Genomic DNA, 57,671 nt, shown 5'->3' with positions numbered 1-57,671 from the left:
CCGTTCGCGCCATGATGAAAACCTTACCATTAGGATCACCTTAGTCGTTAAGAGGGCGGTTGAAAAGATGAAATGGCTATATATATCATTGTTAGTATTGTCGGTTTTTTTTATGATCCTCTTAGGCTTTGGGGTTTTACTTCATAACAATGAAAAGCAACATGAAGCTTATAATCGCCAGCTTGAAGAAAAGAAGCTGCAACAAGCTAATCAAAAAGATTATCCATCGACTAGTGAAATTTCAGTGGTTGAAGTAGCAGCAGATAAAGCCAAAAAATCGATCAATTTAGCGATAGTTGCTCAAAACCTCACGTGTGTTTCTAATGAACAATGCCGAGTGGCAGAAGTTGATTTTATTGATTTAACTTGCAAAGTGGCGGTGAATGTAATTGGGGCTTCACAATTAAAGAAGGCGAATCGAGATAAAACCGCCATTGGCCACTGTGATCATCATAATGATTCGACAAAAGCAGTATGTGTTGATAATTTTTGTACCCTTGCTACAAGTAATTAACGTCTTAACTATCATACTTTCTCTTTGATGTTTATAATGACGCTGAATTTAATTAGGTGATTTTTTTATGACTTTTCCAAACGATGATACAGGCCAAGTATTAGCAGAAATGCACGCCGCAGGTGTTGATTTAACTATAGTTCACCCCGTAGTATTTTTTCAATTGTTTGAGAAAAAAGAACAGGCAGAAGCCATGGCAAAAATGCTAAAAGAAAAAGCGCCTGATATGCAATTAAGTATTCATCCTGATGAAACCCCGAATGTTTGGGATTTAGATTGTACGATTAATATGTTACCCGATTACGATGCTATTGTTGCTCAAGAAGCGCAACTTGAACAAATTGCTGCCAAATTTAATGGTTATAACGATGGCTGGGGAATTGAAGCTTAGTTGTTTGTTTTGAGCTGCTCCCTCTCTTAAGCTTATTGAATTTTAAATTTCGTTCATTCTTCTTTTTCTGAAATATGGAAGGCGGGCAGTGATACTTGCCAATATATTGCTGCTAGTCTTAACTTGAGTGCACCAACAATCGCGCAAATAGTGGAGACATTTTCAGAAAAACCAAAAGAATGAAAAACCACGAATAAACAGCCACCTAGCATTGCCGCTAAAGCATATACCTCTTGCCTTAAAATCATAGGTATCACATTACATAACACGTCTCTGATCATCCCTCCTGCAACACCCGTAATGGTTCCCATAACAATAGCAACTGGAATTGGCGCACCTAAGTCTAATGATTTTTGTGTCCCTAAAACGGCAAATAAGGCTAAGCCAAATGCATCAGCAATTAATAAAAAGCGTTTAGGAATTCGTTTAGGTCTACGTATGATTAATATGGTTAAAATAGCCGTGATTAAAATAACCAATAAGTAGATAGGATCTGCAACCCAAAACACAGTAGTACCTAAAATAACATCGCGAATTGTACCGCCACCAACGGCAGTAACAGCCGCCAATACTACAACACCAAATGGGTCAAGTTTATATCGGCCGGCCATTAGTGCGCCAGAAAGCGCGAAAACGATCACTCCAAATAAATCTAACCAACGTAACAATTCAAACATAGATTACTCTTTTACGAGAGGTAGGTCGGCATTCACCCAACCTTGATAATCGCCGGTTAAATGCTTGAGTTGAGTAAAACCTTTTGCTTGTAGTGTCGCTTCAGCAATTTCTGCTCTTCGGCCTGAGCGACAATGTACGATCACGGTTTTATCTTGGTAACCCGATAATTTATCTAAATGCTGCTCTATCGTGTCATGACTAATATTTAAGGCGCCGTTAATATGACCCGCTTTAAATTCTTCGTTACTGCGCACATCAAGGATAATAAATTCAGGGGCTTTTGGGGCATGTTGCATACTAAGTAATTGTTGCTGTGAAATAGTACGTATCTCATTGGCATAACCAAATAGTGAATAACAAACGAGTAAAACAAAGGTGAGTTGAGATTTCATTAGCATTAGCCTTAATCGTGTTTAACGTTTATTGTTTAACGAGTATAGCAGTGACAATGACGATTGAAATTAATATCCCAAACGCTAAGGTCATCACTAAATTTAATTGTTTCATCGTGGCAATAATATCTTTTGCTTGCGGTTGCTGTCCTTGGTCGTTGAACGATACGCGACGTATCTTATTTTTACTATACATAGCAACACCGCCCAATTTTATTCCTAAAATATAAGCGCAATATGCGATGAAAATACTGTTGTTATTAGTAAAAAATAATTTTTTAACCAGTCGCCAAAATAATAAAATATTTTGATTTATCGAGGTTAATACAAGTAACAATAAAAACAGTCGGCTAGGCAACCATTGTAATATGTTGATGGTTTTATTGATAAAACGACCGAAAAATCGAAACTGATGATGTTTAATGTTCCAACTGTAATGCGTTTCTAACAGTAATCGAAAACTTAATGCCGCTAACGGCCCGATAAAAATAAAGAAAAAACCGATGGCAAATTGTTGTTGAAACTTTCTTAAGATCAACATTTCAATACAAGCTTTACTGATGCCGATAGGCGATAATTGGTCACTGTCACGCGACAGCCAAGGCGATAAGGTTTGTTTCGCTTGGTATTTATCTTGAACGTTAAGTTGGGTCGCTACAGCTTTCCCAAGGTTATTTAAATTAAAACTCCCTAGTGCAGCAAATAACAACAAAGCTTGCCAAATTATCGGCACAGCAATAAATTCTTCAAAGAGCCAAACAATAATCATTAAAGGCGTGATGGTGATAACGCTAGCAATAAAACCTGCAATCTTGCGTTGCGAATCGCTGTTTTTTTCTTTATTCACTTTTTCAGCAAGTTGCTGACAATAAAACCGATAAAAAATAAATGCGGATTGTTGAGTCAATGATGGCGATATTTTATTGAACGAAATTTTACAAAACACCACGCCTAATAGCACAAGAATATATTGTGCTATTTGTGGCAGGGCGTTATAAACATCAATCATGCAATATCCTAGAATTAAGACAAAGTTTTACCTTGTAAACTAGTAAGCATATTTAGCACTAACTGTGATGAATTAACCGAAGCCGTTTCTAAGTATGCTTCAAATGACGTAGGTGACTCTTTACCTGCAATATCTGACATAGAGCGAATCACGACAAAAGGTGTATTTAATTGATGACACGTTTGTGCAATGGCCGCACCTTCCATCTCAACTGCTGCCATGGTAGGGAAATTATGCCGAGCTTTGGCAATATCGTCTTCCTTGGTCATAAAGGTATCACCAGTGGTGATTAAGCCGACCAAGGTTTGAAGATCATTTAATTGCGCAATGCCGGATTTAGCGGCATCCACTAACATTGGATGAGGTATATACGCCGTAGGATTAGCCGGAAGTTGGCCTATTTCATAACCAAAAGCGGTTACATCGACATCGTGATATCTGACTTCAGAGCTGATCACGATATCGCCAACTTTCAATGATTGTTCAAAACCACCAGCAGAGCCAGTGTTCACAACATAATCAGGCTTAAATTCATGTATTAAAAAGGCGGTTGCTAACGCTGCTGCAACTTTGCCAATCCCTGATTGAACAATTACAACGTCATTGCCTGCCAGTTGTCCTTGATAAAAAGTATAACCGCCTAGTTGTGAGGTTGTTGCATCTACTAGTTGTGCTTTTAAAATTGCAACTTCTGGTTCCATTGCACCGATAATGCCTGCTTTCATGATTCTTCTTCAAAATTAAGTCGTTAGATACACGTGATTATAACCTGAATCTGATAAAGAGGAGAATCCCTTGATTCATTCAACCCCGATTTTGTCAATGAAAGCGAAAAATGTTGAAGATAAATAGAAGTGTTGCCGGGGTAAATCATAACTCAAAGGCATATATGTTCTGCCTTTGAGTTATCTATTATTTAATTAATGAGGTAATGCCGCTTGCTGGGGAGCGGGTATTTGTTTGTTTAAGTTTGCTTGAGCAATTGCTGCCGCTGAAGTAATTACGCCAGTTGAAGATTGCTCAGGATTTGCTTTCTTACGAGCTTTCACTAAAGGTGCAGGAATAACTCGGCCTTTAACTTTAGGGGCAGGGGCTGAATTACCTAATAATCGACTGTTAATACAAGATCTAATTTCATCCAGACTATAATTACTTTTTACTTTAATGCGTAAATGAGGAATCGTGGCAGCTTCTAAGGCACCACTAACAAACCAATCTTTTTTGACTTTATAGCCTTTTCCTTGGGTATCGACTAAATCAATTGCGGCGAGTAATCGCATAGTGTCACGATCACAAATAACAAAATCTAAATATTTATTGTCAGCATTATGGGTGGCTGTTTGTCCGGCTTTAGAAGAAACGCCATTTCTAATGGTAACCATATCTGATAATTTCACGCGATTTATAACACGGTATTTTGGCCCTAACGCTTGCTCAACTAAATTCTGAAAATTTTTCTCAGCCGCGGTAAAGACAACCTGCTTTTTCTCAAAAGGAAAAGGAAAGCTATTATCGTTTAAGCGACTGGCTAATAAAGCAACAATAACAATAAGGCTGATCATGGCGAAAAGTATAAGTTCCATAGTCATCTCCGGTAATTCAAAATTTTGACGTTTATATAATTACTATGGAATAAGCACGGAATGTGCCATAGAGATTAATTAATTTTACTCGCCATTTATTACGGTATTTAATGTGAGTGTTATTGCGAAAAAGTAATTGAGAATTGTAATTGGACCGTGGAATAAAGATGGAGAATGAAGCGTTAATATGCGCTCAAATATTTAGGAGCGCATATTCATCTAATAAATAAGAAAACGTATTTAACTTGGATATTTAGCTTCTAAGGCATCATAAAGTTGCTGTTGAAAATCAGTAGCGCTGGCGTCTAACTCATTCACTAATTTTGCTAGCACTTCATTATCTTCTTCGCCATGCCAAATTTTTATATAGGTGCCTTCTTTATAGCCATGATCTTGACGGAAAAAATTCAACGTGTTTTTACCAACGTATTGACGGAATAACTCATCTAGATCCATGTTCATTAAACGCATACAGTCAGCTAATGCAATGGCATCAAATGCTTTATTTGTAACCGCAGCAGATGCCAAATTTTCAAGCGCTATTTTAAAATCAGTTTCATCGGTTTGCTGAGTTAGCTCAGTAGCAAGTTGTGTCGTAATATCGCTTACGGTAGCACCGGTCATTAATCGTAAACTTAGTCCGAAGTGAAAGATATCTACTAATTCTAATTGTACTTGCGCGACATCGATTTCTTGATGTTTCCACCATTTCCAGCCATGGTGGTCAAGCATTTCTGCACATTCAACCCAGATAGCTCGATACCATTCATAGCCATTATCACGCCACGTTTCACTCACTCTGGCATTCATGGCATCTTGCATGGTTAACATTTGGCTAATTTGGTTTTGTGCTATCAACATTTCGCTCATTTCAGTCTCTATTTGTAATCAATTAATCGATAAAATTATATAAGCTCTAGTGTGCCGCACCTAAGCGATTGTGACAAGTAGAGACAAGGGATTTCTGGCTTTTCTGCTGCTTTACTTTTCTGCGCTGCTTTGTAGACCAAACTTTTTAAAAATAGTTGCTGCAGGACAAAAGCTGGTAAACGATGACTGAAATAAATTGGCGCCAATAAATACCGTGAACCAGATAAAATTAGGGTGCAGCCAATAGGTTAAGGCAACGGACAAGAGCACCATAAATCCGGCAAAACGAATGATGGCGGTTTCTAAAGAGATATTTGTTTTCATCGTTCATTCCTGTCTTATTGATTGAAAAAACACTAAAAGCTAAAGCGTCCTCTAAACCAAACATTCGTATTTGCTTGGTGTTGACCAAAAAAGGTGTAAGGTTTACTACCTGAGAAAATATTTGCCCCTGCACTAAAACTATAATTATCGTTGTATCTATAGTGGATTGCAGGCTTTAAATAACTGTCTTGGTCGGTTGGGGAATAGAAGGCGAATAATGAATAAACCAACTTTTGTTGCAACGTAGAATAACGCAATCTAACCGTGGCTAATTGTCGATATTCGTCAACTTGCTCATTTGCAAATAATGTTGACTGAAATAATGTTGATTGTATGAAAGCGTCATATTGTTGGGTTTTTTCAAGGTAATATTGTAAGCCAACCGTTAAGTTTTTTACTATTTCTTGTTCATAACCCATTAACGCTCTGACTTGGCTATTAGGAATAGCGGCTTGGTTTCCTTGGCTATCTTCAAGGCTGTTATAGATAGAAAATTCAACGTTAAAAATGCCATTACTTAAAGGAGTTAACGCGCTCGCACCCCAGGCATTCATCTTTGGAAAATATGCCATGCCTTGATGATTAATGCCAAGCGGTGTCGTCCAAAACCCTTTATAACCATACAGGGCATATTCAACCCCTTGTATACTCGTTGCGAGGCGAGCTGACCATTGCGAGTCTTGAGTTTGCTCAACTATAAAATTTTCATTAGGGGCGATATTACGTTTCAATATAGGTGAATAGAATGAGAAGCGTTCTCCGGTAAGGTAATTATCAGGTGAAAAATCTGGCGTCCATGCGAGATCAAGGGTGAAATCTCGCCAATAGCTGGTCATTCGCACACTGTCTGAGGCAGATTTTAAATATTCATCATCTCGGCCAGAAAAAAAAGATTGCCAATCTTTGTTAAATAAATCATTGAGAAAAACATAATCGCCAGTGCCCCAGGTGAGTACTTGTCTACCAAGTTTTACGTCAAGGTTATTTAACGGACTAAAAGCAATGTTTAATTCTTTGGTATTAACATCAGTTTGCTGTAACACCTCATCAAAGAGTAAATCACCTTTTGCGGTGAATTCGAATAACTCATGGCTATAATCAACATTGACGCGTCCTCGTAATTCGCTTAATGAAGTATTAGACTCAACAACATTATTTTGCATGAACCTACCGTAAGCGACTTCAGCAAAGTAACCGAATTTCCACGGTGATAATTCAGTGGTTTCTTGCCAATCGTTTGCCCATTCATCTTGCCAAACATCAGTAGATAAACTTGGTATTTGCTTTGTGGCTTGGCTCGTTTTTTCTGTCTCAAGTTTATTCGTGGATTTATGAGCCTGCTCCGTTTGGGCAAATACCTGACTGCTTGATATTGATAAACCAAGCAGTAATATCATTTGAATGAAAGTCACTTTTTTCACTATCTTAACCAAGTTTTAGGAGGTGTTCTTAGGCTACGTTCAGAGAATATGCTTTCTGGTAATCCAACATTATATTTTACATTTCTAAATTGCATTTCAGTGAAGCTGCCATCACTTAATTGCGTCATTTTGGCGTGAACCACTGTCGGAAAACCTTCAATATCTTGCACCGCAAGCACCTGCATTTCGCGAATTATTTCTTGCTGTTCATTAAAATAGCTTGCTTTCATCGGTAAATAAGTATTTTTATCAATGGTGATTTGATAAAAAGCATATTCCACGCTTGATGGGTCTTTGGGCTCAGCTTTAATTAAGTACGAGTTATCGTCGCTGCTTATGAAAGTAAAGTTATCTTCTGCTGGATTGCGACCTGAAACATCTTCATAATAAAAGTGAGCACCGACAAACGAGGTGCGCTTATCACCTGCTGAAATGCGTTTTACTAAATCGAGAGCGGGTAGATATAACCACCGATCATCATCGCCTTGTACTTTTTTGGTGACTCGAAAAACCGTCCCTTGCACATCGGTTGGTCGAGAGAAAAACACCAACATATCTTGATCGCCGAGATCTTCTTGGTCTTTACGCAAAATCGTAAATTGACGCATTTGTTTATTTCCATTGGCATCGACAATGATCATCCTTGCTTGAGCGCTGCCGTCTTCGCCTGCATAATATGACGCTAAGTTACTTTTTTTGATGATGTCATCAACATTCACCGCCGCATGTGCTGATGTCATCAAGGTTAAAAAACTTAAGGTAATCAAGCGAGTTTTCTTTAAAAAATTTAACATCATGTATCCTGTATTATTTTTCTCTGTAATGAATAAACTAAGCTTGGTTTTTAGCTGTCTGACTATTTGAAAAAAAGCTTAACAAGGCGGGCAATAAAACCAATGTCACTAAGGCCGAAACTATCATGATACTTGCTAAGAAAAATCCGACGGTAATATAAGGCATTAACGGGGAGAGCAATAATGGCGTAAAGCCAATTGCTATGACGATGGCATTTCTTGAAATAGCACGGCTAGGCTCTTCAAACATCAGTTGTAATGCTTTTGCTAAGCTCTCGGTTTGTTTTTCTAATTCACGCGTACGTTGTAAAAAATGAATAGCAAAATCGATTGAAAGTCCTAAGGTTAGTGCTGAAAGTACGGCGATAGGCATATCGTATGCTTTTCCTAACCAACCGATTAAACCGTAAATTAAACTAATGGTAAAGGTAAGCGGTAGCATAGCTAATACGCCATATTTGATGGAGCGAAATAGCAAGGCCATCATTAAAAATACAATGATAAAGGAAGACAGTAAACTGTTAAGCATGCCGTTTACCATGGCATCTTGCCAAACAATATTCAAATACGACTTTCCTGCCCAATTCATTTCAACATCAACAGGCGCAGGGTTTTGTTGTAGGTAGTTATTTACCCACTCAACAACGGCAGCAGTGTGTTGATTATCACCACTGGTCATTTGTAGCCAAATTAATGATTGTTGATAATCTTGACTGACAAAATGCCATAGATCATTTGGACGATGTGAAGATTGATATTGTAATAAAGTTTGCGCAACGCCATTACTGGTTTTGGGAATGACGAAATCATGATCTTCGCCTGAATGTAGTTCTCGGTTAACGGTACGTACAATATCGCTTAAACCATTGGTTTTACCCACTAATGACGTATTGTTTAGTGCCGTTTGTAAGTCAGCAAGCCAATTTAACATCTCAGGTTGCATAAATAATTTTTGTTGAGCAAATTGTTGATCGGCAAATTGGTATAACTGATCAATGGTAGCTTGATGCTCCGTGGCAGCACTAAAGGCTAAATCATCTAATTTTATTAACAAGGCTTGGCTAAAGATGCTTTTATCGCTTGTTAATTTCCATTGTGCTAAGTGGTCATTAATACTTGATAAATCAATTCCTTGTTGGCTCGCATCAGCAATTAACTGCATAAATGACAGCTCTGCTTGTTGTACGCCTTGTTGAGGTTGGCTGAAAACTAACCATGCATCATAAGTGCCTGCAAAGTGTTCATTTAAGACTTTATCGGCAATGCGAATTTCATGATCGGCTTTAAACCAGTTAACCGGATTATCATTGATAACGATTTTATTGATACCAACCAAGCTGAAGATAAATAAGCCAATAAACGAAAATATAATGGCTTTTGTTTTTTTCGTTGCGAAGTTACCAAGCCATAAAAGGCTTGTAGAAAGGCGGCCTTTTTCTTCCATTTTGGCCACAGCAATCTGTAAATTTGCTAAAGACTTTTGACTTAATCTCGATAAATAAGCAGGTAAATAAATAACCGTTAATAAAAACGCTAATAAAATACCTGTACCAATAAAGGCCCCGAAGATTTTTACGGGCGGAATAGGAGTTAACAAAAGAGAATAAAAACCAACGGCTGAGGTAACAGAAGTAAAGAGCATTGGCGTAAATAAATGCGACATCACTTTTTTAATCACTTGCTTGGTGTCATCACCTTCTTTATAACGGTCTGAAAACTCGGATAAAATATGTACTGAATCGACCACCGCAATTGGCATTAAGAAGATGGCGATCATCGAGGTCATAATATGTACGGTAAAACCAAGACCGATTAATGATCCCATGATGATAATTACGGTCGCCATGGCAACGGCCATTGGCGCAATGATTAACGGAAAATTTCGAAAGAAATACCACAACAAAACAAAAATTGCTAAGCCGGCAAGTGGTGCTGCTATGCCCATTTGCACAAACATTTCGTAGCCAAATTGATCTTCAGCAATCGGAAGCCCTGTAATATGAAACGTTAAATCAGAGTTAGTAAACGATTGATTGATTTCTCTTATTTTTTCGGCAATAGGGTAACTTAAATCTTTCGCCTTAATTGGTACATAAATAGCGGCAGCTTTATCGTCTCCAGACACTAAGGTATTTGCCAGTAACGGTAAACGTTTTACGGCGTCAGCTATTTTTTGACTTCCTGCAAAATCTTTAGGCGCTTGTTGCATGAGATATTCAAAACGAATTCCACCATTCGCTTGTTGAGTAATGTTATCAACGACACTTAATGACAATAGATCTTGTGAAATTACCCCGTCAATTTTTAAAATTTCGTCGGACAATTGTTGTAAAATTGCTAGGTTTTTAGGTTGATAGATACTTTGTTCACTGACCACGCCTACCACTATCATGTCAGGCATATTGAAAGTTTTTTTGATGTTATTATGAAAAATGCGTTCAGGGTTTTGACTGCTGAGCATATTTTCCGGATCGGTATCGATAGTGAGCTGAGGGAGCATTGCTAAGCTAAATAGCACCATAGTGATTACCATTGCGTAAATGGTTTTTGGCTTATTTAGCGCAAATTGTAAAAACTGAGAATAATGCAAAGTGAGTATCCTTTGTATATTAGATTTTGTTAATATACTTTTATATTAGCATAATCTAATGTAATATCAATTATAGTTTTATAAGGTAGAGAAAAATGACTCATACAAAGGAAATTGATATCGCTGAATTGAGAAGTAATGCCGGGCAAGCTGCGGAATTACTGAAAGCGATGAGTAATGAAAACAGGTTATTAATTCTTTGTCATTTGGGCGAAAAAGAATTGTCTGTGAGTGAATTGAATCAATTTATTGATTTGAGTCAGTCAAGTTTATCTCAACACTTAGCGCGTTTGAGAAATGACGGACTGGTAAAAACTCGCCGTGAATCGCAAACCATTTATTACAGTATTGCCAATCAATCAGTCGTGCGACTGATTGGCTTTTTACAGCAAGAGTTTTGTCCGTAATATTAAATTTATTTCGTATAATTAGTAAGTTAGCTTAAATATTTTGTCGAGTTTTTTTACACTTATTGATGTTTTGATTGCACTATATATTTAACCTATTGATAAATATAAAGTATTTTTTTTGGTTTAATTCTTGCTCAAGTACTGTTGATTATTGTTATACAACTTAAGGAAGAATATGAAATCACTCTTTTTCTCTACGGTATTAATCGTAGCGACACTTATACAAACTGCAAACGCTGCTTTGATCATCAATGAAGTAAACCTTGGTGATGAAGATTATATAGAATTAGTTAATACAGGTAATACAGCCATTGATTTACAAGGCTATAGCATAAACTTTTTTGAAAGTAGCTCTGATGTTTTCACCTTTACTAATTCGTTTTTTCTTGCTTCTGGCGATATTCTTGTTGTTGGTGAAGAGCCGAGTCATGATATAGATGTTGATTTTAATATTCCTATTAATCATGGAACAGCTTTCTCTATCGCTATGTTTAATGCAACAGGTACACTAATTGATTTTATCACGGCCATTCAGAATATTAATGTACCTAATGGTGCCTCCTTTATAGGTGGTCCTTTAGCTGATGTTGTTGATGATAATCTGTATGTTTATCAACGTGTTAAAGACACTCACTCAGGTAATACTTTTTATGCTTCCGACTGGACTATTGCTTCTCCAACGGAAGGCCAGCCTCCTATTGCTTTTACAGCCCAAATTCCAGAACCATCTTCATTCGCAATTTTGGCGCTAGGCATGATTGGTTTATTCTCTCGTAAATTAAAAGCGACGAAATAAACTCACTATTATTTTAAAAAGTATAAACACTGATTGTAATGATCAGTGTTTTTTTATGATTATTTTTTAAATCTATTTCGGCCAGAATAATGAACTTTAAGAGTTACGATATCATTTAAACAGCCTAATAATCATGACTGTTTCTTATGGATACCTTGCCTAAAGCATTACTGAATTTACTGTGAAAACAATTTCTTTCTAACCATTAAGCGATAATCTTTTGGTGTGGTACTTAATGCCTTTTTGAATAGTTTGGTGAAGTGACTTTGATCTTGATATCCCACTTGATAGGAAATCTCTTGAATCGATAGATTACTTGAGGCTAATAAATCTTTGGCTGCTTCAATTTTTAATTGTTGCCAATATTTCATCGCACTAATGCCTATTGCGTTTTTGAAACGCCGGGTGAAAGAACGTTGACTGATGCCAAACTGTTCGGCAACCTCTTTTAAAGGCAAGGAAGAATTAAGATTGGTTTGCATCCAAAATTGTATTTGAATGATTAACTCATCAGAATGTTTATCAACAGCGCCTTCTAAATAGCGTTGTTCTTCGTAAGGTTTTCTAATTTCATGAGAAAAATTACGCTCAACGTGTTGTGCCGCGGTTTTGCCATAAATTTGAAAAATAATATGAACAATGATATCAGCTAAGGCATTTAAACTAGCAGCACAATAAATACGATCCGACTGAGTGATAAAAAAATCTGGTTTTAATAATACCTTAGGGTAATCGCGTTTGAACTGTTCCACATAATGCCAATGCGTGGTTGCAGGGTGGTGATCAAGCAAGCCTGATTCAGCCATAAAGCATACGCCAGTACCGCCGCCAATTAAAGTTGAACCATCATGCCAAATGTCTTTCAGCCAATTAATTAATTGTGGTTGCTTTTGTATTGAAGGACGAGGGTTACGCCATAAACTCGGAATGATCGCATAATCAGGCTTACGAGCATTTTTCACACTTGATTCTGGTAAAAGTTTAATTAATGCTCGAGTGACTACAGGCGTTTCATTTTCGGCGACCATTTGAATCGATAAACGCGGTGCTTTTTTATCAGCTTGTATACCGATTGCTTCACCTGCTCGCAACATTTCTACCGGTAAACTCACGCTAGTTGCTAGCATGCCGTCATATAAAATAAGCGCGATATTGATTTTTGGACGCTTCATCTGGTTACTTTCACCTAAATAAACTTACATTTGGCTATTTTGCCATATTTTTTGGCTTTAAATAACCATAATTTGTCTGAGAATATTTCTACACTAGACAACATAGAGATTTATAGTTTTTGCATAAAGAGAAATATTAATGACAGCTTTACCTATTATTGTTGGCATGGGCGGAATTAACGCCGCAGGTCGAACATCATTTCATCAGGGCTTTCGCCGAATTGTAATTGATAAACTAAATGCAGAAGCTCGACAAGAAACGTTTGTTGGCTTAGCAACGTTAATGAATATCCTTAAATTTGAAGAAGGTAAGTTGCTTGATACTAATGGAGCGACGGTTGAAGCGAGTCAAGTAGAGTCTTTATTTGGTGAACAAATACTAAATGGCACGTTAATTCGCAAAATTGAAAAAAATCATTTTGATCCTGATGCTACCCCTTGGCAACAAAAAATGACGATGGGACAAAGTGAACAAGCGATCACTTTTGAAACGAAAGCACGTGATTTGCCAACTCCGTTGCCACGTTCTTGGACAATCACTGAATTAGCCGATAAAAGAGTCCGTGTTGAAATAGCTGGCGAATTTGAAGCCAAACATGACTCTACGCGTGATAACCCTATTAAAGCTGCAGGACAATTTCCTACCGGTTTTGAGCCAGCTGTTCTTTATAATAGTCGGTACCAACCAAGAGGTTTGCAAGCAACGATTTTTGGCGCAGCCGATGCGATACATTCAACAGGATATAGTTGGGATGACATTGCCAGTAAAATTAGTCCTGATGAAGTTGGCACCTACTCGGCTTCCGTGTTTGGGCAAGTGCAAAGCGAAGGGCTTGGCGGCATGATGCAAAATCGTATGCGAGGCGAACGTGTTTCGACGAAAAATTTAGCGCTTGGCTTAAACACTATGTCGACAGATTTCATCAATGCTTATGTGACAGGCAGTGTTGGTAGTACTTTTACTTCAACCGGTGCCTGTGCCACGTTTTTATATAACCTTAAAGCGGCGGTACAAGACATTCAAGCAGGACGAATTCGTGTGGCTATCGTGGGTAGTAATGACTGTGCTATAACACCCGAAGTTATTGAAGGCTTCGGCAATATGAGCGCTTTAGCCAACGAAGAAGGCTTGAAAAAGTTAGATGGCATTACCCAAGGCAGTGCAAACCATCGTAAAACCAGTCGTCCTTTTGGTGATAATTGCGGATTTACCATAGGTGAAGCGGCGCAGTTTATTGTTTTAATGGATGATGCGTTAACGGTTGAGCTAGGTTGTAAAGTACTTGGCTCTGTTGCTGATGTTTATACCAATGCTGATGGTATTAAAAAATCTATCACAGCTCCTGGTCCTGGAAACTATATTACTATGGCAAAGTCTGTGGCATTAGCGACCAGCATTGTTGGTAAAGAGTCGGTACAAAATCGTAGTTTTATATTAGCGCATGGGTCAAGTACTCCGCAAAATAGAGTCACAGAATCTTTAATATATGATCGCCTTGCGCAAAGTTTCGATATTAACAATTGGCCAGTTGCAGCGCCTAAAGCGTACGTCGGTCATACCATTGGTCCGGCAAGTGGTGACCAAGTTGCCATGGCATTAGGTGTTTTTTCACATAATATAATGCCCGGTATTACCACGATTGATAAAGTCGCTGATGATGTTTATAGCGAACGCTTAAATATTGCGACCGACCATTGGCACTGTCAAGAAATGGACGTTGCGTTTATTAACTCTAAAGGGTTTGGTGGCAATAATGCAACTGCAACCATACTTTCGCCTAATGTCACACTTTCTATGATGGCAAAACGTCATGGTGAGGCAGCCATGCAAGGTTATCAAGCAAGTTTAGCCTTAGTAGAAAAAGCACAGTTGGCATACCAAGAAAAAGCTGATCATGCACAATTTGATATCATTTATAAATTTGGTGACGGTGTGTTATCGGATGAAGATCTTGATATCACAGCTGAAGATATTGCCATGACAGGTTTTGCTCATAAAATAGCATTGCCAAAACAAAATCCGTTTGATGATATGGTGTAGTTTAAGCAAGAGTTGAATCATTATAATAAAAAGCCGTTTCAGACTTTTGTTTGAAACGGCTTTTTTATATTAAAATATTTTTAGTGATCTTGGCTTAATGCAATGGAATTCCCCACTTCTTATAAATAGCATCGATTACCCCTTGAGATTTAATTTCTGCATATGCCCGCTGAAATTCAGCGACTAATTCGGGATCTGATTGTAGATTCATCGCTAAGTTTAAGTCGTTATTTATATCGGTAAATTCTTTAATTTTTATTAGTTTATCAAAATCTAAGTTAAGCTTTTTAGTGTTATGTTTCAGAGTTAATTCAGTGGCAATGATCAGCTCAGCACGACCTTTGAAAAGCATTTGTATGTTTTGATCTTCTTTTACCAATTTATAATTATGTTTAAAATTATTAATTTTTAAAAAGTGGGCAACATTTGAATTGCGTGCGGATGCAACGATATATTTTTTTAGCTGCTCTAAATCATCTATGGGCTCAGGGAATTGACTCTTTAACCCCCAAAAAAACAGTTTTTCATTAATTAAACTGCCTATCCAATGAAATAGATCTTTGCGCTCTTTGGTTTGAGCAATCGAGTAAATCATCACATTTTTTTCTGTGCTAGCTGTTTCATATGCTCTTGCCCAAGGGATAGCACTAAAGTTTGGCGTTTTATCTGCTTGTTTAAATATGGCTTGCACAATCTCAGTAGAAAACCCACCTAAGCTATTATCAGCATTATTCATTTGATAGGGAGCAAGATACTCAGTAACCACTTTGATCTCTTCAGCTTGAGATGGGGCGGTTATGAAAAATAACCCAAAGACAGTGAGCATGCGGCATGCATTTCGTAACATCTTTTTTATCATATATCCTTTTAAAACACCCAAATTTATAAATAGCACATATTAATAATCGTTTGATATTATAAATATAGTCAAGTTTGCTAAGTTAAACTGAATGTTAAGTTAAATATTGATCTCTTGTTACAATTAAATAAAAAAGCAGCCGGAGCTGCTCTTTAATCAACACCGTTATTACGCGTTAACTTAATACGTAATCTAAAATACCTAAGGCGGCTTTACGCCCTTGATCAACGGCGGTAACGACTAGATCTGAACCTAGTACCATATCGCCACCAGCAAAGATATTTTCTTTGCTAGTTTGGAGTGCAAAGTTACTGTTTTCAACAGCAACTACACGGCCACGAGAATCAAGTTCAACACCAGCATCTTTCATCCATTGTGGTGGACTAGGTAAGAAACCGAACGCAATAACTACCGCATCGGCCTCCATGATAAATTCACTACCTTCAATTGGCTCAGGGCTACGACGTCCATTAGCATCGGCAGCGCCCAATTGAGTTTTAACAAACTTAACGCCACACGCATTGCCATTTTCATCAACGGCAATATCAAGCGGTTGTAAATTAAATTGGAAGTTTACGCCTTCTTCTTTTGCGTTTTGTACTTCTCTAGGAGAGCCAGGCATATTGGCTTCATCACGACGATAAGCACAAGTAACATCCGTTGCGCCTTGACGAACAGAAGTGCGAACACAATCCATCGCGGTATCACCACCACCTAATACAATAACTTTTTTATCGTTAAAGTTAACGTAAGGCTTGGCATTTTCGGTAATCTTCATCAAGTTTTGAGTATTGCCGATCAAGAAGTCTAAGGCATTATAAACACCCGCTGCGCCTTCATGTTCAAAGCCGCCAGTCATATCGGTATAAGTACCTAGCGCTAAAAATACTGCGTCGTATTCATTGCTTAGTTCATCAAAACTAATATCAACACCTACATTGGTATTTAAACGAAACTCTATGCCCATACCTTCAAAAATTTCACGGCGGGTTTGAATCACGTCTTTTTCAAGTTTAAATGACGGAATACCAAAAGTAAGTAAGCCGCCTATTTGGGCATGCTTGTCATACACTACGGCGTCAACACCGTGGCGTGTTAATACATCAGCACAAGATAAACCTGCAGGGCCCGCACCAATAACGGCAACGCGTTTACCTGTTTTAACCACCTCTGATAAGTCAGGTTTCCAACCTTGCGCAAAGGCAGTATCGGTAATGTATTTTTCAATATTACCTATGGTGACAGCGCCAAAATCTTCATTAAGTGTACAAGCCGACTCACATAATCTATCTTGTGGGCAAACTCGACCACACATTTCAGGTAAACTATTGGTTGAATGGCATAAGTCTGCCGCTTCGAAAATTTTACCTTCAGTAACTAACTCTAACCATTGTGGAATGTAATTGTGAACAGGGCATTTCCATTCACAATACGGGTTACCACAATCTAAACAACGATCAGCTTGACCAGCACTTTGATCAGTACTCAAGGGTTGATAAATCTCAACAAAGTCAATTTTACGTTGTTCTATTGCCTTTTTCGGCGGATCGATTCTTTTTACATCGATAAACTGATAAACATTTTTACTCATTCTGTTTCTTCCTCAATTCGCGTTCTTATATCATTGCGCTTGAACGCGAAGTTCTGCAGATGAACGGCTACGGTGACCTAATAACGTTTTTACGTCGGTAGCTTTTGGTTTTACTAATCTAAATAATGGTGCATAAGCATCGAAATCATTTAAAATTTTATGAGCATGTAGACTGCCCGTTTCTTCATGGTGTTGGCTGATGATGCCACGTAAATGCTCTTGATGAATCGTTAAATCTTCTATCGGTAATGTTTCGATAGATTCATGATTTAAACGGATATCTAAATCATTGTTTTCATCTAAAACATAAGCAAACCCGCCTGTCATACCGGCACCAAAGTTAACCCCAACTTGACCAAGAATCGTTACAATACCACCGGTCATATATTCACAAGCGTGATCGCCAGTGCCTTCTATAACAGCATGACATCCTGAGTTACGAACAGCAAAACGTTCACCAGCACGGCCACAACCGAATAATTTACCGCCTGTTGCTCCGTATAAACAGGTATTACCCATGATCATGGTTTTTTCACTAGCGTAATCGACACCTTTTGGTGGCTTGATCGTTAGCTTACCACCGGTCATTCCTTTACCAACGTAATCGTTTGCATCACCAATTAAGGTCATTTCTAAACCACCGGCGTTCCAAACACCAAAACTTTGACCGGCTGTACCTGTCAGTGATAACTTGATTGGCGTTGCAGACATGCCTTGATCACCATGTTGACGTGCAATTTCACCAGAAAGTGAAGCGCCCACTGAGCGATCAGTATTCTGAATTGAAAATCTGTATTCGCCACCACTACTATGAGCAACGGCTTCTGAAGCTGTTGCAAGTATTTCTTGGTTGAGTGCGCCTTTATCAAATGGCGTATTTTCTTCCGTTTGATGTAAGGCTGTATTATCACCTGCGACTACTGGCGCAATAATTGGCGATAAATCTAATTTCTGTTGTTTCGCTGTGATCCCTTTTAGAGGTACTAATAAATCAGTACGTCCAATGATCGCTTCTAAACTTTCGACACCTAATTGCGCTAAAATTTCACGAACATCATGAGCAATGAATTTAAAGTAATTCATTACTTGATCAGGCAAGCCTTTAAAGAATTGCTCACGTAAAACTTCGTCCTGTGTTGCAACACCTGTCGCACAATTATTTAAATGACAAATACGTAGGAATTTACAACCTAGTGTAACCATAGGTGCTGTACCAAAGCCGAAGCTCTCTGCACCAAGTATTGCCGCTTTAACTATATCTAACCCTGTTTTTAAACCACCATCAACTTGTAAGCGTACTTTATGACGTAAGCCGTTAGTAACGAGTGATTGATGAGCTTCTGCTAAACCAAGCTCCCATGGACAACCCGCATATTTAACCGATGTTAAAGGGCTAGCCGCAGTACCGCCGTCATAACCAGAAATGGTAATAAAATCAGCATATGCCTTGGCAACACCAGAGGCGATTGTGCCTACGCCTGGTCCTGACACTAACTTCACTGAAATTACAGCCGTTGGATTAACTTGTTTTAAATCAAAAATTAGCTGCGCTAAATCTTCAATTGAATAAATATCATGATGTGGCGGTGGCGAAATTAACGTAACGCCCGGTACTGAAAAGCGTAATTTCGCGATTAATGGTGATACTTTATCACCAGGCAATTGACCACCTTCGCCAGGTTTTGCACCTTGGGCAACTTTAATTTGTAACACATCAGCATTTACTAAGTAATGTGGTGTTACGCCAAATCTACCCGAAGCAATTTGTTTGATACGCGAATTTTTCACGGTGCCAAAACGACGTTCATCTTCACCGCCTTCACCTGAATTTGAATAACCACCTAAACGGTTCATCGCAATCGCTAATGCTTCATGAGCCTCTGGACTAAGTGCGCCAATTGACATTGCAGCACTATCAAAACGTTTAAACATTTCGCTATCAGCTTCAACTTGGTCAAGACTGATTGACTTTGTATCTTCTTTAAAAGCAAGTAAATCACGTAATGTTGCTGGCGGGCGGTTGTTTACTTCATCAGCAAATTTACGATATTTATCATATTCGCCACTGCGCACTGCATCTTGTAAATAATTGACCACGTTTGGATTATAAGCATGGTATTCACCACCGTGAACATACTTAAGAATACCACCGTGGCTCATTTTTTGATGAGCTAAAAAGGCTTTACGTGCAAGATTGATATTGTCTTGTTCGATATCTTCAAAGTCTGCCCCTTGAATTCTACTCGGTAGATCAGGGAAACATAATTGCATGATATTTTGGTTTAAGCCGATGACTTCAAATAAGCCCGCACAACGATAACTTGCGATGGTAGAAATACCCATTTTAGAGAGTATTTTTAACAAACCTTTGCTGATACCGTCACGATAATTGATCACAGCTTGGCGTGCTGGCAAATCAATTTGTCCTTGTTCGACTAACTGTTCAATCGTTTCAAATGCAAGGTATGGATAAACCGCAGTAGCCCCTAAACCAAGTAATACTGCAAACTGGTGTGAGTCACGAGCCGCCGCTGTTTCAACAATAATATTTGAATCACAACGAAGCTGTTTATCGACTAAACGTTTTTGAACTGCACCAACCGCCATCGCGGCAGGTATAGGTAACATGTCTTTTTGAATTTGACGATCGGATAAAATTAAAATTACCGTATCTTGATTACTGACAAGATCTTCCGCTTCATCACAAATACGTTTGATGGCTGATTCTAGCCCTTCGTCTTGCGCGTAATTTAACGCGATTGTATTGCTGCGATAATGTTTAGGATCGAGTTCACGTAACTGTTTTAAGCCTGTGTACATTAAAATTGGCGATTCAAATAAAACACGATCAGCATGACTGGTGGTTTCATTGAAAACATTATGTTCACGACCAATACAAGTACCTAAAGACATAACGTAACGTTCACGTAACGGATCTATAGGTGGGTTAGTTACTTGGGCAAACTGTTGACGGAAATAATCAAATAGAGTTCTTGGTTGACTTGAAAGTACCGCCATTGGGGTGTCATCACCCATAGAACCAGTTGCTTCTTGGCCATTTTCCGCAAGGGTTTTTACCACTTGCTGAATTTCTTCATAACTGTAATTAAACAGCTTGTGGTATTGCGACATTTCTAAATCAGTAAAAACTCGCTTACCAATTTGCTCAGCATCAAGTTCACTAAATGGCACTAAATGACTAATGTTTTTATTTAACCATTCACGATAAGGGTGTCTAACTTTTAAATCATTATCAATATCATTTGAAGCAAATACTTTACCGGTATAAGTATCTATGGCAAGCATTTCACCTGGACCTACGCGACCCTTTTCAACCACTTCATCTTCACCGTAATCCCAAATACCGACTTCTGAAGCAAGTGTAATGAAACCATCACGAGTAATAACGTAACGAGCAGGACGTAAGCCGTTTCTATCAAGATTACACGCAACGTGGCGACCATTGGTGACCACGACACCTGCTGGTCCATCCCATGGCTCCATATGCATAGAGTTAAATTCATAAAATGCTTTTAGATCATCGTCCATTAATGGACTGTTTTGCCATGCTGGTGGCATTAATAAGCGCATACCGCGGTATAAATCCATACCGCCAGCAAGGAACAATTCAAGCATGTTATCTAATGATGATGAATCGGAACCACTTTCATTAACAAATGGTGCAGCATCGCGTAAATCTGGTAGCAATGGCGAATGGAAACGGTGAGTTCTTGCACGGCTCCATTGACGATTACCTTTAATAGTATTTATTTCACCATTGTGAGCTAAGTAACGGAACGGTTGCGCTAAATGCCATTGCGGAGAAGTGTTTGTCGAGAAACGTTGATGGAAAACACAAATAGCAGTTTGCATGCGGATATCCGCAAGGTCTAAATAAAAGTTAGGCAAATCTACTGGCATCATTAAGCCTTTGTAGATGGTTACTAAACAAGAAAGACTCGCTACATAGAAACGTTCATCTTCAATACGTTTTTCAGCACGACGACGTGCCATATATAAGCGGCGCTCTAAATCTCGGTTTCTCCAACCTGGAGGAGCATCAACAAATACTTGTTCTATGGTTGGTAAGTTGCCCGCAGCTATTTCGCCTAACATAGAAGTATTGGTTGGCACGACGCGCCAGCCAACAATAGTTAATGTCTCACGTGTTAACTCTTCTTCTAAAATTTCTTTAGTTTTTGCAGCTTGAATTGGGTCAGGGTTTAGAAAAACCATACCTACAGCATATTTTTTACCAAGCTTCCAGTTATTCTCTTCGGCGACGGCACGAAAAAAAGAATCTGGTTTTTGCATCAATAATCCACAACCATCACCTGTTTTTCCATCTGCAGCAATACCACCACGGTGTTGCATGCGATCTAAAGCATGAATAGCTGTTTTAATGAGCTTATGACTTGTTTCGCCCTGTTGATGAGCGATTAAACCAAATCCACAGTTATCTTTTTGTTTGCTGTGATCATAAAGCTGCATGTTGTCTCTCCTAAATATAATACCGGCTTGGTGACAGAGTTAAGAAAAGAATAAAGTTATGCAAAATTTGCATAATTACTCTGTTTTTTACCCAAGGGGAACCGCTAACATTAAACATTTATCTAGCAAAGGTCAATAAAAATAGAGTTTTTGCTCGTAATTTTTTTACATTTCTATAACTTATTGTATTTACTGGTTAAAGCTATCTATTGACCAGCTGGTAAAGTTTTTATTTGCGATGAAATATTCGTTGAATTCGTTTTTTGATATGAAATTATAGCGAAAATGAAATTTTATTACAGTTTTTTGTTGAAAGTTTGTACGTTTGATGAATAAAAAGTTTTATTCAAATTTTATTCACCTTGTCTATACAAGATTTGATAAGTTATTGAAAAGAATTAAGGATATAAAAAAACCAACAAATTGTTGGTTTTTTTAACTAGGTTTTCTAAATTAACTTTAAGGTTGGTATCCGCCGATAACACCTTTGGTTGTGACACTGACAGCGTCATGAGCATGTAACGATTCTAAATGGTTTATTTTAAGCCAAAAGTCGTCAAACTCAGTTGTTAAATTCATGGCATGTTGTAAACGTCGGGCAGCATCTTCACAAAACATTAAGTTTTGACCATTAAGTCGAGCAAACTCTTGTTCATCTTCGCGTTTAACGGCTGCTTGAACTGGGGTTTTTAAAGCGTTTTCAACTAAATCAACAATATCTGTGATCGGAAATTCTGTAGTGGATGCATTTAACTTCACTTTAACTTCTGCCACGGAACGCTGACTATGCGGTGTCGCAACGACACCATCGGTAGTGCCAAGCCATTGGTGAATATCTTCAAGATTAACATCGTCTTGAGTAAACTTTTCTTTAAACGCTTTTTGAATCAACTGTCTAGCAAGTGCAGCCGAGCATGGGCATGTTGACGAATATCTAACATCAACAGCAAGTTCAATAGATAATTTACCTTGGCTTAATAATCCTGTGATAGTAATTGGATACGCTTTCCAACCTTGTTTACCACTAATAAGCGACTTTCTTCGTAAGTGAAAATCACAATTAAATACGACCTTAGCATTATCACTTAATTCTTGATGGCTACTGATAAAACCATTAAGTAAGCTAACTAAACTTTGATAATTTAATTCATTATTATTTGAAAGGTCATCCAATAATAAATACAAGCGAGACATATGAATGCCTTTCGCTTGCGGATCGTTTAAATTAACAAAAGCGTCAACAAAGGCTGAAACCATGCGAGGAGATTCACCTTTTGAAGCGAGCATAATAGGCATTTCTATATTACTCATGCCAACCCAGTCCAACGTCCCTTCAGTTTGGGCAGTGGTATGGTTAGCAATATCAGGCATTGATGTAGACATGGTTTCTCCGAGGTGTCGTATTATGTAAAGGGCTAGGACTCTCTAACTTCAGTCATAATAATAAGATTAGGTGGCTATTCTAAATTATCTCTAAAGCGAGATTATTTGATATACCCGATAAAAGGCGGCTATTTTGAAGGAATTTACCGATAAATGCAATATAAATGGCGGGGTAGAGGGATGAAATCTTGAATATTTAATCCTATTAGCAATTCGGTTATTATTAAATCACTAATGACTTTTTTCGATGAGTTGTTACAATAGAACTAATAATAAAGTAGGGATAAAATTTGTGAATAATATTAATGGGTTAGATGCCAATTTGCTTGCTGGGTATGTAGAAAACCTCGGCAGGGACATTGTTCAGCAGATGTTAGATTTATATATTCAACAATCTGTCGTGTATTTAAAAAGTATTGAAGAAGCGCTAACGGCATGTTCACAAACGTTATGGCAAGAGTCATGTCATAAAATGAAAGGTGCAACAGGAAGTGTTGGGTTAACAGCCGTACATGCTAAATTGGTTGCGATTGAAAAATCAAGCGAAGCGTGGGAGCTTAAGAAAACTTACCTTGCAGAATTAGATGATCTTAATAAAGCCGCAATAAATAGTTTCACTGCTTGGATGTCTAAGCAAAGTTAATCGTCTATTCACTTATTAAAAAGGCTAGTATTTTATCAATACTAGCCTTTGTTATTTCTGCCTTTGAACCGTTTTCTACGGATATATTTTCTAGAAAGTTAAAGTTTAAACTCTTGAACTGATAACTGTAGCTCTTCAGCAAGTCTTGCAACTTCACTACTTGATTCAGCCGTTTGTTTTGAACCGGCAGTCGTTTGTTCTGCGATTGCTACAATCGATTCTAGATTTTCACTGATTTCATGTGCTACCGCGCTTTGCTCTTCTGCCGCAGTTGCAATGGTAGAACTTCGATCAAACGCTTCATGAACAGCATGAGTAATTGTTTCAAGTGCTTTATCTGCTTCTTCACTTTGAATGACACAATCAGCCGCTTGTTTTTTACCGGTATTCATCACAGTTACCGCTTTCTCAGCACCTGTTTGTAATACTTCGATCATATTTTGAATTTCTTGTGTAGATTCTTGTGTTCGACTGGCTAACGTTCTAACTTCATCTGCAACAACTGCGAAACCACGACCTTGCTCACCTGCTCGTGCTGCTTCAATAGCCGCGTTTAATGCAAGTAAGTTTGTTTGTTCAGCAATACCGCGAATAACGTCAAGAATACCACCGATTGAAGCACTGTCTTGTTGAAGTTTATTAATCACTTGTGATGCATCTTCAACTTCGTTAGCAAGAAGTTCAATCGTTTTACGGTTTCTATCTGAGATACCTTTTACGCGTTCCGCTTCATCATCAGCTTGTTTGATTTCACCTAATGCATCATTAGCACTTGAAAGTACACTTTGTGAAGTGCTACTCATTTCAGTTGTCGCCGAGGCTGCTTGTTCTACTTGGGTTCGTTGCTCCTCAATCGCCGTGGTACTTTGTGCAGTAACCGCTGAAGTTTGCTCTGCAGCAGTGGCAAGTTGAGTAGAGCGACTGACAATACCGTTTATTAAGTTACGTAAACTGTCGATTAATAAATTACAGTTTTTTGATAACTGAGCGAATTCATCTTTACCGCTTTCATCAAGTTTTCTTGATAAATCTCCTGAAGAGACAATGTTCAACATTTCGTTAACACGTGATAATGGTCGAGTAATACTGATTAGCGTAAACCACGCAATTACTACGGCTAAACCAATTGAAATCACCATAAGAATAACTGTTAAGGTATTGCCATCACTGACAGAGTCAGCGACTAATGTGCTTGAAGATTTAGTTGTTAGATTCGCTAATTCAACTTGCTTAGCTAAAATCTCATTAACACTCTTGATATCTTTTTCTGCTGCGTCAAGTTTTTCTGTGGCTGAGGCTAATGCATTTAATTGTGTGGTTTTTTGATTGAAAATACTTTCGCTACTGGTGAGTAATCTTGAAAGACTTGAAATAGAAGAATTTACGTCTTCGGCAATATCATCTGCGTTATTTGTGGTTAGTTCCGCATTAATTTCAGCGATTACACGGTTAACATCGTTAAAAGAGTTATTGATTTCTTTTTCGACAATTTCAGCTGATTGTGGATTGATCAAACCACGAAACTCTAATGCTGATGAAACTATGGCATTAAGGTAAGTTTCTAACTGCTCGCCCAATTCTACAGCTCTTTGTAGTTTAGTGTCAGCGAGATCATGATCCGCTAAATCAAGCATTAGGGTGGTCGTGTCATCTGCTTTTTCTTCTAATAAATCAACGTTGTCGATTAAGAGAGCACGTTGCTCAATGCTAATTTTTCGATTTTCGAAAACCGCATCAATATCGCTTTGTAAGGTTGAATAAATGCTATCTACTTTTGAGAGGTTACTTAAAAGGTTTTGTTCACTTTTCACGATGACTTTTAATTTCTTTAGATTATTCGCAAAGCTTGAATTTATCTCGTTATAACTTGTTAAATTATTTGATAAAGGAGTGAGTTCAGTTTGATAATAAGCTCTAAGTGTTAAGTTGCCAATTTGAATTAATTCGTTAGCTAATTCCGTACTACCACTTAACGTTGGAATAGCTAATTCGCTTTGAGTAGAGGTAGCGTCATTAATATTATTTAAATTACTCAGCGAAATAACGCTAGTAATTATAAGTAAAAGCGAAATAATGGCGAAGCCACCAATTATTTTCATTGCAACAGTTAAGTTCATTTACGTCACCAGTTGTATATAGTTAGAGTTTTAGTGAAATATGTCCTTATTATTCGTTTTCGAAACGCATAATAATAAAAATAATACTTCCCTGAAAGATTAGTATACCAATCTTTAAATGATTTTCACCTTTAGTTATTGCTTTATCGTAAGATTTTATGTGATTTTTCTACAAAAATCGCTTTATCATGCCAACGTAAAAGTGTGAGGTGCCCACCCCAAACGCAGCCAGTGTCTAATGCATAAAGGCCTTCAACATTAATTTTACCCATTAAAGCGGCCCAGTGGCCGAAGATCCATTGATAATTTTGTATCTGATTTGTTGTTAACTCATACCAAGGTTTTATGTTATCGGTTGCATCTTCGGGGGCTGTTTTACAGTTAAACTCTAATTTGCCATCTAAATAGCAGTATCTCATTCGCGTGAGGCCGTTGATAGTATACCTAAATTTTTCTGTTTTCGTTTTTGCTTGATACCAATCATTTGGCTTTTCGCCATACATTCTAGCTAACCATTTATTCCGCTGTGAGGAGCTGATTTTTTTCTCAGCAGATCGAGCAGCTGAAATTGCGCTCTCTATTGTCCATTGTGGTGGGAGACCAGCGTGAGACATATACACATTTTCATCAGGTAACTTTCTAAGCAAAGGTTGTTGAGTTAACCAATGGATTAATTTATCTACATCAGGGGCAGATAATAAGGGGGCTAAATAATCAGATTTTTTAGCTTTTTTTATGCCCGCATAAATGGCTAATAAGTGTAAATCGTGATTTCCTAATACGGCTTTGACGCTGTCGCCTAGCGACATTAAATATTTGAGTGTTTTATAGGAGTTTGGACCGCGAGCGACCATGTCACCGGCGACCCATAATTGGTCATTTTCAGTGGAAAAGTTTACTTGCTGCAACAGAGCTTTTAATTCGCTGTAACATCCTTGAATATCACCAACAAAATAAATTGCCATAATTAATTGAGTATATTGGGTAGCGCAAGACGAAAGACTGGAATTTCAACTTGAATATTTTGATTTTGCTTGGTTAGCATTTGATAATGCCCTTGCATAGTACCAACCGGAGTTTTTAATACGCAGCCACTGGTATAAACAAAAGATTTATTCGGCGGAATCGTGGGTTGTTTACCTATCACTCCCTCACCTGCAACCGTTGACGTATCTTCATTGGCATCAGTAATCAACCAATAGCGTGTTAACAGTTTTACATTTTCTTCGCTGTTATTGGTTATGGTTATGGTATAACTAAACACATAACGTTTTTCTAATTCGTTAGAATGCTCTGGAATGTATTTAGTACTAACCGAAACCTTCACATTTGAGTTTTTGGCTAGCGTTAAATTTTGTGCTAATTCACTTGATGAAATATCAGTCATGTTATTTGCCAACAGGGTTATCGGTTACTGGATTATCAGTAATAAAGTTTGCAAGTTTAATATAGTCATCTAACGCTAAATTTTCTGGACGTAGCGTAGGATCAAGCTCCATGGCAATTAATTGTTCAACGGGGATCAGTTTTTTAAAACTATTTCTGATAGTTTTTCTACGCTGGTTGAAGGCCGTTAAACAAACTTGATTCAGTGCTTTTAGATCTTTTACTGGATTCTTAATCGTTTTATGTGGAATTAATCGAACAATCGCAGAATCAACTTTTGGTGGCGGCATAAAGGCTTCTGGACCAATTTCCATCACAGGCATTACCTGACACTGGTATTGCGTCATGATTGATAATCGACCAAATGCTTTACAGTTATGTCCAGATGCCATCCGTTCTACGACTTCTTTTTGTAACATAAAATGCATGTCTTTAACTTTGTCTTTAAAAGACAATAGGTGAAAAATTAACGGGGTCGAAATATTATAAGGTAAATTTCCGAAAATTCTTAAAGGTCGGTCATCGCTCGCTAAACTAGCAAAATCAAACTTTAGTGCATCTTGCTCGTAAATGGTTAAATGTTTAGCAATAAAAGGGTGATAGCGTAAACGATGCGCTAAATCTCGGTCTAATTCTACCACAGATATATCACCGGCACGTTCAATAACGGGTTCGGTTAGTGCACCTAAACCAGGTCCTATTTCTACAAGGTTGTCGCTTGGTTCAGGATTGATAGCATCAACAATTTGACTAATAATAGCGTCATTGTGAAGAAAATTTTGTCCAAACCTTTTTTTAGCTTGGTGACCTAAATGTGAGTTTTTGCTCATTGTTTTCTCTAATTAAACCAGATGATCATTTTACTAGATATCTTGGTGCGCTATTTAAGTTTGATTGTTTGCTAACGTTATCGCGGTATTAATTGCTTGATAAAAACTACCTGCATCAGCTTGACCTGTTCCCGCTAATTCTACTGCAGTACCGTGATCAACCGACGTACGAATAAAAGGCAAACCTAAGGTAATATTTACCGATTTGCCAAAGCCTTTATATTTTAACACGGGTAATCCTTGGTCGTGGTACATGCTTAAAATGGCATCGGCTTTTGATAAGTATTTTTCTTGGAAAATAGTGTCTGCTGGTAAGGGGCCTATAGCATTAATACCTTCGGCACGAAGTTCATCAAGGGCAGGGTTCACCACTTCAATTTCTTCTCGCCCTAAGTGACCATCTTCACCTGCATGTGGGTTAATACCACAGACATAAATTTTAGGTTCGGCAATACCAAATTTTGTCACTAAATCATGATGAAGAATTTGAGTGACTTTTTTCAGCCTGTCTACCGTGATGGCTTTTGAAACATATTGCAGAGGAATATGCGTGGTGACTAAGGCAACACGTAGCCCTTCTGTTGCTAACATCATTACCACATCTGTGCAGTTTGCTTGATGAGCAAAGTATTCTGTATGGCCACTAAATGCGATTCCTGCTTTATTAATCAGACCTTTATGTACAGGACCTGTTACAACAGCATCAAAATCACCATTGATATTTTTTTCACAAGCAATGCGTAATGTTTCAACGACATAATGACCGTTTGCTGAATCAAGCTCACCTATAATACAAGGCGAATCTAGTTCTATCGGCAATATGGTCAAAGTATTTGCTTGATGAGGCGTAGCGGCAAGGCTTTCATCATAAAGGGTAAAGTTTAACTCGACATTGAGCGCTTTTGCTCTATCTCGTAATAGTTGCTCTGAAGCCACAACAATAATTTGTTCCGGCCAGTCTTTTTGAGCCATCTCAATAATAAGATCGGGACCTATACCTGCTGGTTCTCCCGGTGTGACTGCTATACGTCTCACCATTATTCTGAGTCCTGTGCTAAAATTTCAATATATGCTTCATCGCGTAATTCTTTAATCCAACGCGCGCTTTCCATGCCAAATTTACGTTGATATAGCAATTGATGCGCTTTATTTTCATTCATCTGTTGAGTTGCATCTAATGTGCGTCGACCAGTCAGTTTGGCAATGTGCCAACCAAATGATGAACGGAAAGGTTGGCTGACTTCATCTACTTTTAACGCCGCAAGAGCAGCCGAAAAAGCAGGGTCGTATGATCTAGGATCTGCCCAACCTAAATCGCCACCTTTTACTGATGTCGGACCGTCAGAGAACTCTTTTGCTAAATCTGCAAATTCAGCTTCACCTGAGATAATTTGCTCTCTTAATTCTTTTAAGGTTTCTTCAGCTTTCGCTTCACTTAAAATAATTGATGGTTCGATTAAAATATGTCGAGCTTGTACTTCTTCAACTTCAACCACTTGTCGGCCACGAATATCAACAACTTTTACAATACTAAAACCTAAGCCAGTACGAATAGGACCTAATACTGTGCCTTTATCTTTTCCTTCGATAATTTCAGAGAATAATGTCGGCATTTCATTGATGTTTTTCCAACCTAAATCTCCCCCTTCAAGAGCTTTGGCGCCACCTGAAGATGCAATGGCAATTCGAGCAAAGTCACTTCCGTCATTCAATAATGCAATTACTTTTTCAGCGCGAACTTTCGCGGCATTCATGTCTTCTTGGCTTGGCTCTGGTGGAAATTCTATTAAGATATGGCCTAAACGGTATTCGATATCGCTGTTGGTTTGTTCTTTCATAACCGTGAGCAAGTTGGCAATTTCTTGTGGTGAAATATAAATTCTACGGCGAACGCTGTTGCGTCTTACTTCGCCTGAAATAAGTTCTTTTCGAATGTTTTCGCGATATTTTTCGTAATCTAGATTGTCATTCACAATGGCTTGACGAAATTGCTCAAGGGTTAAGTTGTTTTCTCTTGCCATATTGGTGATGGTGTCATCAAGTTGAGCATCACTGACTTGAATCCCCATTCGGCTACCAATTTCCATAACTAAAGTGTCATCAATTAGCTTGTCAATTACCTGAACACGAAGGGCTTTATCACGAGGAAGCGTTTGATTGTTTTTTTCAGCTTGCTGCTTGATGTTAGTAATTAAGTCAGTAACTTCTGACTCAAGGACTACACCGCTATTAACAATTACTGCTACACGGTCAAGCTCAGTTTCTTTAGCATAACTTAATGCTGTTATACTCATTGTGGTTACAGCTAAGGTGATAATTTTAAATAAGGTTTTCATGTAATTTTTAATTCTTCATTTAATTGTTGAGAAAATAAGGGCGTTTATAACCAAAAATACTATCATTGAACATTTCATTCGTATTTATTGAGGTTTGACTGCCACCTAATCCTTTGATGATAAACTCTATCATAAATCCACTGTCGAATTCATCGCGGTTTTCATTAATAAAGTCTTCTTCATCGATATTTGAGTTGATATGACGATGATATGCAAAACGGATCGCCCAACAGCAACTTTCATATTGCAAACCTGCGTAGGTTTCAAGGCTACGCTTATTCTGTAAGTCTTGAGAAATTCTTCCGACAAACTGCCAATCTTTATTCAGACTAAAGTTTGTTAACAGTGATGCTTGCTCTAACTTAGTACCTGAGACACTGCGACTGTAACGATGGTTCAATTGTATTGAGTGATTATTTGTAAATAAGTAATCTAAGCTCGTTTGACTTTTATTGGTAATGTTATCTTTAGTGTTATATTGAATGTCACCACTAAACTGCCAATTTCGACTTAATTGAATAAATACTTCACTGGCCAGCGCTGATTCATCGGCAGCAATACCTTGTTCGGCATCGACGGCAATATTACTGTTGTTCAAATACACGATACGCCCAACACTTAAGCGGAATAACTCAATACTGGCAGGATCTAAAATTCGGCTCGTTATCCCCCAAGAGTATTGATTGGCTTTTGCGATACGGTCAATACCACTAAATCGTTGATCTCTAAATAATCCGTTATAATCGTCTTGCAAGGTTGTTGTGTCGTAAACACCTATCATAGATTGATCTTTATCAGGCACATAAAGATATTGTAATTGAGGTTCTAGTGTTTGAATGTAATCTTTGCCAAATAATGGCATGTCGCGGTCAAAGTTAATTCCACCATGAAAGCGAACTTTTGGGATAGTTCGGTTAACGTTTTCTGCTAAGTTACTATTAGCTGAAAGCCTTTTCTGACGATACGTGGTTTGTAATAATTTGAACTCAGAATTTAAAAACCATGCCGGACTTGATATCGGGAACATTGCACCCGCTTCCAAATGATAACGCTCTGCTTCTGGTAAGTTTCTGTTTGAAGTAGTAAAACGAGTCATTTCAGAATAAAGATCAAATTGCCCATTTAAAAAAGGAAGCGGTTGAAAACTGTTAATTTCAATATGAGGAACTGTTTTGTAACTTGTTTTATGATCGCCAAGTATTTCAAAATCTTGTAGTTGGATTTTGGCCTGCCAATTTTTTTCAAAAAAAGCGAGTTCTCCTACTTGGTAAAGGTAAGCATCATTAGAATTATATTGATTACTTTTGATATCGACTAAATAGTTGTCATCACTGATGGTAGTGTAATCGATATAGGCTCGGTAATTGTCTGAAAAAGTACCGGTATGTTGAAACCTTGCTAGGTATCTTGGGTCATTATTTGCTTTTAATTCGTCATCTTTATACAAGTATTCAATATTGAACGCGCCGTTTTGCAAACCTGATAAATAACGAAGTTCAGTGATTAATTGCGTGCCACGTTTTGACATATATCTTGGTGTTATAGTCGCGTCGATATTTGGAGCAATATTCCAATAATAAGGCGTTTCTATCTCAAACCCTGAACGTTTGGTTGTGCTAATTTTGGGGTATAAAAAGCCTGATTTTCTTTCATTATTGACAGGAAAACTAAAATAAGGAATGTAAAGAACAGGAACATCAAACACTTTAAAGCGAGCGTTATAAGCTTCGCCATAGTTTTCACTTACCGAAATATTAATTTCACTTGCTTGCATTAACCAGTCTGGCGTATCGCCGTAACAGGTGGTAAAGCTTGAATCAATTAAGGACAAAGTACCTTCAGCATTTACTGATATTTTAGCGGCACTACCATGGCCAGGATTCCCTGCTAATTGATAGGATGAATCAGATAATAAGGTTGCCTGCATCGCTTTACTGGCAGTTAATTGGGAAGCAAAAATATCCACACCTTGGTTTTGAAAATGGATATTACCTTGGGCATTAATTAAAGAGTTTTCACGATTTATCTCAATATCATCGGCTTTTATTGTATGTTCTTGGTTGATTAACGTTACCCCGCCTGAAAATTTCGCGATTTGATTTTTTTTAATCATCGAGGATTTTGATAAGATATTTAAGGCTGATAGGTCGTAATTATTGTCGAAAGTATTAATAGGTTGACGCACAGGAACAGGGCAACTAATAACGTTTTGATTAACGTTATTTTCAGTTTGAGCAAATACATTGTTAGTTATCAGGGTGCCAATAATTAATAATAGCGTTGTACGGGAAAAAGGCATTAATAATCCGATAAGTGAAATTCATTTTTACGCATTTTGCGTATCAGAAAGCATTTTAACGTTAAACGCATTAATAATATAGCAATTTTCTTTGTCATGCTAATTGGTTATATTGGCTGGTATGGTGAGTGAAAGGTGGCTTTTTTGGAAGATCTAAGACAAAGACAATTAACGCAATGGTTAATTAATATTTTTGCGTTAAATGAATGTGAATTATCATCGATGAATGGTGATGCGGGATTTCGACGTTATTTTCGGTTTATTAAAGATAACCAGTCGGTAATTGCTGTGGACTCTCCCGTGGATAAATGTAATAACCCCGCGTTTTTATATATGCAGCAACAGTTAAAACACGTAGCGGTTAAAGTACCTGAAGTACTGGCTTATGATGAGCTCCAAGGCTTTATGTGTTTGAGTGACTTGGGAAATAACGAGTTATCAACCGTGTTAACTTCAGACAATATGACTGATTACTATCAGCAAGCGATATCGTTATTGCCAAAAATTGCAAGCATTACACCGCAAAATTTGCCTGTTTATGATGATGCCTTTATTCAACGTGAACTTGATATATTTGTTGATTGGCTATTGCATGAACATCTAAGTATTACGCTTTCTAGCGAGGGAAGTAAGCAGTTACAAAGCTGTTTTGATTTTTTGATATCAAACGCACTTGAACAACCCAAAGTGGTAATGCATAGAGATTTTCATAGTCGAAACTTAATGCTAGTCGATAATGAGTTGGCAACCATTGATTTTCAAGATGCGGTTATTGGCCCTATAACTTATGATGTGGTGTCTTTATTACGTGATTGCTATGTTAAGTGGCCAAGGGAACAAGTAACGCCTTTATTGCATTATTTTATTGATTTAATGTCAACGCAATTCTCTCTGTCACATATAAGTGAACAACAATGGCAAAAGTGGTTTGATTTAATGGGCTTGCAGCGTCATATTAAAGCTTGTGGTATTTTTGCCCGTTTATTTCATCGTGATGGTAAAACGGGGTATCTCAATGATATTCCATTAACCTTATCTTATATTGTGGATATTAGTGCAGAGTATCCACAATGCCGTTTTTTACACCAATTAGTGCAAGAAACAGTGATACCGACATTATCTAAAAAAATACCCGTTGAACCCACATGAAAGCGATGATTTTAGCCGCAGGTCGCGGCGAAAGAATGCGACCTTTAACAGATAAATGCCCAAAACCACTTCTGTGCGTTGCCGGGATTCCTTTGATTGAATATCACATCAAAAAATTAGCCAAAATTGGGGTTAGTGATATCGTGATAAACCTTGCATGGTTAGGTGAACGTATTGTTGATTATTTGCAAGATGGTGAAAAATTTGGCGTGAATTTTCAGTACAGTTGGGAAAACGATGGCGCGTTAGAAACGGCTGGTGGCATTATTAAAGCTTTGCCGAAGTTAGTTGAGGGAAATGAACCTTTTTTAGTGGTTAATGGTGATATTTATATCGATTATGATTTCTCACCATTACCTCATTTAACAGAAAAACAACAAGCGCATTTGTGGGTGGTTGATAATCCGCCTCATAATGTGTCAGGCGATTTTTATTTAAATGATGGCGTATTACAAAGTAAGCAGCAAGCTGAATGGGAAGGAAAAACCGAAATACAAAAAAACTGTTTTACTTTTAGTGGTATTGGTTTATATCGACCGTCATTATTTCATGCATATCTAGATCATAAGGTAATGCCATTAGCCCCTATTTTAATATCAGCTATGAAACAACAACAAGTGAGCGGTGAAAAACTGTCAGGCGTATGGACTGACGTTGGCACACCAGAGCGATTGCAACAACTTAATATGAAAATACAGGGTATGGGATAAATGAGAGTTTGGGGTAAAGTATTTGGCTTTTTATTTGGCTTTATGTTGAGCAAAAATATTTTTGGCGCTTTGCTTGGTTTATGGCTAGGCCATCGATTTGATCAAGGAAGCGGTTTTGATTTTGATGGCTTAGCAAAACAAACGGATGAAACACGCCAAGCAAACTTTTTTTATAGCACCTTTGCCGCTATGGGGTTTGTTGCGAAAGCGAATGGTCAGGTTACTGAGCATGAAATTGCATTTGCTAGTGCATACATGGATAAACTCGGTTTAAACAGCGAAATGAAACAGCAGGCTCAAGATGCTTTTAGAGAAGGAAAAATGGCGGGTTTTCCACTTGAGGACCATTTAAAAAAATTCAAAAGAAGCTGTTTTAACCGACAAGATTTATTGTTACTTTTTCTTGAAATTCAAATACAAGTGGCCTTCGCTGACGGTGACTTAGATAGTACGGAAAGAGCGGCTTTACATCGTATAGCAAAAATATTAGGGTTTTCTGTTTACCAGTTAGATCAACTGTTGGAGATGATCATCGCGGGTGCTAATTTTCATCAACAAGGCACTAAAGGGGCGGCAACCGAGCAGCAATTAGACAACGCCTATAAATTATTAGGGGTAGATAAATCTAGCTCTGCTCAAGAAATTAAAAAAGCTTATCGAAAGCTCATGGCGCAACATCATCCAGATAAACTCGTCGCGAAAGGGTTACCACCCGAAATGATGGACGTAGCTAAACAAAAAACGCAGGATATTCAAGCGGCTTATGAAATGATTAATGACATAAAGAAATAAACTGTTTCGTACGATAGTCAATGGTATACATAGGGCGAAAATGATACTTGTATCAAGTAGTCATATACTTGGTAGGCAAATCCTATTGAGGCACTCTAAATTAAGGATAGATATATGAATAAAGTTATAATTTTCATCACGTTTTTGTTTTTGTCGTTTAACGTTTTCGCGGATAAACAAGCCGATAGACAAGAAGTGCTTGATATGAGTAAAGCAGTACTAGCTAAACTTTACCAAGAAGAACCGAATGTTAAAGAGAAAATAGCGGATGCCAAAGGTTATGCTGTATTTTCAAATATTGGTGTAAATTTAGTCTTTTTTTCTGCTGGAGGCGGCACAGGTGTCGTGCATGATAATGCGTCTGGTAAAAATACTTATATGAATATGGCCTCTGCAGGGGTAGGTATAGGATTTGGTGTAAAAGATTTTAGTGCTGTGTTTGTTTTTCATACTCGTGATGCGCTTAATAATTTTATTGAGTATGGTTGGGACTTTTCCGGTCAAGCGGATGTTGCGGCAAAATCAGGTAAAAAAGGCGCGGAAGGAAGTAAAGCCGTTACGGTTGTTAATGGGGTTTCAATTTATCAAATGACGGAAAATGGTTTAGCGTTACAAGCTACTTTACAAGGTACAAAGTATTGGGTTGACTCTGATCTTAATTAATTGCTGAATCCTTGCTTAGAAATTAATATCAAATCACGACTATTCACTAAAGCGTTTATCCAGATTCCATTAAGATAAACACTACTTTATTAGACTTACCAGCCAATTGACTTTAACCAGCCATTAATCTCTTTAATAAGTGACTCTGTTGGGTAGTAGCCAGTGTGCGTATTGTAAATTTTCTTTTGCCGATAATTTGATTTCAATTCTTGATTGACGAATTTTTTCCTTAGTTTCATGCTACTCATAACGAGGGGGTTGTCAGCTTTTAGGTATAAATCGAGTACTGGTAACTCTAATAAAGATAAATTTTTGGCCGCGCTGACATTCGCTTGTATATCATTTAAATGAGCACTAAGCATAATGAATGCGGTTGGTTTTTCGGCTAAGGCTTCTTGATAAATATTTAGCAATAACGCCGCATGGTGCCCTTCAGCGACAACAAGAATTATGCCTGGGTAGCCTTTTGCATTTTCTGTAACTGCGGCAATTATTTTCGCTAGTTGTTGTTGATAATCGCCTAGTGTTTTACTATTTTCTTCATCTCTTGCTGTTTGTTCAATCGCGTAAGATGGATAGTTTTCGGGTTTATTAGGGGGCTGGACAGCTATTGTTGTCCATCCTTGATCAGGAAAACTTTTTCTTAAAGCATTGAGTGCTTTGGGACTTGCCGCGGTTTGCTGCCAATCAGGCAGTAAAATCATCACCCCTTTGTTGTTTATGGCATTGTTGGTGGTTACTAAAGTGGTATGATCTTCAGGCCCAACCAATACCGGCTGAATGATTTCTGCAGCTAAATAATGTTTAAGATCGTTCTTTTTAGTGGTTAGCGCATTAACAGGCGCAACAATATCAATATTACTTCTTAAGTGAGATTTATTGCTGTCTGATGCTTCTTCGGAATTGGCGGTTACATCCTTATTACCAACTTCCGATCCCTCTTGCTTTTCTTCGCTTTTTTGTGCTGAAGGATCATTTTGTTCTTGGTTAGTGTTTACCGTATCTTCTTGTTGAGCGGCAAAGGCATTCGTAGTTAACGAAGAGAAGGCAATGACGATGAATAATATGGAGAAAAGTAAGCAATGGCGAGTCACAAGTAACCTATCAGTGTTGGTAAATAAATTGAACATTATATCGGCCGATTATCGAATTTCTCCATTACATTATCTTTATTAATAATAATCAAACGATTTTTAATACTAGGTTTTAAATGAATCTTGAGTCATTTAATTAAATGGGCACATAGCGTTAAAGGTGATTGTTTGTGTTGTTACTGGATGTGTGATGGTTAACCATTGAGCGTGCAGCTGTAATCTTGGGCTAATAGTCAGGGCTTTATCGTGCGCATAAAGTCTATCACCTAAAATAGGATGCCCTAAAGACAGCATATGTACCCTTAATTGATGCGAGCGACCCGTAACTGGCGTTAATTCAACTAAGGTTGAATTTTCTTGATACGATAAAACGCGATAATGAGTCAGCGATTTTTTGCCGTGTTGATGATCTACTTTTTGTTTTGGTCGATTAGGCCAATCACAAATTAACGGTTCATCTACTGAACCTGTTTGGCTTTCTACTTTACCGTATACTCGAGCGATATATGATTTTTGAGTCTGACGCTTTTCAAATTGTCGACTGATCTCAACATGTGCCGGTTTATTTAACGCCATTAAAATAATGCCCGAGGTGGCCATATCTAATCGGTGCACAATTGTGGCGGTCGGTAATACTTTTTGCACTCTGTTTTGTAAGCAATCTTTATGTTCAGCTAAACGGCCAGGCACCGTGAGTAGGCCGCTTGGCTTATTCAACACCACTAAATCGTCATCTTGATAAACAATATCAAGATAAGGCGTCATCGGTGGACGATAAATAAAATCAGGATTTGCGGCCAATTGATACTCTCTACTTGTTATTTTACGGTTTGATTAAGCAGAGTTGTTAGTAACTAGTTACTAACAACCACCAAACGAACAGCTTCAAACTTTAACTGTGCTTTATGAATATAATTGGTTAATTCACTTTGCTGAACTTTAATAAAGTCTAACTCTTCTTGGCGAACACTTGGGTTAATCGCTTTTAACGCAGTAAGGCGTGAAAATTCTTGTTCAAGCTTGTCCTGCATACTTGTTTGAGCTTTGGCTTGAATGGCAGCAACTTGTTGTTCGGCATGTTTTTCTGCTTTGGCAACAAGCGGTGTCACTTGATCTTTCAACGCTTTCACTAATTGTAAAGATACTTGTTTTTTTACCGGGCTCAGTTGTTGATCTAAAATCGCTTCACTGACTTTATCAGCTAAGTCATTGCCATTTTTATCTACTAATACTCTGATCGGAGTTACCGGTAAGTAGCGATTTAATTGCAATTGACTTGGCGCAATCGCCTCAATAGTAAAAATACACTCTAAAAAGAAGGTGCCTGCTGGTAATGCCGGATTTTTTAATAAACCGATACTGGCATTGCCTATTTCATCTGAAAGCACTAAATCCATCGCGCCAGTCACCATAGGGTGATCCCAGGTTAATAAATGATAATCTTCGCAGGCTAGGGCGGTATCTCGGTGAAAAGTAATGGTGGTGCCATCGTCAGGTAAGCACGGAAAGTTACCGGTTAGCATATGTTCCGTTGGTTGTAAGGCAATGGCATTGTCTGATTTATCATCTTGCGCAATACCAAAAACATCAAGCACTTGAAACATAAATTGTGGTAAGTGAATTTGGCTATCTTGTGCAATGATGCGCTCAACGAGTTGCTCGGCTTTACCTTGCCCTGATGAGTTTAACTCTAATAATTTATCTCGACCAGATTCGAGGTCGGCTTTCAACGATAAATGTTTTTCATGGCTTAAGGAAATAAATGAAGCAATGTCTTTTTCATCTGCAGATGCCGATAAAGTTAATTGCGTTAACTGTTCATAAAACGCTTCATATACGGCGCGACCAGTAATACATGTGTGCTCAAAGGCATTTAACCCTTGTTGATACCATTGAAATAAAATGCTTTGTGCAGAATGCTCAAAATAAGGTACATGTAATTGTATGGTTTGTGTTTGACCAATACGATCGAGTCGGCCAATGCGTTGTTCTAATAAATCTGGATTGCTTGGTAGATCAAATAACACCAAATGATGGGCAAATTGAAAGTTACGTCCTTCACTACCAATTTCTGAACATAATAATACTTGTGCGCTATCTTCGTCCTGAGCAAAATAAGCCGCTGCTCGATCACGTTCAAAAATACTTAAGCCTTCATGGAAAACTGCCGCTCTAATACCTTCTTTTACGCGTAAAGCGGTTTCTAGCTCAATAGCCGTTTGGGCATGTGCACAAATAACTAACACTTTTTCTTTATTTAAAGCACCGAGTAATTCAATGAGAAAATCGACACGCGGGTCAAAATCGTACCAATTTTCAAGGCCATCCAAGCCATATAACATTTCTGGCGTCGCGATGTATTTGGTTTGCTTATTGGTTTTTAATTGCTCGATATTATCGCTGAGTAAAAAGTCTTCAATTTTATCTTGATACTGTTCGGGTAAAGCAAGTGGCGCAGCATTTAACTTTCGCTCAGGAAAACCTTTGATGGTATTGCGGCTATTTCTAAATAAAATACGCCCTGTTCCATGGCGATCGAGTAATTGATTTAACACAGATTGCCTAACGGTATCTTGTGCGGCTTCATTTTGTGCTTGGTTAATTTGCGCAAGTTGTTCACTGATGTCACTTTCTTTTAATAAGTGCTGAAGCGTCTCAATTTGCGGTTGTGTTAACGCTTCTTTCGCGACTAAGGCATTCGCAGCATCGGCAACTTCAGTGTAATGTTGCTCTTCTTCAATAAAGGCTTCGTAATTATAAAATCGATCTGGGTCTAATAAACGCAAACGAGCAAAGTGACTTTCATGACCTAGCTGATCAGGTGTTGCTGTTAATAACAAAACGCCTGGAATTGTTTGCGCTAATTGCTCAACACATAAATATTCGGTGCTGGCGTTATCAACTTGCCAATTCAAATGATGCGCTTCATCGACAACCATTAAATCCCAATCTTCGGCGATTAATGACTCATACCACTCAGGGTTATCGGTAATAAAATTTAAGTTGACGAGTACTAATTGCTCAGAGCTGAATGGATTTACTTCTTCGCCTTCATCAGCAGAATTGGCTATTTCTTGACAGCGGCTTTCATCAAAAATACTAAAGCGTAAGTTAAAGCGGCGTAACATTTCTACTAGCCATTGATGCATTAAAGACTCAGGCACAATAATTAAAATACGTTGTGCACGACCGGTGACGAGTTGTTGATGAATAATTAAGCCCGCTTCAATCGTTTTACCTAAACCCACTTCATCGGCTAATAAAACACGTGGAGCAAAGCGACTGCCGACTTCTTCGGCAATGTATAATTGGTGAGGAATTAAACTAACGCGTCCACCCGTTAATCCGGTTAACGTTGATTGCTGTTGTGTACATTGATGATGTAAGCAATCTTTGCGTAATCTGAACCAGTCTAAACGATCCACTTGGCCATTTAATAATCGGTCATGCGGTTTATTAAATTTAATAAAATGATCAATCATCACTTCTTTTAATTCGGTTTCCTCACCAGTATCTTTGCGTGTGCCTAGATAAGTGATCAAACCTGACTGTTCTGTCACTGAGTTTACTTCAAGTTGCCAGCCTTCATGGCTTGGAATAATGTCGCCTTGATTAAAGATAACTCGAGTTAACGGAGCATTATCGCTTGCATATTTGCGTATGTCGCCGGTAGCGGTGAACATAACGGTGACAAATCTATTTTCAACACTGGTTACTGTGCCTAATCCTTGATCTGACTCTCCATCACTGATCCAACGTTGTCCTGGGTGAAACGACATAAATAACTCCAAAAATACTCTGTCAACTTAGGCTGTATAAATATGAAAAGTTTACGGCCGAAAAAAGGCGCTATGTTAACGTTAATCATAGTTGTGATCATTAAAAATATCTGGAAATTTTCCACTGCTATCAAAGTGATTAAAATATATGAAATTTTTCATGTATTTTAGGGGAAGATAAAGTGTGACTCGTGATGAAAGGGCTATAAGTATAACTCAGTTATAGCCCTGTTTAGTTTACTTACTTAACGCCAAGCTCTTTCAAACGTTCAAGCAAATAGCTTTCTTGGGTATGTCGTTCAGATAAAACAACTTCGTCTCTTGGGTGTAAAAATAATGGAAGAGAGATACGTGATTTTTTTGCATTTTCTCCTGTTGGATTCACCACTCTATGACTGGTCGATGGAAAATATCCCGCTGAAGCTTCTTGTAGCATATCGCCAATATTAATAATGAGATGACCAAAATCAGCAGGTACGTCTATCCAAGTACCATCTTTTTCTTGTACTTGCAGACCCGGCTCGTTTGCTGCAGGCAAAATCGTCAATAAATTAATATCTTCATGGGCTGCTGCTCTAATTGCTCCAGCTTCTTCATCGCCTGTTAATGGTGGATAATGTAATACTCTTAATAAAGTATTTGGCGTGTCTTTAATCATATTTGATAAAGGCTCGGAATAATTTTTAGCTACATCAGCTGGACTATATTTTTCTACCCAATCAAGCAATTCTGCGGCTAAACCTGACGCTTGTTGATAATAATCTGTAATATCTTTTTTTAATGAATCAGGAATGCGGCCCCAAGGATAGATATGAAAATATTCTTTAATATCTTTTTGCTTGTGGCCTTTAGCCGTTTCAGAAATTTCTGGTGCAAAATAACCATCTTGCTTTTCGGGGTCAAATGCATAGTTATGTTTATCTTCTTGGCAAAAAAATTCATACCAATCGTGATAAATGGACTCGACTAATGCTTGTTGTATTGGATGATTGGTGAGTACACCAAATCCAGTTTCTCGTAAGCTTTCAACAAAGCGTTGCCCTGCATCTGCAGAGGTATAGTCTACAACTTGAACCTTCATGAGTCTTTCCTTCATGTGTCTAAATGATATTTTACTAGTATAAAGTAAATCTTGTCTAAATGGTCAAAAAAATAGAGTTTACCTAAATACTATCGATAAAGGCAATCGCTCGCTATAATCAAATCACTTATTCTTAATTAATTGAACTTATTTTTATGAAAATTTCGGCGATTTTTGCAGTAACTGCTGTCAGTGTTTTATCCGCTTGTGCTACACAAGAAAATGCCTGCGAAGATGTCACTTTGGCGTCAGAGCAAATTCAAGAATGTCAGTTATTACAACGAAAAATTACGCAAGCCAAAGGAAAACCATTAATTCGAACCGAATTAGAAAGACGTTATCAGCAAGATTGTATCGATGTGAGATATTATCGGGATGATCATCAACAAGGGATTTGTGGTAATAAAAAAAACCTTGAAGAAATAAAAAAAACAGGCATTAAACAATAAATGTTAAATCCTTGTTATAAAGGTTAGATTGCGCTGGAAATTTGTAGAATTTGCAGTCATTATGCAATGACTTTAATTAAGGAAACTTTAAAAAAGTATGACGAAAGATATAACTAATTATATGAATTCATTATCAAAAGAAGATGAAGATTTAGCGAAAGAATCTATTCTTTTATTGAATAAATATCGTAAATTAGAAGAACGTTATACGGCTTTATTTACCTTAAATCAGCTTTCAAATGACTGTGCAAATTTAAATACTTTTTATCGTCAAGTACACCATGCAATTGCTTCCATCATGGATGCAAAAAACTTTTATATCGTTCTATACGATCAAGTTTTCGCTACCTTAGAGTTTGTTTACCATGTCGATGAAAAAGATAATACTCCCCCAGGTTGTGTTGATTATGATGAGTTAAAAGGTTCTATGACTTGTCATGTTATTGAAACGAGTAAGCCTCTATTAGCGACACCTAAAGTAGTTAAGCAGCTTCAATCTCAAGGGAAGATTAAAGACATGGGGACTATCGGTATCGATTGGTTGGGGGTACCGTTAATGAGTGGTGGTATGGTCATGGGAGTGATGGCCGTGCAAAGTTATAGCGACTCTACTCGTTATCAAGAAAATGACTTAGATATGCTAACGTTTACCGGGCAGCATATTGTATCAGCGATGGAACGTTTACAAGATAGAGAACGGTTACAGAAAGCGGTAGATGCTCGAACGAAAGAACTGATGAGTCAAATTCGTGAACGAGAAAAGTCAGAACTATTGCAAGAATCTTTATTTCGAATTTCTGAACTAACCAATGATTCAACGATTGATATCGACAAATTTTATGACATGGTTCATAACATTGTTGGACAACTGATCAATGCTGAAAACTTTTATATTGCTAAATACAATAAAAATAAAGACTTATTATCTTTTGTTTATTATTCCGAGCAAGATGAAGGCTCAGATGATATCTCGCGAAAATTTGAACCAAGAAAATTCTCTAAAGGCTATACAGAGCTTGTTATTCAAAAAGGAAAAACCGTCTTACTTAATCTTGATGATATGCTTGCTTTAAATAAAGAAGGCAAGACAATCAAGCCTGATGGGAAAACTAAGTCATGGTTAGGCGTACCTTTGATACAGTCTAACGAAGTCATTGGTGCTATGGTTATTCAAAGTTATCAATCCAATGTGCTTTATTCAGAGCAAGACGCTGAACTGTTAAATTTTGTTTCGCAACATGTCTCAACTGCTATTAAGCGTCGAGAATTAGCTGAATTTGAACGAAAAACTCAAGAATTATTGGAGCAACAAGTAAAATTAAGAACTGCCGAACTTGAGGAGGAAATTAAGCAACGCGAACAAATGGAACAACAACTTAAATATACCGCGTCGCACGATAGTTTAACTGGCTTACCTAATCGCACTGTTTTTCTTGATTTACTGAACCATGCTATTGCTTGTAATAAACGTCGTCCTGAGTTTCAGTTTGCCGTGCTTTTTCTCGATTTAGATCGATTCAAAGTCGTCAACGATAGTTTAGGACATCATGCAGGTGATATTTTATTAAAAAAAATAGCCAATGAATTGTCTACCATCGTTAGAAATAAAGACACGGTTGCTCGTTTAGGTGGAGATGAGTTTGTCATTTTAATTGAAGATTTAGATACGCCGAAAGAAGCGTATGATGTAGCACAGCGGATCACTGAGCTATTATCTGCGCCATTTATCATCTTAGAGCAACCGGTATTTATTGGCACCAGTATTGGCGTGTTATTTAATGATACTCGTTATGACAGTGCTGAAATCATGCTACGCGATGCCGATACTGCCATGTATCACGCAAAAGATATGGGTAAAGGACGTTATGAAGTCTTTGATTCAAGTATGCATAAAAAAGTACAAAATGCTTTATTGCTTGAAGCGGATATTCGCGAAGCCATTCAACAAAAAGAGTTTGTACCCTTCTTCCAACCTATAGTGCGATTAAGTGATAATGAAATTGTTGGCTTTGAAGCGTTAGCCCGTTGGAAAAGTGAAAAACGTGGTTTTGTATATCCGAATGATTTTATCCCTCTTGCTGAGGAAACTAAACTCGTTTTAGATATTGATTTTCTTATTTTAGAAAAATCATGTCGACAATTAAAAAATTGGCACGTTGAATTTAATCGTGATGATTTATACGTGAGTTGTAATTTATATTGTGAACACTTTTTTAGTCCTAACTTATCTAAAGATATTGCTACCATTATTAAAAGAGTAGGGCTAAATGCTCGCCATTTAAGAATAGAGTTAACAGAACGCGCCTTGTTAGAAAATAGTGATATAGTTTTAGAAAATATGATGGCGCTTAAAAAAATGGGCGTTAAAATTTTACTTGATGATTTTGGTACAGGGTATTCGAGTTTAAGCTACCTTCACCGTTTTCCTATTGATGTTTTGAAAATAGACCGATCTTTTATTAATAACGTTCATGAGTACAATAATCACCAAGCTATTATTAAGACGATTATTGATCTCGCGACCAATTTGCAAATGGCTACCGTTGGTGAAGGTATTGAAAATCTAGCGGATGCAGAGTTATTGACTCAAATGGATTGTATCTATGGTCAAGGTTATTATTTTTACAAGCCGATGCCGCCTCATGAAATGAGTGAATATTTGGCTTAACTTTACTTAATTAAGCGATATTGGCGTAATAATTTTCCATTTTTTCACAATAACAGTAGAAATCTAGTTCTTAAAAGGGACTCCTTGCTATACTTAACGCCTCATTTATTTATTACAGATCTTTTATTTTGACCAATCTTGCTTTCTCGAACACTGCTTTATCACCTGAATTGATTAAAAACCTTGCTACCTTAGGCTATCAGGAGATGACTCCAATTCAAGCACAAAGTTTACCGGCCATTATTTCGGGTAAAGATGTTATTGCTCAAGGTAAAACTGGCTCAGGGAAAACAGCAGCTTTTGGTTTAGGTTTATTACATCATTTAAATGTGAAACGATTTCGCGTACAAGCGATGGTGCTTTGTCCTACCAGAGAGTTAGCGGATCAAGTGGCAAAAGAAATTAGAAAACTCGCTAGATCTATTCATAATATTAAAGTGTTGACCTTATGTGGTGGCACGCCTACCGGGCCTCAAATAGGATCTCTAGAACATGGTGCACATATTATTGTTGGAACACCTGGTCGCATTGAAGATCATTTACGAAAAGGTCGGTTAAATTTAGAAGAATTAAAAACGTTAGTATTAGATGAAGCCGACCGAATGTTAGAAATGGGCTTTCAAGATGCATTAGAACTGATTTTCTCTTTATGTCCCACGCAACGACAAAACTTACTATTTAGTGCTACTTTTCCAAAGCAAATCAAACCAATCACCGAACATATTATGAAAGATCCACTTATGGTTAAAGTGGAATCTAAACACGAGCACTCTTCAATTAGCCAATTTTTTTATCAGGTTGATAATGACGAGATGCGTATTGCTGGCGTGCAAAAATTGTTGATGGTTAATCAACCTGAATCAGCGGTGGTTTTTTGTAATACCAAAATAGAAACACAGGAATTAGCTAAGGCATTGAAAGATTATGGCTTTAGTTGTGCAGCTCTCAATGGCGATTTAGAACAAAGAGATAGAGATCAAACCTTGATTTGTTTTGCTAATAAAAGCGTTCATGTTTTAGTGGCAACCGACGTAGCTGCTCGTGGCTTAGACGTTGAAAACTTAGATATGGTGATCAATTATCAATTAGCGCACGATCCTGAAATTCATGTCCACCGAATTGGCCGTACCGGTCGCGCAGGAGGAAAAGGTTTAGCCTGCACTTTGATGAGCCATAAAGAAGCGCATAAAGCGATTAAATTGGAAGAGTATTTAGGTATTTCGATAGAGCCTGAAGAGTTATCTGAATTGGTGATTGAAAATACCCAAATTAATCAAGCAAAGATGGTGACTTTACATATCGATGGTGGGAAAAAACAAAAATTACGTCCAGGTGATATTCTTGGTGCTTTAACAAGTAATAAAGCCATTCGTGGTGAGCAAATTGGTAAAATTCAAATTTCTGCAATTGCTGCATTTGTCGCTGTAAATCGTGATATTGCTGATCTAGCTGTTAAAACAATTGCGAATGGAAAATTAAAAGGTAAGAAATTTCGTGTCAGAAAATTAGTTTTATAACGGGGGATTTTTTAGCGAAATTTTTTAGCGAAATAATACGGAGAGTTAAAAAGCTAAGTTTTGACTCTCATCCTCTTCTTGATCAATTATTTCATCTTCATCCTGATCAAAGTCGGGCTCATTTTCTTCAGATTTTATCGTGTCGTGAAAAGTTTCTAAGCTATAATGTCCGCTATATATTGCTTGCTCTGATTCTTCGGAAATTTTTCCCAACGCAAGGACGGCAGGTCCTGTCGGCTCAGCTAATACGTAGGTGATGCCGTTATGCTCTACAGTAATATCATCGTCTTTTGGTGCGACTTTGATACCAATAAAGGCATGATTTTCAATGTAAATAAGCGCCAACTTTATTCTTGGCATTAATACTCTTAACAAGGTTGCTGTCAGCGTGACTTTACTGTCACAGTCTCCTTGGTTCTCCCATAATAATTTAAGAGGAGGGCTAAAGCCTGCACCTGAAGAGGTGATTCTTGATTCTAGTGTGGAATATGGAATATTTTGTACAAAACCTAAAACATAATTTGAAACCTTACGAATGTTTTTAATTGAAGATTTTTCTAAAATAATGGTTTTTAGGGATTTCAGATCTGGCACTGACTCTAAAGCAATTCTACCATGATCGGGCTTAATCGCATTAGTTTGGCTGGGGGTAACAAACTGATGATAGTATTTTTTAGTTAAATACTCTTGGTTAAATGTTTGTTCAAGTTGGCTGATTTTTTTGGCGGTATTTTGTAATAATTGCTCATCTGTACTTTTCAACTCTGCTTGAAAAATGCCATTTTCTTCATTAAAAACAATTTGTACTCCTTGAACTGGTGCTTTTTTGAAATGTTTTTTCAATGACTTATTAACATATTCCTGAGCCAGCTTCGTTTGGTAAATTGAAAAATCTCGATAACGATCAAATATTTCTTGTTTTGGTAGGGAAAAACTAATTGATTGTTGCTCGTTTTTATAATCAAACCATTGATAACTAAAATGAAATTTAGAATCAATCAGCTGTTTCGAAAAATGGCTTTGCTCAGCAACAGAAAGTGCACTATATGAAAATAATGCAAAAACAAAACAGAATGCTTTTGTCGCTTCTATAATAGATGAACGGAACAAAGTCTTTTTAATCATGAATTAATAATAGTTGCTTTACATGGCAATTTCGAATAATCACTTACTTTATTCAACCTAGCGATGAAGGACAAGTAATTTACCTCGAAAGGCTTTACATTTACTGAAATTACGCTATATTCAAACGATTGTTTGAAATGTGCGTTTTAATTTTAAGGTGAAAGACATGGCTGATTACCAAGCTCCGATAAAAGATATGAATTACCTGCTTTATGATGTTTTTAAAAATGATCAATTGTGGGCAAGCTTGCCAAATTTAGCAGATCACGTTGACCGTGATACCTCTGAAGCAATTTTATCAGAATGTGCAAAAATAGCAGAACAGGTTATTGCTCCCTTATCAAGAGAAGGTGATGAAGTAGGAGTGAGCTTTGACAATGGGCGTGTCACCACTGCTCCTGGTTATCAAGCGGCTTTTAAAACTTATGCCGAAGGTGGTTGGACAGCGTTAGGTGGTGACGTTAATTACGGCGGCATGGGAATGCCTAAAGTGATCACTTCTTTACATGAAGAAATGCTCTGTTCAGCAGATATTTCATTTTCATTATATCCTGGCTTAACTGCTGGTGCGGGTTTATCTCTTGCGAAACATGCGAGTGAAGAAATTAAACAGCGATATTTAACACGTATGTATAGCGGCGAATGGTCAGCTACTATGTGTTTAACAGAGTCTCATGCCGGCACAGATTTAGGCATGATCCGTACTAAAGCAATCCCTCAAGAAGACGGTAGCTACAAAATTACGGGTAATAAAATATTTATTACCGCAGGTGAACATGATTTAACTGAAAATATTATCCATTTAGTGTTAGCTAAATTACCCGATGCACCAGCAGGACCAAAAGGAATATCACTTTTTGTCGTGCCTAAGTTTTTAGTGAATGATGACGAGACAATTGGCGAGGCTAATCAAGTATCTTGTGGTTCAATAGAGCATAAAATGGGGATTCATGCATCAGCCACTTGTGTGATGAATTTTGATGATGCCAAAGGTTATTTAGTGGGGGAATTAAACAAAGGTTTAGCCTGTATGTTCACTATGATGAACTTTGAACGTATAGGTGTGGGGATTCAAGGTTTAGGTGCTGGTGAGCGCTCTTATCAAAATGCGCTTGAATACGCGAAAGATCGTGTGCAAAGCCGATCGCTTTCAGGTGTGAAGTCGCCAGAAAAATCAGCCGATTCGATTATGGTTCATGGCGATGTTCGTCGTATGTTATTAAATATGAAAGCATTAAATGAAGGCTCTAGAGCATTATCATTATATATCGCGATGCAGTTAGATATTGCTACATACGGTGAAGGTGATGCGCAAATTAAAGCAGAGAAATTAACCGCTTTGATGACTCCTCTCGCAAAAGCCTTTTTTACTGATCTTGGTTTAGAAAATGCCGTGGCAGGCCAGCAAGTATTTGGCGGTCATGGATTTATTCGTGAATGGGGCCAAGAACAATTGGTTCGTGATGTTCGTATCGCGCAAATATACGAAGGAACAAATGGTATTCAAGCCATGGACTTATTGGCACGTAAAATTGCCGGAAGTAAAGGCGAGTTTATGCAAATTTTCATCGATGATGCTAAAGCATATATTCATGAAACAACTGCTGAAAACATGCAAGAATTTATCGCTCCTCTTACAGAGGCGGTAAATGATCTTCAAAAAACAACGTCAAATATTTTAACGGCAGCCGGTAGAAATATTGAAGAATTAGGCACGTCCGCAAATGACTTTTTACATATCTTTGGCTATACAGCAATGGCGCTTGTTTGGGCAAAAATGGCAGAAGTGTCATTAGCCAAAGTTAAAGAAGATGCCGCGTTTCATCAAAGTAAACTACTTACTGCAAGGTATTATTTTGCGAAACTATTACCACGTAGGTTGTCATTAATGGCAGCTATTAACGCCGGTGCTGAACCATTATTTAATATTTCAGATGATTTATTTTAACGGTATCAAGTCTGTAAATTGAAACTAGCTCTATTTTATAAAAAAAACGCTCAACTTTAATCGTTGAGCGTTTTTTATTATTTAGCAGTGAGTAACAAACTGCTTAAAAAGCGTAGCTAGTACCAATTAATGCCATATGAAGATTGTTATCTTCAATTAAAGGGCTGCTTTCAATTTTGTTATCAAGTGTGGTTGAACTTAACATGCCAAGCACTTTCCACCGTTTATTAATAGAATACGTACTCACTATGCCTAGTGTCGTGTTGGTTGCATGTAGCTCTTCAAAAACAGAAACATTATTTGATAAGACATCTGAGCCAAAATAGCTTTGTACATTATTTTCATCGAGTGCTTCAACTTTTGCCGTTAATGAAACATTAAACCTTTGAGTGTCATACAAACTATAAGCACCTTGAAGGTAAATTTTACCGCTTGAAAGTAAGTTATTTGAGTTTGAAATCACGCCCGTTTCAGCACTAAATCGTCCATTACTATAGGCTAGATTTAAGCCACTAGTGTTGGTATTAGTAGATGATTTTGTAACTGAAGAAAGCCGATAAATACTGTTCTCGTTATTGCTTTTCAACCAATTACTATCTTGCTGGGTGAATGAAATATGGTGATTTAATACGGATTGCTCTGGAAGAATCAGTCCTAGAGATTCAGCACTATTATCGGTAAGGTATTTCGGAATATCGAGTGCATCTAACCCCCATTGAGCAGAAAAGCTTTTGTTTGGATTTTCAGGCAGCTCATTATTAAACGCTACCTTTGCTGAAGCGAATAGATGCGGACTGACTAATATAATCATCAAGACAAATATGTGTTTCATTAATGCTTTCCTTATTATTTTCAAAGCCAATAAATCTTATAAATAGTTAATTTTATTATTATTAATTCATAATTTTAAGGTGAGTGTTAAACCTAAAATTACATTATTTACACTGATTAATTGCTTCAAGTTAACTATAGACCCTGATAAGAAAAAAATAACTATGTTTAAGGTGATTTTTATAAGGCATTGTTTTTAAAATAAACTTTATCTTCTAATGTATAAGTGGAGATTGTTATTTTAAATGGAAGCTTCAATGTATACCTGTTAAATCAGTAATATTGAAAACTCGATTTTCGCAGAAAGATTAGTGTATACTCGCGTTTCTTTAAAAAAGTAGGATGTTAAGTTGCTAGCTTTTATTCGGGTCATTTTAATGACAGCCACTTTAGTCATTATTTGTATTTTTTCTTGTCTATATTGTTTACTGAGACCCTTTCACCGAAATAATGTTTATTATACGGCAAAAGTTTTAGGAAAAGTGACTAAGATCTTCGGCTTGGACGTTGAAGTTCGAGTGCCAGAATCAGTGAAAAATATTTCCCCTGCGGTATACATTTGTAATCACCAAAATAGCTATGATATTTTTACTGCTGCAAATGCTGTACTGCCAAATACCGTTAGTGTTGGCAAAAAAAGTTTAAAATGGATCCCTTTTTTCGGGCAGATGTATTGGTTAACTGGCAATATTCTAATCGATAGAAAAAATACCAACAAAGCCATAAATACCATTGCATTGACAGCTAAAAAAATTCGAGATAAAAATATTTCAGTGTGGTTATTTCCTGAAGGAACTCGTAGTAACGGCAAAGGTATCTTACCGTTTAAAACAGGGGCTTTTAGAACGGCGATGCAGGCAGAAGTGCCAATTATTCCTATCTGTGTTAGTAATATGCATAAAAAAGTGAATTTAAATCGTTGGGATAACGGTAAAATTATTATCGAGTATATGGAACCTATTTCATTGAAAAATATTACTAAAGATAATGTTAGGGCAATTACCAACACGACCCGTGATAACATGAAGGCTCACTTTGAGCGATTAAATATAGAGGCTGAACAATGATAGATGAATCACTACAACAATGGTTTGAGCATACAGAATCACTTGTTTCTGCTTTAATAGAAGACGGTAGTAATGAAGAAGTTCATCATACAATAGAGCATCACTTTTCTTCGGCTGACTTTGAGCAATTAGAAAAAGCGGCTGTTTCTGCCTTTAAAATGGGCTTTGAAATTGAAGAACCTGAAGAAGCTGAATTAGAAGATGGTTCTAAGGTTTTTGCGTTTGATATCATCACTGAGCAGCCACTTGACGAAGATATTTTAAAAGATGAAGCAAAGTCGATGTTTGAATTGGCTAAACAATGCAAAGTTGATTATGATGGTTGGGGAACCTATTTCGAAGAATAATAAAATTAAATAAAAAGGAGTTTAGTATGGAGTGGTTAGAGCAATTATTAAAAGCTGAAACATTATCACTTTTAATACCTATTGTGGCGATTGTGGGTGCTTTCGCTGTTGCGGCACTTAAAGCCCACCATAGACATCAAGAAAGAATTGAAAAAATTAAACAGGGCTATGATCCTGATAATCTTTAAATCATCTTATTTAACTTATACATACAATTAAAAAGTGAAGTTTAGCTTCACTTTTTTATGTCATTGAATTCTTAAAAGATAGCGTATTACTGTTCTTTAACTTTTTGACTGGTGGAGTCGCGAACGACAAGTTGCGGCGTATATTCAGTGGTAATATTATTGGGTGCTTGCTTTCTTGCTTTCGCAATTAATAAATTGGCGGCACCTTCAGCAATTTTCGGATTTGGTTGGTTTGCTGTTGTTAAACGAGGCCATGTTTGGCGAGAAAATGGGCTGTTCTCAAATCCTGTTATTGAAAGCTGCTCTGGTACTGAAACACCCATCAACCTTGAAGCGAATAAAGCACCCGCAGCAATTTCATCGTTACAAGAAAAAATTGCTGTTGGTCGAACTTCACCAGACATGAGTTGTTTCGCACCTTGAACACCTGATTCAAAAGAATATTCGCCATCAATAATCAAACGTTGGTCAATTTCAAGATGATTATCTTTTAATGCTTGTTTGTAACCACGTAATCGTTCAACGGTTGACATATGTTCTGATTGCCCAGCAATAAAACCTATGCTGGTATGTCCTAAATCAATTAAATGCTGAGTAATACTCATTGAAGCTTGGTGATCGTTAACCATAATACAAGGTGCAAGATCGTCAGGAGCATTATCTCCAGACATAATACGTACAACATCTACTTCTAAAGCTAAAATATGCTTCACAAACTCAGGCATTTCGGAAAAAGGAGGGGTAAGTACCAAGCCTGCGATTCTCGAATGTTTTACCATATTGGTTATTTCGTCGAGAATTCCCTCAGAATTTGAATTACAAGGGTGAATTAACAACTCGAAGCCTTGTTTTTTACAGGCGGATAAAATACCGTTTTGCATATCAATGACATAATAGGCATTTGGGTTATCATAAATAAACGCTATGCTATAAGCTTTTGTTCCGGCTAAGTTTCTCGCGGCCAAATTGGGTTTATAATTTAATTCCTTGACGGCTTCCATAACTTTGTCGCGGGTAGGTTGGCGAACAGAGGGCTCGTTGTTCATAACACGAGACACTGTTTTTATCGAAACGCCCGCCTGTTTGGCTACGTCGTTAATTGTCGCTTTCATCTATCCTTACAGCCTTAAATTATAATATTTATTTTGATAGTATTTTTATTATGGAGGGTAGAATATTGCTTTATTGTATAAGCAGCAAGCTTTTATCATAAGCTTAGCTAAAGTTACATGTTAAAGTGTTAAATCGTCTTTAATCATATTTATGAATTGACAGCGCTGTCATTTTTAAATATGGTTACCTCATCAGATAATAAACTATGCATTAGGAAGAGTTATGTCAAGTCGCCAATCTTTAAATAGTTGGAAAAAATTAAGCCAATTGGCATTAAACAAAAAATCTCAACATATGAATGACTTATTTGCGCAAGATAAAGATCGCTTCAATAAGTTTTCAATCGAGCTACCTAAAATGCTTTTAGATTATTCTAAAAACTTAATTGATAGTGAAACTATGTCAACGCTATTTGAATTGGCAAATGAATGCCAAGTTGTTGAGTGGCGTACTAAAATGTTTGCTGGCGAAAAAATTAACAAAACTGAAGACCGAGCTGTATTACATACTGCTTTGCGTCGCAATAGCACTGAACCTTTAATTGTTGACGGCGATAATGTAACGCAAAGCGTGCAAGCGCAGTTAACCAAAATGGAAGGGTTTGTTAATCGAGTCAGAGAAGGTAAGTGGAAAGGTTATTCTGGAAAGCGCATCACAGATATTGTCAATATTGGTGTAGGTGGTTCTAATCTTGGTCCGCAAATGGTAACAGAAGCGTTAAAGCACTATAGCGACCATAGCGTTAATGTTCATTATGTCTCGAATGTTGATGGTGCTCAAATTGTTGAAATTCTTCGTCCATTAGACCCAGAAAAAGTACTATTTATTGTTTCCAGTAAAACATTTACCACAACTGAAACCATGACTAATGCCAAAACAGCAATTAAATGGTTAACCGCTTCTTCTTTTGATGAAAGAGCCGTTGGTAAGCATTTTGTTGCGGTTACGGCAAATAAAGAAAATGCCATGTCATTTGGTATTGAAGAAGATAATATTTTTGGTATGTGGGACTGGGTTGGCGGTCGTTTCTCTCTGTGGTCAGCTATTGGCTTAGCAATCGCGTTAGATTTAGGTTTTGATAAATTCAAAGCGTTATTAGCGGGTGCTGATGAAATGGATCAACATTTTGTTAATGCGCCTTTAGAGCAAAACCTACCTGTAGTGATGGCACTATTAAGTGTTTGGAATACCACATTCTTAGGTTCTAAATCACAAGCTATTCTTCCTTATGATCAAACCTTACATATGCTCGCTGCATATTTACAACAAGCAGAAATGGAAAGTAATGGTAAGTCAGTTTCATGGGATGGTGATGAAGTTGATTACGCGACAGTTCCTTCAATTTGGGGCGAATTAGGTATTAATGGTCAGCATGCTTTTTATCAATACCTACATCAAAGTAACAATGTTGTTCCTGCAGACTTTATTGGGTCAGTTGAAAGTGTGACACCTGTGCAAGGACATCATGAAACGTTAATGTCTAACTTTTTCGCTCAAACTCAAGCATTAATGACTGGCGTGAACGAAGAACAAGTGCGTGCTGATCTAAAAGCGAAAGGTCGAACAGCTGAATATATAGATAAGGTTGCGCCTCATAAAGTTCATAAAGGTAATAGACCAACCAATACCATATTATTAAAACGTATTGATCCTGAAACCTTAGGAAGCCTTATTGCAGCCTACGAACATAAAATATTTGTTCAAGGTATCGTTTTACAAATTTGCTCCTTTGATCAATGGGGAGTTGAGTTAGGCAAAGGGTTAGCAGAAAGCATTCAAGTAGAGTTAGAAGGTGATAGTATTTCTGATAAGCATGATTGCTCGACTGAAAACTTAATTAACTTTTACAAGCAAGCTAAGAAAAAATAACGTTAACGGTTATTTTTTAAAAAGGAATGTTCTCTATGAACATTCCTTTTTTTATGCGTGAAATTGTATTTTTATTCAGAAAAAATTGGTAATTATCCTATTATTAGTAAAAACATCAGAAAATGTGATGATTTTTTCATGTGAAAATAATTTTTTATTAAAAATAAAATTCTTATTTAATAAGTGGTTATAGAAAATATTAGATTAAATCGTGATCAAGTATAGCCATGGAAAGAATTTTTGTGTATGGTTTTATCTAACCTATGACAACGCTGTCATGAAGCAAAAAAGACAGCGCTGTCGTTAATTAAGGTTCTATTAAAATAATTAACATATTTATAAAAACGTGTGTAAGGGAAAGTCGATGTCATCTAAAACATTTAAGAAAGGCGTATTAGCAAGCTCTATCGCTATGATCATTGCAGGTGGTGCTACACCATTAGCAATGGCAGCTGAAGGCGCTGAAAAAGAAATTGAAGTTATTGAAGTTACGGGTATCCGTGGTTCAACAAAAGCAAGCATCAATGGTAAACGTTTTGCTAACTCTCAAGTAGACGGTATAGCTGCTGAAGATATTGGTAAATTACCCGATGTAACTATTACTGATTCACTACAACGTATTTCTGGTGTACAGATTGAACGTGTTGCTGGTGAAGGTGGACCTGTACAAATTCGTGGCCTACCTCAAGTAGATACAACCATGAATGGTGAAACATTCTTATCAGCAACAACAATTGATAGTTCAGGTGCTGATTTAGGTGATTTACCTGCACAATTATTTGGTGGTGTTGATGTATATAAATCAGCAACAGCGTCAAATACTGCACAAGGTATTGCCGGTTCTATTGATCTTAAAACGCGTCGTCCATTTGATATGGATGAAGGTTGGACATTTGCTGGTGGTGTAGAAGCTACTCGCGGTTCAATTACAGAAGAAACAGATCCAACGTTACATGGCTTAGCGTCATACAATAACGGTAAAATTGGTGTATTACTTTCTGCTGTGACTCAAGAAGCAACTTTAGCAACTGACTACAACGGCCATAACGATACATCTGAAAATGGTGGTTTAGGTTGGACTTCAAATAACCATGCGTGGAGTGAACCAGCAGAAGGTGGTGATGTTTATAATATCGTTCCACACGGTTTTACTGCATTTAATAAAACAGAAGAGCGTGAGCGTGATGCATTGCAACTTTCTGTTCAAGCTGACTTAGGCGATGGTTTTGTTTTAACTGCTGACTATTTTTACACAGCACAAGACCGATTCAATGCGCGTTCTGGTTTTAACAACAACAACCGCTGGCAGACATTTGCTCAATACGCTTTTGCAACAAACAGTACAGGTGATACTTTTACTGATGAGGCAGGTAATCCTTGGCAAGCAGTAGATGCATATAAAATGCGTCCTTACCGTTTACAAACATTCACTCAAGCTAACGTAAATGAAGAAAAATCACAAAACTTCAACTTACAGTTAGACTTCGATAATGGTGGCAACTTAACTGGTACTGTTCGTGCAACTCATGCGCGTGCCACAGCTAAAATGCGTCATGCATACGGTGAAGGTGATATCATGAGTATCGACAGTGGTGCATTAGTTTTAGGCCCTGGTGGTCTTAACCCAGCACAATACTGTACAAATGGCGAAGAAATCATCGGCTCTGAAGGTGGTTGTAACGCACAATACTCTACAGGTATTCAAGACAGCGATTTCTTCTTAACACATGACGCAAGTGGTGAATTCCCAGTATTTGGTGGTTTCGATCAACAAGTCATGGGTGGCAAGGGCATGATGTCAGTAGCTGACTACATGGCCGATCTTGATTCATACCACATTGGTGCATTCTCATCTGAAGGTAATACAGATGATGAAGGTGAATTATCGACATTCAGTACTAAGTGGAACTATGCTTTAGACGATCATGATTTCATCACCAGTGTTGATTTCGGTGTTCGTTTTAGTCAACGTAAAGTAGATCATGACCAATTTACATACACATCTGATTTCGGTAACGGTTGTGATATCGCACAGTGGAAAGCGGTAGATCAGCAATACGGTGCAGATTGTGAAGGTCAAGCAGGTACAGGTGAATATGTAGATGGCGTTTGGACACCATACACATTATTAGCACCAACAGCACTTGATCAATACACAACGGTTTCTTGGCAAACAGATTTTGGTAACGTACAAGGTATCCCTGGTATTTGGGTAATTGACCCAAGCAACTTCCGTGATCCTAAGCAGTTCCATAAAGATACGTTTGGAAATGTTGCGCGTACCGAAAATGGTGGTGCTACGTATGATGTTGGTTTAGATGAAATTTCTTATTTCACACAAGTTAACTTCGAATATGAAGC

At 37.5% G+C, this 57,671-nt stretch carries 49 protein-coding genes (1 of these 49 running past the window's edge); 20 read left to right on the top strand and 29 right to left on the bottom strand.

Annotated elements, in window-relative coordinates:
* The 3 genes from Q4493_RS16430 to Q4493_RS16420 form a co-directional block, all read left to right on the top strand.
* Positions 1-44, top strand: partial view of a DUF4136 domain-containing protein gene (locus tag Q4493_RS16430; RefSeq protein WP_303454961.1) — the end only. It extends 511 nt beyond the left edge of the window; the window shows 44 of its 555 coding nt (coding positions 512-555); its start codon lies beyond the left edge, outside the window; its stop codon occupies positions 42-44.
* 68 nt (positions 45-112) lie between these two features.
* Complete coding sequence (locus tag Q4493_RS16425) at positions 113-514, top strand: hypothetical protein (protein WP_303454959.1); 402 nt, start codon at positions 113-115, stop codon at positions 512-514.
* Between the two features lie 67 nt (positions 515-581).
* Complete coding sequence (locus tag Q4493_RS16420; RefSeq protein WP_303454957.1) at positions 582-905, top strand: ribonuclease E inhibitor RraB; 324 nt, start codon at positions 582-584, stop codon at positions 903-905.
* A 53-nt stretch (positions 906-958) separates the two neighbouring features.
* Here Q4493_RS16420 and Q4493_RS16415 read toward each other — a convergent pair whose 3' ends face one another.
* From Q4493_RS16415 to Q4493_RS16370, 10 genes are all read right to left on the bottom strand, one after another.
* On the bottom strand, positions 959-1,582 hold the full coding sequence (locus Q4493_RS16415; RefSeq protein ID WP_303454955.1) for a trimeric intracellular cation channel family protein: 624 nt from the start codon (positions 1,580-1,582) through the stop codon (positions 959-961).
* A 3-nt stretch (positions 1,583-1,585) separates the two neighbouring features.
* The gene (locus Q4493_RS16410) at positions 1,586-1,975 is read right to left on the bottom strand and encodes a rhodanese-like domain-containing protein (RefSeq protein WP_303454951.1); all 390 of its coding nucleotides are present in this window, start codon (positions 1,973-1,975) and stop codon (positions 1,586-1,588) included.
* Positions 1,976-2,003: 28 nt separating this feature from the next.
* Positions 2,004-2,984 carry a cobalamin biosynthesis protein gene (locus Q4493_RS16405; protein ID WP_303454948.1) on the bottom strand — a complete coding sequence of 327 codons (981 nt, stop codon included), beginning with the start codon at positions 2,982-2,984 and terminating at the stop codon, positions 2,004-2,006.
* 14 nt (positions 2,985-2,998) lie between these two features.
* Positions 2,999-3,709: a 5'-methylthioadenosine/S-adenosylhomocysteine nucleosidase gene (mtnN, locus tag Q4493_RS16400; RefSeq protein ID WP_303454946.1), complete on the bottom strand. Its 711-nt coding sequence runs from the start codon at positions 3,707-3,709 to the stop codon at positions 2,999-3,001.
* Between the two features lie 195 nt (positions 3,710-3,904).
* Positions 3,905-4,567, bottom strand: a complete 663-nt coding sequence (locus Q4493_RS16395) for a DUF2726 domain-containing protein (RefSeq protein ID WP_303454944.1) — start codon at positions 4,565-4,567, stop codon at positions 3,905-3,907.
* 240 nt (positions 4,568-4,807) lie between these two features.
* A complete protein-coding gene (locus Q4493_RS16390) occupies positions 4,808-5,437 on the bottom strand; it encodes a dUTP diphosphatase (RefSeq protein ID WP_303454943.1) in 630 nt (209 codons plus the stop codon).
* Between the two features lie 111 nt (positions 5,438-5,548).
* Positions 5,549-5,749 (bottom strand): DUF2892 domain-containing protein, encoded by a 201-nt coding sequence (locus Q4493_RS16385; protein WP_303455028.1) that lies wholly within the window; start codon positions 5,747-5,749, stop codon positions 5,549-5,551.
* A 44-nt stretch (positions 5,750-5,793) separates the two neighbouring features.
* Complete coding sequence (locus Q4493_RS16380; protein WP_303454941.1) at positions 5,794-7,182, bottom strand: hypothetical protein; 1,389 nt, start codon at positions 7,180-7,182, stop codon at positions 5,794-5,796.
* On the bottom strand, positions 7,182-7,976 hold the full coding sequence (locus Q4493_RS16375) for an outer membrane lipoprotein-sorting protein (RefSeq protein WP_303454939.1): 795 nt from the start codon (positions 7,974-7,976) through the stop codon (positions 7,182-7,184). The genes Q4493_RS16380 and Q4493_RS16375 overlap by 1 nt, the downstream gene beginning before the upstream one ends.
* A 37-nt stretch (positions 7,977-8,013) precedes the next feature.
* On the bottom strand, positions 8,014-10,566 hold the full coding sequence (locus tag Q4493_RS16370; RefSeq protein WP_303454936.1) for an RND family transporter: 2,553 nt from the start codon (positions 10,564-10,566) through the stop codon (positions 8,014-8,016).
* Positions 10,567-10,661: 95 nt separating this feature from the next.
* Between Q4493_RS16370 and Q4493_RS16365 the strand changes: the two genes are divergently transcribed.
* Positions 10,662-10,973, top strand: a complete 312-nt coding sequence (locus Q4493_RS16365) for a helix-turn-helix transcriptional regulator (RefSeq protein WP_303454934.1) — start codon at positions 10,662-10,664, stop codon at positions 10,971-10,973.
* A 178-nt stretch (positions 10,974-11,151) separates the two neighbouring features.
* Positions 11,152-11,772 carry a lamin tail domain-containing protein gene (locus Q4493_RS16360; protein ID WP_303454932.1) on the top strand — a complete coding sequence of 207 codons (621 nt, stop codon included), beginning with the start codon at positions 11,152-11,154 and terminating at the stop codon, positions 11,770-11,772.
* Positions 11,773-11,948: 176 nt separating this feature from the next.
* Here the strand turns inward: Q4493_RS16360 and Q4493_RS16355 are convergent, their stop codons facing one another.
* Positions 11,949-12,944, bottom strand: coding sequence for a GlxA family transcriptional regulator (locus Q4493_RS16355; protein ID WP_303454929.1), 996 nt, complete (start codon positions 12,942-12,944; stop codon positions 11,949-11,951).
* 139 nt (positions 12,945-13,083) lie between these two features.
* Between Q4493_RS16355 and Q4493_RS16350 the strand changes: the two genes are divergently transcribed.
* Positions 13,084-14,985, top strand: a complete 1,902-nt coding sequence (locus tag Q4493_RS16350; RefSeq protein WP_303454926.1) for a beta-ketoacyl synthase — start codon at positions 13,084-13,086, stop codon at positions 14,983-14,985.
* 94 nt (positions 14,986-15,079) lie between these two features.
* Here the strand turns inward: Q4493_RS16350 and Q4493_RS16345 are convergent, their stop codons facing one another.
* The 4 genes from Q4493_RS16345 to folE2 all read right to left on the bottom strand — a co-directional run bounded on the left by Q4493_RS16345 (position 15,080) and on the right by folE2 (position 23,309).
* Positions 15,080-15,811 carry an ABC transporter substrate-binding protein gene (locus tag Q4493_RS16345; protein ID WP_303454924.1) on the bottom strand — a complete coding sequence of 244 codons (732 nt, stop codon included), beginning with the start codon at positions 15,809-15,811 and terminating at the stop codon, positions 15,080-15,082.
* Between the two features lie 208 nt (positions 15,812-16,019).
* Positions 16,020-17,435, bottom strand: a complete 1,416-nt coding sequence (locus tag Q4493_RS16340) for an FAD-dependent oxidoreductase (RefSeq protein ID WP_303454921.1) — start codon at positions 17,433-17,435, stop codon at positions 16,020-16,022.
* Positions 17,436-17,465: 30 nt separating this feature from the next.
* Positions 17,466-21,926 carry a glutamate synthase large subunit gene (gene gltB, locus Q4493_RS16335; protein WP_303454918.1) on the bottom strand — a complete coding sequence of 1,487 codons (4,461 nt, stop codon included), beginning with the start codon at positions 21,924-21,926 and terminating at the stop codon, positions 17,466-17,468.
* Between the two features lie 459 nt (positions 21,927-22,385).
* Positions 22,386-23,309: a GTP cyclohydrolase FolE2 gene (folE2, locus tag Q4493_RS16330; RefSeq protein WP_303454916.1), complete on the bottom strand. Its 924-nt coding sequence runs from the start codon at positions 23,307-23,309 to the stop codon at positions 22,386-22,388.
* Positions 23,310-23,601: 292 nt separating this feature from the next.
* Here folE2 and Q4493_RS16325 point away from each other — a divergent pair, with 292 nt between their 5' ends.
* On the top strand, positions 23,602-23,952 hold the full coding sequence (locus Q4493_RS16325; protein WP_303454914.1) for an Hpt domain-containing protein: 351 nt from the start codon (positions 23,602-23,604) through the stop codon (positions 23,950-23,952).
* A gap of 98 nt (positions 23,953-24,050) precedes the next feature.
* On the opposite strand, the gene Q4493_RS16320 is transcribed toward Q4493_RS16325, so the two are convergent.
* The 7 genes from Q4493_RS16320 to Q4493_RS16290 form a co-directional block, all read right to left on the bottom strand.
* The gene (locus Q4493_RS16320; RefSeq protein ID WP_303454912.1) at positions 24,051-26,069 is read right to left on the bottom strand and encodes a methyl-accepting chemotaxis protein; all 2,019 of its coding nucleotides are present in this window, start codon (positions 26,067-26,069) and stop codon (positions 24,051-24,053) included.
* A 143-nt stretch (positions 26,070-26,212) separates the two neighbouring features.
* Complete coding sequence (locus tag Q4493_RS16315; RefSeq protein ID WP_303454910.1) at positions 26,213-27,034, bottom strand: symmetrical bis(5'-nucleosyl)-tetraphosphatase; 822 nt, start codon at positions 27,032-27,034, stop codon at positions 26,213-26,215.
* A 2-nt stretch (positions 27,035-27,036) separates the two neighbouring features.
* Positions 27,037-27,456: a Co2+/Mg2+ efflux protein ApaG gene (gene apaG / locus Q4493_RS16310; RefSeq protein ID WP_303454907.1), complete on the bottom strand. Its 420-nt coding sequence runs from the start codon at positions 27,454-27,456 to the stop codon at positions 27,037-27,039.
* 1 nt (position 27,457) lies between these two features.
* Positions 27,458-28,285 (bottom strand): 16S rRNA (adenine(1518)-N(6)/adenine(1519)-N(6))-dimethyltransferase RsmA, encoded by an 828-nt coding sequence (gene rsmA / locus Q4493_RS16305; protein WP_303454905.1) that lies wholly within the window; start codon positions 28,283-28,285, stop codon positions 27,458-27,460.
* Positions 28,286-28,339: 54 nt separating this feature from the next.
* Positions 28,340-29,326, bottom strand: coding sequence for a 4-hydroxythreonine-4-phosphate dehydrogenase PdxA (pdxA, locus tag Q4493_RS16300; protein ID WP_303455027.1), 987 nt, complete (start codon positions 29,324-29,326; stop codon positions 28,340-28,342).
* The gene (gene surA, locus Q4493_RS16295; RefSeq protein ID WP_303454903.1) at positions 29,323-30,621 is read right to left on the bottom strand and encodes a peptidylprolyl isomerase SurA; all 1,299 of its coding nucleotides are present in this window, start codon (positions 30,619-30,621) and stop codon (positions 29,323-29,325) included. The genes pdxA and surA overlap by 4 nt, the downstream gene beginning before the upstream one ends.
* A 19-nt stretch (positions 30,622-30,640) precedes the next feature.
* Positions 30,641-32,920, bottom strand: coding sequence for an LPS-assembly protein LptD (locus Q4493_RS16290; RefSeq protein ID WP_303454901.1), 2,280 nt, complete (start codon positions 32,918-32,920; stop codon positions 30,641-30,643).
* Between the two features lie 144 nt (positions 32,921-33,064).
* On the opposite strand from Q4493_RS16290, the gene Q4493_RS16285 reads away from it, so the two are divergent.
* The 4 genes from Q4493_RS16285 (at position 33,065) to Q4493_RS16270 (ending at position 36,234) form a co-directional block, all read left to right on the top strand.
* Entirely contained in the window at positions 33,065-34,069 is a 1,005-nt protein-coding gene (locus Q4493_RS16285; RefSeq protein WP_303454899.1) for an aminoglycoside phosphotransferase family protein, read from the top strand.
* The gene (gene murU, locus Q4493_RS16280) at positions 34,066-34,779 is read left to right on the top strand and encodes an N-acetylmuramate alpha-1-phosphate uridylyltransferase MurU (protein WP_303454898.1); all 714 of its coding nucleotides are present in this window, start codon (positions 34,066-34,068) and stop codon (positions 34,777-34,779) included. The genes Q4493_RS16285 and murU overlap by 4 nt, the downstream gene beginning before the upstream one ends.
* Positions 34,780-35,571, top strand: a complete 792-nt coding sequence (gene djlA / locus Q4493_RS16275; RefSeq protein ID WP_303454895.1) for a co-chaperone DjlA — start codon at positions 34,780-34,782, stop codon at positions 35,569-35,571. It begins immediately after the preceding gene.
* A gap of 114 nt (positions 35,572-35,685) precedes the next feature.
* Positions 35,686-36,234 carry a YSC84-related protein gene (locus Q4493_RS16270; protein ID WP_303454894.1) on the top strand — a complete coding sequence of 183 codons (549 nt, stop codon included), beginning with the start codon at positions 35,686-35,688 and terminating at the stop codon, positions 36,232-36,234.
* Positions 36,235-36,329: 95 nt separating this feature from the next.
* Here Q4493_RS16270 and Q4493_RS16265 read toward each other — a convergent pair whose 3' ends face one another.
* The 4 genes from Q4493_RS16265 to Q4493_RS16250 all read right to left on the bottom strand — a co-directional run bounded on the left by Q4493_RS16265 (position 36,330) and on the right by Q4493_RS16250 (position 42,188).
* A complete protein-coding gene (locus tag Q4493_RS16265) occupies positions 36,330-37,364 on the bottom strand; it encodes a DUF3530 family protein (RefSeq protein ID WP_303454892.1) in 1,035 nt (344 codons plus the stop codon).
* A gap of 96 nt (positions 37,365-37,460) precedes the next feature.
* Positions 37,461-38,093 carry a bifunctional tRNA pseudouridine(32) synthase/23S rRNA pseudouridine(746) synthase RluA gene (gene rluA, locus Q4493_RS16260; protein ID WP_303455026.1) on the bottom strand — a complete coding sequence of 211 codons (633 nt, stop codon included), beginning with the start codon at positions 38,091-38,093 and terminating at the stop codon, positions 37,461-37,463.
* Positions 38,094-38,182: 89 nt separating this feature from the next.
* A complete protein-coding gene (gene rapA / locus Q4493_RS16255; RefSeq protein ID WP_303454890.1) occupies positions 38,183-41,107 on the bottom strand; it encodes an RNA polymerase-associated protein RapA in 2,925 nt (974 codons plus the stop codon).
* A 241-nt stretch (positions 41,108-41,348) separates the two neighbouring features.
* Complete coding sequence (locus tag Q4493_RS16250; protein WP_303454888.1) at positions 41,349-42,188, bottom strand: isopenicillin N synthase family oxygenase; 840 nt, start codon at positions 42,186-42,188, stop codon at positions 41,349-41,351.
* 155 nt (positions 42,189-42,343) lie between these two features.
* Here Q4493_RS16250 and Q4493_RS16245 point away from each other — a divergent pair, with 155 nt between their 5' ends.
* The 3 genes from Q4493_RS16245 to dbpA all read left to right on the top strand — a co-directional run bounded on the left by Q4493_RS16245 (position 42,344) and on the right by dbpA (position 46,822).
* Positions 42,344-42,637: a hypothetical protein gene (locus Q4493_RS16245; RefSeq protein ID WP_303454886.1), complete on the top strand. Its 294-nt coding sequence runs from the start codon at positions 42,344-42,346 to the stop codon at positions 42,635-42,637.
* Between the two features lie 97 nt (positions 42,638-42,734).
* Positions 42,735-45,305: an EAL domain-containing protein gene (locus tag Q4493_RS16240; RefSeq protein WP_303454883.1), complete on the top strand. Its 2,571-nt coding sequence runs from the start codon at positions 42,735-42,737 to the stop codon at positions 45,303-45,305.
* A gap of 128 nt (positions 45,306-45,433) precedes the next feature.
* Entirely contained in the window at positions 45,434-46,822 is a 1,389-nt protein-coding gene (dbpA, locus tag Q4493_RS16235; RefSeq protein ID WP_303454880.1) for an ATP-dependent RNA helicase DbpA, read from the top strand.
* 45 nt (positions 46,823-46,867) lie between these two features.
* Here dbpA and Q4493_RS16230 read toward each other — a convergent pair whose 3' ends face one another.
* Positions 46,868-47,947 (bottom strand): hypothetical protein, encoded by a 1,080-nt coding sequence (locus Q4493_RS16230; RefSeq protein ID WP_303454878.1) that lies wholly within the window; start codon positions 47,945-47,947, stop codon positions 46,868-46,870.
* A gap of 166 nt (positions 47,948-48,113) precedes the next feature.
* On the opposite strand from Q4493_RS16230, the gene Q4493_RS16225 reads away from it, so the two are divergent.
* Positions 48,114-49,895, top strand: a complete 1,782-nt coding sequence (locus Q4493_RS16225; protein WP_303454876.1) for an acyl-CoA dehydrogenase C-terminal domain-containing protein — start codon at positions 48,114-48,116, stop codon at positions 49,893-49,895.
* Between the two features lie 103 nt (positions 49,896-49,998).
* Here the strand turns inward: Q4493_RS16225 and Q4493_RS16220 are convergent, their stop codons facing one another.
* Positions 49,999-50,727 carry a MipA/OmpV family protein gene (locus tag Q4493_RS16220; RefSeq protein WP_303454874.1) on the bottom strand — a complete coding sequence of 243 codons (729 nt, stop codon included), beginning with the start codon at positions 50,725-50,727 and terminating at the stop codon, positions 49,999-50,001.
* 376 nt (positions 50,728-51,103) lie between these two features.
* On the opposite strand from Q4493_RS16220, the gene Q4493_RS16215 reads away from it, so the two are divergent.
* The 3 genes from Q4493_RS16215 to Q4493_RS16205 are packed head-to-tail and all read left to right on the top strand — an operon-like array spanning position 51,104 to position 52,328.
* On the top strand, positions 51,104-51,793 hold the full coding sequence (locus Q4493_RS16215; RefSeq protein WP_303454872.1) for a 1-acylglycerol-3-phosphate O-acyltransferase: 690 nt from the start codon (positions 51,104-51,106) through the stop codon (positions 51,791-51,793).
* Positions 51,790-52,140, top strand: coding sequence for a ribonuclease E inhibitor RraB (gene rraB, locus Q4493_RS16210; RefSeq protein ID WP_303454869.1), 351 nt, complete (start codon positions 51,790-51,792; stop codon positions 52,138-52,140). Before Q4493_RS16215 ends, rraB begins: the two co-directional genes overlap by 4 nt.
* 26 nt (positions 52,141-52,166) lie before the next feature.
* Positions 52,167-52,328, top strand: a complete 162-nt coding sequence (locus tag Q4493_RS16205; RefSeq protein ID WP_303454866.1) for a hypothetical protein — start codon at positions 52,167-52,169, stop codon at positions 52,326-52,328.
* An 86-nt stretch (positions 52,329-52,414) separates the two neighbouring features.
* On the opposite strand, the gene Q4493_RS16200 is transcribed toward Q4493_RS16205, so the two are convergent.
* Entirely contained in the window at positions 52,415-53,440 is a 1,026-nt protein-coding gene (locus Q4493_RS16200) for a LacI family DNA-binding transcriptional regulator (protein ID WP_303454864.1), read from the bottom strand.
* A 223-nt stretch (positions 53,441-53,663) separates the two neighbouring features.
* Between Q4493_RS16200 and pgi the strand changes: the two genes are divergently transcribed.
* Positions 53,664-55,310, top strand: a complete 1,647-nt coding sequence (pgi, locus tag Q4493_RS16195; protein ID WP_303454862.1) for a glucose-6-phosphate isomerase — start codon at positions 53,664-53,666, stop codon at positions 55,308-55,310.
* Between the two features lie 364 nt (positions 55,311-55,674).
* The coding region (locus Q4493_RS16190) for a TonB-dependent receptor plug domain-containing protein (protein ID WP_303454860.1) at positions 55,675-57,671 on the top strand (1,997 nt) is incomplete at its 3' end.

The organism is Colwellia sp. 1_MG-2023 (genome assembly GCF_030546755.1).
In the GTDB taxonomy this organism is placed as follows: Bacteria; Pseudomonadota; Gammaproteobacteria; order Enterobacterales; family Alteromonadaceae; genus Thalassotalea_H.
The sequence above is the reverse complement of the archived record's forward strand: the minus strand, read 5'-3'. Positions and strand labels throughout refer to the sequence as shown.

Excerpts from the sequence above, each read along its gene's own strand:
- Q4493_RS16425 (WP_303454959.1), top strand. The coding sequence starts at position 113 with ATGATCCTCTTAGGCTTTGGGGTTTTACTTCATAACAATGAAAAGCAA.
- Q4493_RS16420 (WP_303454957.1), top strand. The coding sequence starts at position 582 with ATGACTTTTCCAAACGATGATACAGGCCAAGTATTAGCAGAAATGCAC.
- Q4493_RS16415 (WP_303454955.1), bottom strand. The coding sequence starts at position 1,582 with ATGTTTGAATTGTTACGTTGGTTAGATTTATTTGGAGTGATCGTTTTC.
- Q4493_RS16410 (WP_303454951.1), bottom strand. The coding sequence starts at position 1,975 with ATGAAATCTCAACTCACCTTTGTTTTACTCGTTTGTTATTCACTATTT.
- Q4493_RS16405 (WP_303454948.1), bottom strand. The coding sequence starts at position 2,984 with ATGATTGATGTTTATAACGCCCTGCCACAAATAGCACAATATATTCTT.
- mtnN (WP_303454946.1), bottom strand. The coding sequence starts at position 3,709 with ATGAAAGCAGGCATTATCGGTGCAATGGAACCAGAAGTTGCAATTTTA.
- Q4493_RS16395 (WP_303454944.1), bottom strand. The coding sequence starts at position 4,567 with ATGGAACTTATACTTTTCGCCATGATCAGCCTTATTGTTATTGTTGCT.
- Q4493_RS16390 (WP_303454943.1), bottom strand. The coding sequence starts at position 5,437 with ATGAGCGAAATGTTGATAGCACAAAACCAAATTAGCCAAATGTTAACC.
- Q4493_RS16375 (WP_303454939.1), bottom strand. The coding sequence starts at position 7,976 with ATGTTAAATTTTTTAAAGAAAACTCGCTTGATTACCTTAAGTTTTTTA.
- Q4493_RS16365 (WP_303454934.1), top strand. The coding sequence starts at position 10,662 with ATGACTCATACAAAGGAAATTGATATCGCTGAATTGAGAAGTAATGCC.
- Q4493_RS16360 (WP_303454932.1), top strand. The coding sequence starts at position 11,152 with ATGAAATCACTCTTTTTCTCTACGGTATTAATCGTAGCGACACTTATA.
- Q4493_RS16355 (WP_303454929.1), bottom strand. The coding sequence starts at position 12,944 with ATGAAGCGTCCAAAAATCAATATCGCGCTTATTTTATATGACGGCATG.
- Q4493_RS16350 (WP_303454926.1), top strand. The coding sequence starts at position 13,084 with ATGACAGCTTTACCTATTATTGTTGGCATGGGCGGAATTAACGCCGCA.
- Q4493_RS16345 (WP_303454924.1), bottom strand. The coding sequence starts at position 15,811 with ATGCTCACTGTCTTTGGGTTATTTTTCATAACCGCCCCATCTCAAGCT.
- Q4493_RS16340 (WP_303454921.1), bottom strand. The coding sequence starts at position 17,435 with ATGAGTAAAAATGTTTATCAGTTTATCGATGTAAAAAGAATCGATCCG.
- gltB (WP_303454918.1), bottom strand. The coding sequence starts at position 21,926 with ATGCAGCTTTATGATCACAGCAAACAAAAAGATAACTGTGGATTTGGT.
- folE2 (WP_303454916.1), bottom strand. The coding sequence starts at position 23,309 with ATGTCTACATCAATGCCTGATATTGCTAACCATACCACTGCCCAAACT.
- Q4493_RS16320 (WP_303454912.1), bottom strand. The coding sequence starts at position 26,069 with ATGAACTTAACTGTTGCAATGAAAATAATTGGTGGCTTCGCCATTATT.
- Q4493_RS16315 (WP_303454910.1), bottom strand. The coding sequence starts at position 27,034 with ATGGCAATTTATTTTGTTGGTGATATTCAAGGATGTTACAGCGAATTA.
- apaG (WP_303454907.1), bottom strand. The coding sequence starts at position 27,456 with ATGACTGATATTTCATCAAGTGAATTAGCACAAAATTTAACGCTAGCC.
- rsmA (WP_303454905.1), bottom strand. The coding sequence starts at position 28,285 with ATGAGCAAAAACTCACATTTAGGTCACCAAGCTAAAAAAAGGTTTGGA.
- surA (WP_303454903.1), bottom strand. The coding sequence starts at position 30,621 with ATGAAAACCTTATTTAAAATTATCACCTTAGCTGTAACCACAATGAGT.
- Q4493_RS16290 (WP_303454901.1), bottom strand. The coding sequence starts at position 32,920 with ATGCCTTTTTCCCGTACAACGCTATTATTAATTATTGGCACCCTGATA.
- murU (WP_303454898.1), top strand. The coding sequence starts at position 34,066 with ATGAAAGCGATGATTTTAGCCGCAGGTCGCGGCGAAAGAATGCGACCT.
- djlA (WP_303454895.1), top strand. The coding sequence starts at position 34,780 with ATGAGAGTTTGGGGTAAAGTATTTGGCTTTTTATTTGGCTTTATGTTG.
- Q4493_RS16270 (WP_303454894.1), top strand. The coding sequence starts at position 35,686 with ATGAATAAAGTTATAATTTTCATCACGTTTTTGTTTTTGTCGTTTAAC.
- Q4493_RS16265 (WP_303454892.1), bottom strand. The coding sequence starts at position 37,364 with ATGTTCAATTTATTTACCAACACTGATAGGTTACTTGTGACTCGCCAT.
- rluA (WP_303455026.1), bottom strand. The coding sequence starts at position 38,093 with ATGACGCCTTATCTTGATATTGTTTATCAAGATGACGATTTAGTGGTG.
- rapA (WP_303454890.1), bottom strand. The coding sequence starts at position 41,107 with ATGTCGTTTCACCCAGGACAACGTTGGATCAGTGATGGAGAGTCAGAT.
- Q4493_RS16250 (WP_303454888.1), bottom strand. The coding sequence starts at position 42,188 with ATGAAGGTTCAAGTTGTAGACTATACCTCTGCAGATGCAGGGCAACGC.
- Q4493_RS16245 (WP_303454886.1), top strand. The coding sequence starts at position 42,344 with ATGAAAATTTCGGCGATTTTTGCAGTAACTGCTGTCAGTGTTTTATCC.
- Q4493_RS16240 (WP_303454883.1), top strand. The coding sequence starts at position 42,735 with ATGACGAAAGATATAACTAATTATATGAATTCATTATCAAAAGAAGAT.
- Q4493_RS16230 (WP_303454878.1), bottom strand. The coding sequence starts at position 47,947 with ATGATTAAAAAGACTTTGTTCCGTTCATCTATTATAGAAGCGACAAAA.
- Q4493_RS16225 (WP_303454876.1), top strand. The coding sequence starts at position 48,114 with ATGGCTGATTACCAAGCTCCGATAAAAGATATGAATTACCTGCTTTAT.
- Q4493_RS16220 (WP_303454874.1), bottom strand. The coding sequence starts at position 50,727 with ATGAAACACATATTTGTCTTGATGATTATATTAGTCAGTCCGCATCTA.
- Q4493_RS16215 (WP_303454872.1), top strand. The coding sequence starts at position 51,104 with ATGACAGCCACTTTAGTCATTATTTGTATTTTTTCTTGTCTATATTGT.
- rraB (WP_303454869.1), top strand. The coding sequence starts at position 51,790 with ATGATAGATGAATCACTACAACAATGGTTTGAGCATACAGAATCACTT.
- Q4493_RS16205 (WP_303454866.1), top strand. The coding sequence starts at position 52,167 with ATGGAGTGGTTAGAGCAATTATTAAAAGCTGAAACATTATCACTTTTA.
- Q4493_RS16200 (WP_303454864.1), bottom strand. The coding sequence starts at position 53,440 with ATGAAAGCGACAATTAACGACGTAGCCAAACAGGCGGGCGTTTCGATA.
- pgi (WP_303454862.1), top strand. The coding sequence starts at position 53,664 with ATGTCAAGTCGCCAATCTTTAAATAGTTGGAAAAAATTAAGCCAATTG.